Annotated in this window: 63 protein-coding genes and 1 tRNA gene (2 of these 64 cut by a window edge); 8 read left to right on the forward strand and 56 right to left on the reverse strand. The window is 55.1% G+C overall.

Annotated features, from left to right (window positions below; translation table 11 throughout):
- From B5E62_RS07045 to B5E62_RS07060, 4 genes are all read left to right on the forward strand, one after another.
- Positions 1–56, forward strand: the 3' portion of a protein-coding gene (locus B5E62_RS07045; RefSeq protein ID WP_087173921.1) for a YlmH family RNA-binding protein. Its footprint begins 700 nt before the window's first position; only the last 56 of its 756 coding nucleotides appear in the window; its start codon lies beyond the left edge, outside the window; its stop codon occupies positions 54–56.
- Between the two features lie 34 nt (positions 57–90).
- The gene (gene lspA / locus B5E62_RS07050; protein WP_330398045.1) at positions 91–600 is read left to right on the forward strand and encodes a signal peptidase II; all 510 of its coding nucleotides are present in this window, start codon (positions 91–93) and stop codon (positions 598–600) included.
- On the forward strand, positions 572–1,492 hold the full coding sequence (locus B5E62_RS07055; RefSeq protein ID WP_087173923.1) for an RluA family pseudouridine synthase: 921 nt from the start codon (positions 572–574) through the stop codon (positions 1,490–1,492). Before lspA ends, B5E62_RS07055 begins: the two co-directional genes overlap by 29 nt.
- 129 nt (positions 1,493–1,621) lie before the next feature.
- A complete protein-coding gene (locus tag B5E62_RS07060; RefSeq protein ID WP_087173924.1) occupies positions 1,622–2,266 on the forward strand; it encodes a cytidylate kinase-like family protein in 645 nt (214 codons plus the stop codon).
- A gap of 132 nt (positions 2,267–2,398) precedes the next feature.
- Here the strand turns inward: B5E62_RS07060 and B5E62_RS07065 are convergent, their stop codons facing one another.
- The 3 genes from B5E62_RS07065 to B5E62_RS07075 all read right to left on the reverse strand — a co-directional run bounded on the left by B5E62_RS07065 (position 2,399) and on the right by B5E62_RS07075 (position 5,041).
- Positions 2,399–3,133, reverse strand: a complete 735-nt coding sequence (locus B5E62_RS07065; protein ID WP_087173925.1) for a tRNA lysidine(34) synthetase — start codon at positions 3,131–3,133, stop codon at positions 2,399–2,401.
- Positions 3,134–3,240: 107 nt separating this feature from the next.
- Complete coding sequence (locus B5E62_RS07070) at positions 3,241–4,302, reverse strand: tyrosine-type recombinase/integrase (RefSeq protein WP_087173926.1); 1,062 nt, start codon at positions 4,300–4,302, stop codon at positions 3,241–3,243.
- A 376-nt stretch (positions 4,303–4,678) separates the two neighbouring features.
- Positions 4,679–5,041, reverse strand: coding sequence for a LysM peptidoglycan-binding domain-containing protein (locus B5E62_RS07075; protein ID WP_087173927.1), 363 nt, complete (start codon positions 5,039–5,041; stop codon positions 4,679–4,681).
- A gap of 259 nt (positions 5,042–5,300) precedes the next feature.
- Here B5E62_RS07075 and lexA point away from each other — a divergent pair, with 259 nt between their 5' ends.
- Positions 5,301–5,918 carry a transcriptional repressor LexA gene (lexA, locus tag B5E62_RS07080; RefSeq protein ID WP_087173928.1) on the forward strand — a complete coding sequence of 206 codons (618 nt, stop codon included), beginning with the start codon at positions 5,301–5,303 and terminating at the stop codon, positions 5,916–5,918.
- A gap of 89 nt (positions 5,919–6,007) precedes the next feature.
- Here the strand turns inward: lexA and B5E62_RS07085 are convergent, their stop codons facing one another.
- The 24 genes from B5E62_RS07085 to B5E62_RS07205 all read right to left on the reverse strand — a co-directional run bounded on the left by B5E62_RS07085 (position 6,008) and on the right by B5E62_RS07205 (position 25,167).
- Positions 6,008–6,265, reverse strand: a complete 258-nt coding sequence (locus B5E62_RS07085; protein WP_087173929.1) for a flavodoxin family protein — start codon at positions 6,263–6,265, stop codon at positions 6,008–6,010.
- Between the two features lie 306 nt (positions 6,266–6,571).
- Entirely contained in the window at positions 6,572–7,273 is a 702-nt protein-coding gene (locus B5E62_RS07095; RefSeq protein WP_087173931.1) for an ABC transporter ATP-binding protein, read from the reverse strand.
- 1 nt (position 7,274) lies between these two features.
- The gene (locus tag B5E62_RS07100; protein ID WP_143468819.1) at positions 7,275–9,686 is read right to left on the reverse strand and encodes an ABC transporter permease; all 2,412 of its coding nucleotides are present in this window, start codon (positions 9,684–9,686) and stop codon (positions 7,275–7,277) included.
- Between the two features lie 9 nt (positions 9,687–9,695).
- Complete coding sequence (locus B5E62_RS07105; protein WP_087173933.1) at positions 9,696–10,400, reverse strand: ABC transporter ATP-binding protein; 705 nt, start codon at positions 10,398–10,400, stop codon at positions 9,696–9,698.
- Positions 10,401–10,448: 48 nt separating this feature from the next.
- The gene (locus tag B5E62_RS07110) at positions 10,449–11,387 is read right to left on the reverse strand and encodes a sensor histidine kinase (RefSeq protein ID WP_087173934.1); all 939 of its coding nucleotides are present in this window, start codon (positions 11,385–11,387) and stop codon (positions 10,449–10,451) included.
- Positions 11,384–12,064, reverse strand: a complete 681-nt coding sequence (locus B5E62_RS07115; protein WP_087173935.1) for a response regulator transcription factor — start codon at positions 12,062–12,064, stop codon at positions 11,384–11,386. The genes B5E62_RS07110 and B5E62_RS07115 overlap by 4 nt, the downstream gene beginning before the upstream one ends.
- A 39-nt stretch (positions 12,065–12,103) precedes the next feature.
- A complete protein-coding gene (rsfS, locus tag B5E62_RS07120; RefSeq protein ID WP_087173936.1) occupies positions 12,104–12,457 on the reverse strand; it encodes a ribosome silencing factor in 354 nt (117 codons plus the stop codon).
- Positions 12,454–13,050, reverse strand: coding sequence for a bis(5'-nucleosyl)-tetraphosphatase (symmetrical) YqeK (yqeK, locus tag B5E62_RS07125; protein ID WP_087173937.1), 597 nt, complete (start codon positions 13,048–13,050; stop codon positions 12,454–12,456). Before yqeK ends, rsfS begins: the two co-directional genes overlap by 4 nt.
- Before the next feature lie 33 nt (positions 13,051–13,083).
- Entirely contained in the window at positions 13,084–13,692 is a 609-nt protein-coding gene (nadD, locus tag B5E62_RS07130; protein ID WP_087173938.1) for a nicotinate-nucleotide adenylyltransferase, read from the reverse strand.
- A gap of 17 nt (positions 13,693–13,709) precedes the next feature.
- Positions 13,710–14,000: a ribosome assembly RNA-binding protein YhbY gene (yhbY, locus tag B5E62_RS07135; RefSeq protein WP_087173939.1), complete on the reverse strand. Its 291-nt coding sequence runs from the start codon at positions 13,998–14,000 to the stop codon at positions 13,710–13,712.
- A 36-nt stretch (positions 14,001–14,036) separates the two neighbouring features.
- Complete coding sequence (gene obgE, locus B5E62_RS07140) at positions 14,037–15,326, reverse strand: GTPase ObgE (protein ID WP_087173940.1); 1,290 nt, start codon at positions 15,324–15,326, stop codon at positions 14,037–14,039.
- Positions 15,327–15,485: 159 nt separating this feature from the next.
- Complete coding sequence (rpmA, locus tag B5E62_RS07145) at positions 15,486–15,770, reverse strand: 50S ribosomal protein L27 (RefSeq protein ID WP_033125260.1); 285 nt, start codon at positions 15,768–15,770, stop codon at positions 15,486–15,488.
- A 5-nt stretch (positions 15,771–15,775) separates the two neighbouring features.
- On the reverse strand, positions 15,776–16,108 hold the full coding sequence (locus tag B5E62_RS07150; RefSeq protein ID WP_087173941.1) for a ribosomal-processing cysteine protease Prp: 333 nt from the start codon (positions 16,106–16,108) through the stop codon (positions 15,776–15,778).
- An 18-nt stretch (positions 16,109–16,126) separates the two neighbouring features.
- The gene (gene rplU / locus B5E62_RS07155; protein ID WP_033125258.1) at positions 16,127–16,435 is read right to left on the reverse strand and encodes a 50S ribosomal protein L21; all 309 of its coding nucleotides are present in this window, start codon (positions 16,433–16,435) and stop codon (positions 16,127–16,129) included.
- Between the two features lie 148 nt (positions 16,436–16,583).
- Positions 16,584–17,594: an aspartate--ammonia ligase gene (gene asnA / locus B5E62_RS07160; protein ID WP_087173942.1), complete on the reverse strand. Its 1,011-nt coding sequence runs from the start codon at positions 17,592–17,594 to the stop codon at positions 16,584–16,586.
- A 122-nt stretch (positions 17,595–17,716) separates the two neighbouring features.
- The gene (locus B5E62_RS07165) at positions 17,717–18,550 is read right to left on the reverse strand and encodes an amidohydrolase family protein (RefSeq protein WP_242957768.1); all 834 of its coding nucleotides are present in this window, start codon (positions 18,548–18,550) and stop codon (positions 17,717–17,719) included.
- Positions 18,543–18,983: a CBS domain-containing protein gene (locus B5E62_RS07170; protein WP_087173944.1), complete on the reverse strand. Its 441-nt coding sequence runs from the start codon at positions 18,981–18,983 to the stop codon at positions 18,543–18,545. The genes B5E62_RS07165 and B5E62_RS07170 overlap by 8 nt, the downstream gene beginning before the upstream one ends.
- A 28-nt stretch (positions 18,984–19,011) precedes the next feature.
- Complete coding sequence (locus B5E62_RS07175) at positions 19,012–20,343, reverse strand: aspartate kinase (protein ID WP_087173945.1); 1,332 nt, start codon at positions 20,341–20,343, stop codon at positions 19,012–19,014.
- 43 nt (positions 20,344–20,386) lie between these two features.
- A complete protein-coding gene (locus tag B5E62_RS07180; protein WP_242957770.1) occupies positions 20,387–21,004 on the reverse strand; it encodes an HAD family hydrolase in 618 nt (205 codons plus the stop codon).
- Positions 21,004–21,495, reverse strand: a complete 492-nt coding sequence (gene ybaK / locus B5E62_RS07185; protein WP_087173946.1) for a Cys-tRNA(Pro) deacylase — start codon at positions 21,493–21,495, stop codon at positions 21,004–21,006. The genes B5E62_RS07180 and ybaK overlap by 1 nt, the downstream gene beginning before the upstream one ends.
- A gap of 93 nt (positions 21,496–21,588) precedes the next feature.
- Positions 21,589–22,278 (reverse strand): TIGR03936 family radical SAM-associated protein, encoded by a 690-nt coding sequence (locus B5E62_RS07190; RefSeq protein ID WP_087173947.1) that lies wholly within the window; start codon positions 22,276–22,278, stop codon positions 21,589–21,591.
- On the reverse strand, positions 22,262–24,127 hold the full coding sequence (locus B5E62_RS07195) for a TIGR03960 family B12-binding radical SAM protein (protein WP_087174019.1): 1,866 nt from the start codon (positions 24,125–24,127) through the stop codon (positions 22,262–22,264). The genes B5E62_RS07190 and B5E62_RS07195 overlap by 17 nt, the downstream gene beginning before the upstream one ends.
- Positions 24,128–24,609: 482 nt before the next feature.
- A complete protein-coding gene (locus B5E62_RS07200) occupies positions 24,610–24,951 on the reverse strand; it encodes a hypothetical protein (protein WP_206414307.1) in 342 nt (113 codons plus the stop codon).
- 142 nt (positions 24,952–25,093) lie between these two features.
- A tRNA-Val gene (locus B5E62_RS07205) sits at positions 25,094–25,167 on the reverse strand.
- Positions 25,168–25,343: 176 nt separating this feature from the next.
- Here B5E62_RS07205 and B5E62_RS07210 point away from each other — a divergent pair.
- Both B5E62_RS07210 and B5E62_RS07215 read left to right on the forward strand, forming a co-directional pair.
- Entirely contained in the window at positions 25,344–26,612 is a 1,269-nt protein-coding gene (locus B5E62_RS07210; RefSeq protein ID WP_087173948.1) for an SLC13 family permease, read from the forward strand.
- 34 nt (positions 26,613–26,646) lie between these two features.
- Positions 26,647–27,111, forward strand: a complete 465-nt coding sequence (locus tag B5E62_RS07215; RefSeq protein ID WP_087173949.1) for a hypothetical protein — start codon at positions 26,647–26,649, stop codon at positions 27,109–27,111.
- A 73-nt stretch (positions 27,112–27,184) separates the two neighbouring features.
- Here the strand turns inward: B5E62_RS07215 and hisIE are convergent, their stop codons facing one another.
- The 14 genes from hisIE to B5E62_RS07285 form a co-directional block, all read right to left on the reverse strand.
- Positions 27,185–28,468 carry a bifunctional phosphoribosyl-AMP cyclohydrolase/phosphoribosyl-ATP diphosphatase HisIE gene (hisIE, locus tag B5E62_RS07220; RefSeq protein ID WP_087173950.1) on the reverse strand — a complete coding sequence of 428 codons (1,284 nt, stop codon included), beginning with the start codon at positions 28,466–28,468 and terminating at the stop codon, positions 27,185–27,187.
- Between the two features lie 20 nt (positions 28,469–28,488).
- On the reverse strand, positions 28,489–29,076 hold the full coding sequence (gene hisB, locus B5E62_RS07225) for an imidazoleglycerol-phosphate dehydratase HisB (RefSeq protein WP_087173951.1): 588 nt from the start codon (positions 29,074–29,076) through the stop codon (positions 28,489–28,491).
- Between the two features lie 8 nt (positions 29,077–29,084).
- Complete coding sequence (gene hisD / locus B5E62_RS07230) at positions 29,085–30,386, reverse strand: histidinol dehydrogenase (RefSeq protein ID WP_087173952.1); 1,302 nt, start codon at positions 30,384–30,386, stop codon at positions 29,085–29,087.
- A gap of 28 nt (positions 30,387–30,414) precedes the next feature.
- Positions 30,415–31,050: an ATP phosphoribosyltransferase gene (gene hisG / locus B5E62_RS07235; RefSeq protein ID WP_087173953.1), complete on the reverse strand. Its 636-nt coding sequence runs from the start codon at positions 31,048–31,050 to the stop codon at positions 30,415–30,417.
- A gap of 2 nt (positions 31,051–31,052) precedes the next feature.
- Positions 31,053–32,309: an ATP phosphoribosyltransferase regulatory subunit gene (gene hisZ, locus B5E62_RS07240; RefSeq protein ID WP_087173954.1), complete on the reverse strand. Its 1,257-nt coding sequence runs from the start codon at positions 32,307–32,309 to the stop codon at positions 31,053–31,055.
- A gap of 65 nt (positions 32,310–32,374) precedes the next feature.
- Positions 32,375–32,923, reverse strand: coding sequence for a Holliday junction resolvase RecU (locus B5E62_RS07245; protein WP_087173955.1), 549 nt, complete (start codon positions 32,921–32,923; stop codon positions 32,375–32,377).
- Positions 32,924–32,925: 2 nt separating this feature from the next.
- Positions 32,926–33,930, reverse strand: a complete 1,005-nt coding sequence (locus tag B5E62_RS07250) for an RluA family pseudouridine synthase (RefSeq protein ID WP_087173956.1) — start codon at positions 33,928–33,930, stop codon at positions 32,926–32,928.
- A gap of 12 nt (positions 33,931–33,942) precedes the next feature.
- The gene (locus tag B5E62_RS07255) at positions 33,943–34,518 is read right to left on the reverse strand and encodes a hypothetical protein (protein WP_087173957.1); all 576 of its coding nucleotides are present in this window, start codon (positions 34,516–34,518) and stop codon (positions 33,943–33,945) included.
- 1 nt (position 34,519) lies between these two features.
- Entirely contained in the window at positions 34,520–35,302 is a 783-nt protein-coding gene (locus B5E62_RS07260) for an SDR family NAD(P)-dependent oxidoreductase (RefSeq protein WP_087173958.1), read from the reverse strand.
- A gap of 65 nt (positions 35,303–35,367) precedes the next feature.
- Complete coding sequence (locus tag B5E62_RS07265; protein ID WP_087173959.1) at positions 35,368–37,293, reverse strand: YgiQ family radical SAM protein; 1,926 nt, start codon at positions 37,291–37,293, stop codon at positions 35,368–35,370.
- Positions 37,290–38,009 (reverse strand): pseudouridine synthase, encoded by a 720-nt coding sequence (locus B5E62_RS07270; protein WP_206414308.1) that lies wholly within the window; start codon positions 38,007–38,009, stop codon positions 37,290–37,292. The genes B5E62_RS07265 and B5E62_RS07270 overlap by 4 nt, the downstream gene beginning before the upstream one ends.
- An 8-nt stretch (positions 38,010–38,017) precedes the next feature.
- Positions 38,018–39,412, reverse strand: a complete 1,395-nt coding sequence (locus B5E62_RS07275; RefSeq protein WP_087173961.1) for an RsmF rRNA methyltransferase first C-terminal domain-containing protein — start codon at positions 39,410–39,412, stop codon at positions 38,018–38,020.
- Positions 39,413–39,478: 66 nt separating this feature from the next.
- Positions 39,479–40,192 carry a M23 family metallopeptidase gene (locus B5E62_RS07280; protein ID WP_164488603.1) on the reverse strand — a complete coding sequence of 238 codons (714 nt, stop codon included), beginning with the start codon at positions 40,190–40,192 and terminating at the stop codon, positions 39,479–39,481.
- A gap of 56 nt (positions 40,193–40,248) precedes the next feature.
- Positions 40,249–41,697 carry an aminoacyl-histidine dipeptidase gene (locus B5E62_RS07285; protein ID WP_087174021.1) on the reverse strand — a complete coding sequence of 483 codons (1,449 nt, stop codon included), beginning with the start codon at positions 41,695–41,697 and terminating at the stop codon, positions 40,249–40,251.
- A gap of 100 nt (positions 41,698–41,797) precedes the next feature.
- Between B5E62_RS07285 and B5E62_RS07290 the strand changes: the two genes are divergently transcribed.
- Positions 41,798–42,772, forward strand: coding sequence for a transporter (locus tag B5E62_RS07290; RefSeq protein WP_242957772.1), 975 nt, complete (start codon positions 41,798–41,800; stop codon positions 42,770–42,772).
- Between the two features lie 69 nt (positions 42,773–42,841).
- On the opposite strand, the gene B5E62_RS07295 is transcribed toward B5E62_RS07290, so the two are convergent.
- From B5E62_RS07295 to B5E62_RS07355, 15 genes are all read right to left on the reverse strand, one after another.
- Positions 42,842–43,468, reverse strand: coding sequence for an ATPase (locus tag B5E62_RS07295; RefSeq protein ID WP_087173963.1), 627 nt, complete (start codon positions 43,466–43,468; stop codon positions 42,842–42,844).
- Positions 43,465–43,962, reverse strand: a complete 498-nt coding sequence (gene coaD / locus B5E62_RS07300) for a pantetheine-phosphate adenylyltransferase (protein ID WP_087173964.1) — start codon at positions 43,960–43,962, stop codon at positions 43,465–43,467. The genes B5E62_RS07295 and coaD overlap by 4 nt, the downstream gene beginning before the upstream one ends.
- Positions 43,956–44,525, reverse strand: a complete 570-nt coding sequence (gene rsmD, locus B5E62_RS07305; protein WP_087173965.1) for a 16S rRNA (guanine(966)-N(2))-methyltransferase RsmD — start codon at positions 44,523–44,525, stop codon at positions 43,956–43,958. The genes coaD and rsmD overlap by 7 nt, the downstream gene beginning before the upstream one ends.
- A 220-nt stretch (positions 44,526–44,745) precedes the next feature.
- Positions 44,746–44,952, reverse strand: a complete 207-nt coding sequence (locus B5E62_RS07310; protein ID WP_087173966.1) for an alpha/beta-type small acid-soluble spore protein — start codon at positions 44,950–44,952, stop codon at positions 44,746–44,748.
- Between the two features lie 63 nt (positions 44,953–45,015).
- The gene (gene recG / locus B5E62_RS07315) at positions 45,016–47,046 is read right to left on the reverse strand and encodes an ATP-dependent DNA helicase RecG (RefSeq protein ID WP_087173967.1); all 2,031 of its coding nucleotides are present in this window, start codon (positions 47,044–47,046) and stop codon (positions 45,016–45,018) included.
- Between the two features lie 121 nt (positions 47,047–47,167).
- Complete coding sequence (locus tag B5E62_RS07320; RefSeq protein ID WP_442911352.1) at positions 47,168–48,826, reverse strand: DAK2 domain-containing protein; 1,659 nt, start codon at positions 48,824–48,826, stop codon at positions 47,168–47,170.
- A gap of 44 nt (positions 48,827–48,870) precedes the next feature.
- Positions 48,871–49,230 carry an Asp23/Gls24 family envelope stress response protein gene (locus B5E62_RS07325; RefSeq protein WP_033125226.1) on the reverse strand — a complete coding sequence of 120 codons (360 nt, stop codon included), beginning with the start codon at positions 49,228–49,230 and terminating at the stop codon, positions 48,871–48,873.
- A 148-nt stretch (positions 49,231–49,378) separates the two neighbouring features.
- Positions 49,379–49,564, reverse strand: coding sequence for a 50S ribosomal protein L28 (gene rpmB / locus B5E62_RS07330; protein WP_076777440.1), 186 nt, complete (start codon positions 49,562–49,564; stop codon positions 49,379–49,381).
- A 114-nt stretch (positions 49,565–49,678) separates the two neighbouring features.
- On the reverse strand, positions 49,679–49,831 hold the full coding sequence (locus B5E62_RS17050) for a hypothetical protein (RefSeq protein WP_164488604.1): 153 nt from the start codon (positions 49,829–49,831) through the stop codon (positions 49,679–49,681).
- Positions 49,832–49,905: 74 nt separating this feature from the next.
- Positions 49,906–50,316, reverse strand: a complete 411-nt coding sequence (locus B5E62_RS07335; RefSeq protein WP_087173969.1) for a GerW family sporulation protein — start codon at positions 50,314–50,316, stop codon at positions 49,906–49,908.
- A 21-nt stretch (positions 50,317–50,337) separates the two neighbouring features.
- The gene (locus B5E62_RS07340) at positions 50,338–51,315 is read right to left on the reverse strand and encodes a DUF2953 domain-containing protein (protein ID WP_162610273.1); all 978 of its coding nucleotides are present in this window, start codon (positions 51,313–51,315) and stop codon (positions 50,338–50,340) included.
- Between the two features lie 16 nt (positions 51,316–51,331).
- Positions 51,332–51,658, reverse strand: coding sequence for a hypothetical protein (locus tag B5E62_RS16895; protein WP_162610274.1), 327 nt, complete (start codon positions 51,656–51,658; stop codon positions 51,332–51,334).
- A 48-nt stretch (positions 51,659–51,706) separates the two neighbouring features.
- Positions 51,707–53,050: a peptidoglycan D,D-transpeptidase FtsI family protein gene (locus tag B5E62_RS07345; protein ID WP_087174022.1), complete on the reverse strand. Its 1,344-nt coding sequence runs from the start codon at positions 53,048–53,050 to the stop codon at positions 51,707–51,709.
- A 37-nt stretch (positions 53,051–53,087) separates the two neighbouring features.
- Positions 53,088–54,563: an FtsW/RodA/SpoVE family cell cycle protein gene (locus tag B5E62_RS07350; RefSeq protein ID WP_087173971.1), complete on the reverse strand. Its 1,476-nt coding sequence runs from the start codon at positions 54,561–54,563 to the stop codon at positions 53,088–53,090.
- A gap of 8 nt (positions 54,564–54,571) precedes the next feature.
- Positions 54,572–55,048, reverse strand: the end of a protein-coding gene (locus B5E62_RS07355) for a peptidase U32 family protein (RefSeq protein WP_087173972.1). Its footprint extends 1,770 nt past the window's final position; 477 of the gene's 2,247 nt are visible here — the last part of the coding sequence; its start codon lies beyond the right edge, outside the window — the gene reads right to left on this strand; the stop codon is at positions 54,572–54,574.

The raw sequence follows: 55,048 nt of genomic DNA on the forward strand, positions 1-55,048 counted from the left end.
TTCTCTCGGAGACAAAGAAGGGCCGCCAGTATATCCAGGTCGGAAAATATATTTAGAAAACAGCGGAGGCATACAGGGGAAATGGCATCTGTGCATAAAAAAACAGCAAAACATTATTTAACTGCCTTTATCGTCATTGCGGCAGGTGTGATACTGGACCAGTGGAGCAAGTATATGGCTGTCCTGCATCTTCAGGGAACGGACGGGGTGGACCTGATACCCGGCGTCTTCCGGCTGACCTATCTGGAGAACCGGGGGGCGGCCTTCGGTGTGCTGCAGGGCCAGCAGTGGTTCTTCTACATTATCACGGCAGTCATACTTGTGGCGGTACTCCTTGTCTACAGGCGCATGCCCGCCGGGAGGAAATTCCTTCCCCTGCGTGTCTGTGCGGTACTCATCGTCTCCGGGGCGCTGGGCAATCTCATCGACCGGGTAGGACAGGGATATGTAGTGGATTTCTTTTACTTTGAGCTCATCGATTTCCCTGTCTTCAACGTGGCGGATATATTCGTGACCGTGTCCGCCGTACTTCTGGCAGTGCTCCTGCTGCTGTACTATAAGGAGGAGGACCTTGAATACATTTTTCACAGTCGAAAATGACGAGGGCGAGAGGATAGACAGATATCTCTCTTCGGAGATGCCGGAACTGTCCCGCTCACATATCCAGAAGCTGATCAAAGACAATCTCATAGAAGTCAACGGAAAGCCTGTAAAAGCAAATTACAGGCTTTGTTTTGATGACAGCATAAAAGTGACCGTACCCGAGGTAAAAGATCCGGAAATCGCCGCTGAGGACCTTCCTCTGGATGTTCTATATGAGGATGAGGATATCATCATCGTGAACAAGCCAAAGGGCATGGTGGTCCACCCGGCCCCGGGGCACTACAGCGGCACTCTCGTCAACGCCCTCATGTTCCACTGTGGCGACAATCTGTCCGGCATCAACGGCGTCATCCGGCCAGGCATCGTCCACCGCATAGACATGGACACCACCGGCTCCCTTGTGGTGTGCAAGAACGACAGCGCCCACCAGAGCCTGTCTGAGCAGCTGAAGGACCACTCCATCCGACGGATCTACGCGGCCATTGTCCACGGCAATATAAAGCAGGACGAGGGAACTGTGGACGCCCCCATCGGCAGGCATCCCACGGACCGGAAAAAGATGAGCACAAGGGCGAAGAACGGGCGCAGGGCTGTGACCCACTACAAAGTCCTGGAGCGGTTCGGGGACTACACCTACATCCAGTGTGAGCTGGAGACGGGGCGGACTCACCAGATACGCGTCCACATGGCTTCCATCGGCCATCCCCTGCTTGGCGATACGGTATACGGCCCTGCGAAATGCCCCTTCAAGGATCTCCAGGGGCAGACGCTCCACGCCAGGATTCTTGGCATCACCCATCCCAGGACGGGAGGATACCTGGAGGTGGAGGCGCCTCTGCCTGAATATTTTGTGCAATTATTAGTGAGACTTGGAAAAAATAGACAATAATTTTCATAAAATTCTATACATTTCCACCAAATTGTTGTATAATGCTTAATAAATAAAAGAGCATCCATACATTAGTACTTATCTCAAAGTATGTACTGACAGGATCAACAAGAAGGAGCGTGGGGTAGTATGGAAAAGACAAATACAATTATTACCATAGGAAGAGAATTTGGAAGCGCGGGTCGTGAGATCGGATATAAGATTGCCGATGACTTCGGTATCAAGCTGTACGACAAGGAGATGCTGAACCGGGCGGCTAAGGAGAGCGGCATCTGCGAGGAGCTGTTCGAGGCCCACGATGAGAAGCCCACCAACAGTTTTCTGTATTCTCTTGTCATGGACACATATTCCCTTGGATACTCTTCAGGGAGCTATACAGATATGCCGATCAACCACAAGGTCTTTCTGGCCCAGTTTGACGCCATCAAGAAGATCGCCAGCGAGGGGCCCTGCATCCTGGTCGGACGCTGCGCGGACTATGCACTTGAGGAGTTTGACAATGTGCTGACCGTCTTTATACACGCGAAGATGGAGGCAAGGATACGCAGGATCGCCAGGATCTACAACCTGACGGACGCCAAGGCAAAAGAGATGATACAGAAGACAGACAAGCAGCGCTCCAGCTACTACAACTACTATACAAACAAAAAGTGGTCAGACGCAGAGAGCTACGATATCTGCCTGGACAGCTCCGTGCTGGGCATTGAGGGCACGGCGGAGGCCATCAAGCAGCTTGTGGCTATCAAGGAGAGCGACCGGGAGAAGAAGCTGTAGGAGAGAAAGCCAGGAAACCGGATGCTGATATTCCAAAATAAAAATCTAAAGATAAAATTTAAAGAAAAAACTCTATGTGGAGGGTTTCCCTTCCCCATAGAGTTTTTCTTTTCTCTGTATGCAGTTATGGGACTACCGCGTATGGATGATACGCTCCGGCCAGCCTTTGATATTCCCATTCAGGATGGCGGTGAACATCCTCTGCTTTGCGCCGGGGTGCTCCTGGTTCAGCTGGCGCACCAGCTCTTTGGCGTACTGGCGCTTCGTGTAGCCGTCGATGGGACAGCGGCTCTTCACCACAGGAAGATCATACTTGTTCTTAAAGCCGATCACATCCGCCTCGTCCACGAACATGATGGGGCGGATCACGGTCAGGTCCATCTGGTCCAGGTAAGTGCGGGGTGAGAAGGAGTAGAAACGCCCCTCAAAGATGAGGGAGAGGAGCATGGTCTCAATGATGTCATCCCGGTGGTGGGCGTAGGCAACCTTGTTGCAGCCCATCTCCTTTACGGCCTGGTTGAGGGCCCCCTTTCGCATCTTGGCGCAGAGGGAACAGGGATTGCTCTCCCTGCGCTCCTCAAAGAGGATGTGAGCGATGTCTGTCTTTACAATGCGGTAGGGGACATCCAGCTCCTGGCAGAGCTCCTTTACCGGGGTGAAATCGCTTTTTTCATAGCCCAGGTCCACGGTGACGGCGCTGAGCTCAAAATGAGCGGGGTAAAACCGCCGGAGGCCGTGGAGGGCGTAGAGGAGGGTGAGGCTGTCCTTCCCGCCGGATATGCCCACAGCAATGTGGTCCCCCTCGTCGATCATCTGGTATTCGTCTACTGCCTTTCTCGTGTAGCTCAAAAGCTGCTGTAATTTCATAATGGTAAGTAATTCCTTTCTCTTGTCTTGCGAAATCCGCCGGATAGTCCGTATGTTGCCGGACAATCCGGGGTGGATTTCCATAAAAATTTTATGGGGATTAAAACCTATTTTTCCCGGAGGCGGACAGCGGAGGCTGCCTGGCGGCGTCTGTTCTCGTCGATGGCCGCGTAGTGCTTCTTGGTGGTGTTCACGTCCTTGTGTCCCAGTACGTCGGCCACAAGATAGATGTCGCCGGTCTCCTTGTAGAGGGATGTGCCGTAGGTGCTTCGCAGCTTGTGGGGCGTGATCTTTTTGTTCGGCGTCACCTGGCGGGCGTATTTCTTCACCATGTTCTCCACGGCCTGGACACCCATGCGCCGCCTTTGGGTGGAGAGGAAGAGGGCGTTCTCGTGGCCGGGGAGGGGAGTGGCGGCATTGCGGCTTCCCTCCATGTAGGTCCTCAGCGCCGTTTCCACCTCAGGGCCAAAGTAGACGACCATCTGGTTGCCACCCTTTCTGGTAATGGTGATGCCATTGTTCTTAAAGTCCACGTCCTGCAGGTCCAGGCCCACGCACTCAGAGACACGTATACCGGTCCCGAGAAGAAGGGTCAGGATAGCCAGATCCCTTTCTTTTGTCTTTTCATAGTATACCTTTGCCTGTCCGGTCAGCCGGTCTCCGCATGACTCGACATGATCGAGCAGGAGGGCAACCTCGTCCGGGTCAAGGCGGATGATCGCCTTTTCATGCTGCTTTGGCATTTCCACAAGGAGCGTCGGATTGCTGCTGATATACTGGTGCTTGTGATAATAGGCGTAAAAGCTCCGCAGGGCGGACATTTTCCTGGCAAGGCCCTTTTCCCCGTTGGTCATCAGTTCGTCGTCGTCGCGGCGGTATACCTTCAGATATTCCATGTATTCCTCAATATCCACCGGCTCCAGGTTTTCCAGGTCAGAGACCTTGAACTGGTCCATTGTGTAATTCTTATAGACCGGATTGTTCTCCATCAGAAAATGAAAAAAGACGCGGATGTCATACGCATAGTTCATCCGTGTGCGGATGGATGCGTGAGGCTCGATGGCCCGGAAGAAATCCTTCGCAAATGGAGGCAGGGTTTTCAGTATTTCCCTGAGACGCAGCGTGTAGTCAATGACTGTCTGCTCGTGATAAGTCTTTGTATCTGACATGATAGAAAAACCCCCTTTTACCTGTTTATTTATAAACCCACACAGAAAGTATACGGCATTCCGGCATATTTGTCCATATCTTTTGGAAAAATCGGTATTTTACGTATAGATATATTCTGGTATGTATTTCGTATATATCGATCACATCGCCTGTGACTGACCATATATAAAAAAATAGACGGTATCCATCCGCTTCTTCCGACATGAAAGGAAGCGCCTTTGAGATACCGTCCCTGGGTGAGTGTATAATTATATATAAAGCTTTAGAAAGCCTATATATCGCTATATTTTATATATCTATATATCATATGACCATATATCAACAGAATGTATTACGGATATATATTATTTCCTTTTATTTCCGGGATACTATAGTTTATCTGTACACATTGTCACAGTACACAATGGTGAGGTGATGTCCGTCATGGATAAGGTCCCCCTTAAGCCCATTGATGTCCTTCAGTTCCTGCACATACTCCGGTATGGAAAGGCCGCACGCATCGGCGTATGTCTCGGCAATATCCCACAGTGTGTCGCCGGACTTGAGCTCAATGCTCTTGTAGTATCTATCTGTATGTTCTGCTTCAGAGCTGTCCTGCGCCTGTACAAACCGCATGCCTCTGACTGCGAATATGCTGCAGAGGACTGCGAGAAGGATGGCCGCTGTGACCAGAATAAACTTTTCCCTGTATACTACTCTTCTTCTCTTGCTTGCTGCATGTAATCTGTGTGCGTTCATCTCATATTCCCCTCTTCTTATTAATTAAATATTATACAATCCTCTTTGCTGTGTTCTGTACAGACAATGCGCACCTGTCCTTATCGAACGAACGTTCTTTCTATGCTTCTGATTATAGTATGCGAACATTTGTTTGTCAATAGTTCCAGGCAAAAAAATCGAACATATTTTCTAAACATTTGTTTGCCTTTTGCGGGGGCATATGTTAGAATGTTATTAGTTAATTTTTGATTGTACATATTACAAGGGGGAAAGCTACATGTCGCAGGGAAAGATCAGCCCAAAGCAGAAAGAGATTTTAGAATTTATCAAGGATCAGATCCTGAAGCGGGGATTTCCGCCCTCAGTCCGGGACATATGCGAGGCGGTCCATCTGAAGTCCACCTCCTCCGTACACGCCCACCTGGAGACTCTGGAGAAGAACGGGTATATCAGAAGAGATCCCACCAAGCCGAGGGCCATTGAGATTTTGGACGACACCTTCAATCTCACCAGGCGTGAGGTGACCAATGTGCCCCTTCTGGGACGCGTGGCGGCCGGCGAGCCTATCCTGGCCCAGGAGAACATTGAGAACTACTTCCCCATTCCGGTGGAGATGCTTCCAAACAATCATACGTTCATGCTGACTGTCAAAGGAGAAAGCATGATCAACGCGGGAATTCTCGACGGCGACTATGTGCTGGTCGAGGAGTGCCACACGGCGTCCAACGGGGATATGGTCGTCGCTCTGATCGAGGATGGGGCGACAGTCAAGACGTTCTACAGGGAGGAAGGCGTCATCCGCCTGCAGCCGGAGAACGATTTCATGGATCCCATTATCGTGACGGACGTTCAAATTCTCGGAAAGGTAATCGGTGTGTTCCGGTTTTTCGGATAGCTTTTATTTCTCATAAATCGGGGAGCGAGGCCAGTTACAAAAGGCCTCGCTCCCCGATTTTATCTTTCTGCGCTTTTCATTTGTACGGTTTAGCTGTATCCAAGTTCTCCCGCCCACTGCCGGATGGCTTCCTCAGAGGACGGTGCATCCTCCTCGTAGCAGTCGAAAATATTTTCAGAGATATCTGCTTCCGGGGCTGCCTCAGTTATGATATCCACACTGTCCGCCAGGCCCCCGGTGCCGTGGGAACAGAACAGGTAGACCTGCTTTCCGGACAGATCCGCTGTCCTGGCTGCTGTCAGCCGGCTCTTCTGACTGTGCGCCGCAGCCTGCTGTTCCCGCTGCAAGTGTTAAGGCCAATAGTAAAACTGCTCCTCTCTTTTTCATGCATTCCGGTTTACTTCTTAAACAAAGCCGGTGTAAGGGTTATGGAATCGGATGGGATCTTTTCAAGGCCCAGAAGGTTCGCAGTCTCCTGTGTGCTTTGATCTCTCTGCCGACAGTAGATCGATCCTTTCCAATGCTTTTGGCGATCTGTGCGATCTTCAATCCCTGCTGCAGACCTGCCTAGAAAGAAACCATGAAGTCACAGCTGCAACTCCATGGTTTCCTGTCGCGTGATCCGCTATTTAATGTAAAATCTATCCGGGCTCTTATGTTTCTCCTTTTCTGACCAGCGTATCCCGCAGTACTCTCCCGTCCTCCATATACAGAACCCGGTCGCACTGCCTGGCCAGCGCCTCATCGTGGGTCACCATGACGATGGTGGAGTGCTGTTCTGTATTCAGTCGCCGGAAGAGACGCATGATGGCGTCCCGGTTTCTGATGTCCAGATTTCCGGTGGGCTCGTCCGCCAGGATGACTGCCGGGGCAGGGGCTGCAGCCCGCGCGATGGCCGCCCTCTGCTGCTGTCCTCCGGAGAGCTGACAGGGAAGAGCTGCCCTCTTTTTTGTAAGCCCGGTGACGGCCAGAAGCTCCTGCAGTCGCTGGGCGGAGAGTGACTTTCCATCCAGAAGAAGGGGAAGGGCTATGTTCTCCTCCACGTTCAGGCTGGGGAGCAGGTAGATGGACTGGTAGACCATTCCGATCCTCCGCCTGCGAAAGATGGACCTCTCCCCTTTTTTCATACTGTAGAGCTCCCTGCCGCTCACCCACACTCTCCCGCTGTCAGGCTCGTCAATGCCGCCCAGCACGTGGAGAAGGGTGGATTTCCCGCAGCCTGAGGGACCCAGGATGGCGGTAAACTGTCCTTTTCTGATCTGAAGAGACGTTTCCCTCAGCGCGCGGACGGCCGTGTCCCCGCTTCCGTAGGTCTTCCGGATCTGTTCCGCTCTGATGATCCAGCTTTTATCCATATCATGCTTCCTCCTTCCGTATGACATCGATCATATCCATTCGCCTCAGCTCTCTTACCGTATACAGGAATGGAACCAGCACAACGAACGCCGTCAGGATGAGCTGCACGCCCACAAGCTGTGCCGACACATCCAGAGGGGAGCGCATCTGAGGCGCGCCGCCGTCCGTGTACAGACCGGAGAGGATAAAGAGACTTAAAGGTATGCCTGCCAGCACCCCTGCAAAGGCAAAGGTCAGGTGCTCCAGAAAGACCATTTTGAAGATCCGCCCTGTGGGCATGCCGATGGACTGAAGGAGGGCAAACTCTCTCTTCCGCCTCCGGATGCAGGCTACGTCTCTCTGCAGGGTGATCAGGATGGAGGCGATCCAGACTGTGCTCACCAGGGCAGCCACGAGGAGGACGTGAGCGCCCTTTCCCCCGATGAAAAAGGACTCCTGGTACTCCCCGGCAAAGCTGTAAACGGTAAGGCTTTCCAGCTCGATCCCCTCCAGATGCTTCCTGATACTGTTTATGACCTGACTGTCCTCCTTCATCCTGCTGGCCGCATTGTCCGGATAGAGAATCTCTGTCAGATTTCTTCTTGCTCCTCTGTCCCGGGACAGGATGATCTCCAGGGAGAGGGAGGTGTCCTGATAGTCCGCCATCAGCTCGTCAAAGGTCTGGAGGGGAATGTACAGGATAGCGTCTCCGTCAGTGAAGGACAGGGGCGCATCTTCCAGGCTGTCCGCTGTGACAAGCTGATCCGGAAACAGGATCGGACGATCTGCTTTACTGATAGTGCGAAGAATCGGGAGGTTGCTTCTCTCTCCTTGGATGAACAGAGGGAATTCGCTGTCATCTCCCTCTTCCATGCTCCAGTCATTGCTTTCCAGTACGGCGCCCTTATTTTCAGGTACAGCTCCATTCTCGGTTCCTTCCGCTCCGTCTCCCAGAAGCCGCCGGAAAGTACTGTCGTCCACACCGATGACCCGGACCACTCTGCGTAGACAGCTGTCCTCCAGCATAGTTTCCAGTGACTCTCCAAATTCTTCATAGCTCTGAATACGTAAGAGGGCGTTCGTCCCGTGGATTTCTGACAGATAGTCCTCTATCTCCGATAGGTCCATCCCCGCAAGGGCGGAGTACTCTTTTGCTTCCTTTACAACGGAGACCGTATCAATGCCCTCTATCTCCCCCAAAGCTTCAGCTGCCTCCTGGAAGGCAGCTCCATCCCCGCCCTTTGCTGAGGCCCAGAGAGATACCGGGGGCAGCGACTGACCGGCTGTGGCAGGAGGGGAGGTCAGGCCCTCCACATACATGGTCCCGTTGAGGAGCACGCACAGCGCGATCACAAGGAGGACGGAGGAGACACAGTAATTTTTGTGGTACATGATGACATTTTTGACGGCAAGGAGCGTCTCAGCCTTGAAAAAATGCCGCCTGACCCCAAGGAGGACCGCTGTCCGGTTGATCTCCTCCTCGTTGTCGTAGCCGGAGATCAGGTTGAGGACAGACTCCTTTCTGAGCCGGTCATAGAGTCCCTGTGCGGAGGACAGGGCGAGCAGGACAGTCCCCGAAAGAACAGCCAAAAGCAGCAGCGGATTGACAGAAATTTCCATATCTTCTACAGGGAAAAGCCTGTCTCCCAGCCAGCGGATGGAGAAGGCCAGGGCTGCTATGCCAAGGAGGATGCCGGCGGGGATGGCCACGCATCCGGCCAGCAGGTTTTCTCCAAAGGCAAAGCACAGCTTCTGCCCTTCTGATATGCCGATGCCGTCCAGAAGTCCTGTGATCTTCAGCTTTTCCTCCATGCCGGAGAGGGATACATAGTACAGGAGTGCGGCGCCGAAAAGCGCGATGACAAAGTCCAGAAGAAGGATGGCCCAGGCGGAGCCGGCAGCCGTCCCGGAGGCGTTGACGCCATAGTAGCCCAGGAGTTTATTGTTGAAGGTGATATCATAGGCAGATGTGACCATGTGATTGGCGCGGGCGTAGAGCACAGGCTGCTCCTCCAGCGGCAGGGCGTCCATCCCAATCTCCTCTCCCACCTTCTGGGAATTTTCGAAAATGGCAAGGGAAATACGCCGGAAGGAGACGCCGCAGCACACCCGGTCCACTTGATCCGAGTCAGAGCTCTTTGCCGAGGCGCTTGCAGCCGTCTCTTCCGGGCAGCTTTCCAGTGTCCAGACCTGCCGGACGCAGGAGCTGCCGGAGAGAGCGCTGGCCTGCTCTTCTGTCAGATGGTGAAAGATGGCCTCGTAGGGACCGTTCTCTCTCTTCTCCTGCCGGATCATCGCCTGGAGGCAGGATGTGGAGAAGACGGTCGTGGCTGTGATGAGGAAGACAGCCAGTGTCATGCCCGCTGCAAGTACGAGGAAACGCCCCGGCCTCTGCCGGATCTCTTTTGTCAGAACTTTCCATATGATCTTCATATCGCGCACCTAAAGAAAATGGATGACACCGTCCCTGATTTCCAGTTCTCTGTCGCAGATCTGAGCCAGGTCCAGGTTGTGGGTGGCCATGAGGACAGTCCTGTGCCAGGTGTGGGCGCACTCCTTCAGAGCGCCCATGAGCTCCAGAGACTGTCTCGTGTCCAGCCTGGCGGCCGGCTCATCCGCAAGGATCAGCTCTGCGTCAGAAAAGAGGGCTCTGGCAAACACGCACCTCTGCCTCTCGCCGCCGGACAGCTCTGCCGGGTATCTTCCCAGCTTCCCGGACAGGGCAAGGGCGTCCAGGATCCTGACAAGCCGGTCCTGGTCCAGAAGTCTCCCTGTGTCCATAACGAGGGGAAGGACGATGTTCTCCTCCACTGTCAGGGAGGGGATGAGAGCCGCCTCCTGAAAGACCATGCTGACATGCCTTCGGCGGAAGATGGCAGCTTCCTTGGGGGACATGCCCTGGAGCTGTCTGCCAAGGAGACAGATGGTTCCGCTGTCCGCTGTTAAAAAGCCGGCGAGCAGATGGAGGAGGGTGGTCTTTCCTGATCCGGAGCTGCCGGTGAGGGCGGTAAAGGATCCCTCCTTCAGAGTAAAGGACACCCCTTTTAGCACATCTTCCATTTCTTCCGGTCCGAGGGGACCGGGAAATGCCTTTTTCAAACATGTCACCTTTACTGCTTCCATTTTCTTATCCTTTCTGGCTCCCATTATAACTGCCTCTCCTTACAGATATCTTACAGGCGGAGAGGAAAATTCTTACACCTCTGTCATAATCGGCAAAAATACAGAAAAGGTACTGCCCTCACCCGGATGGGAGGAGACGGTGATATACCCGTGCTCCCTTTCCACAAGGAGTCTGGCAAGATAGAGGCCGATGCCCCAGCCCTCCTTCCCGGACGAGGAGCTGCCCCGGTAAAATTTCTGGAAGATTTTTGTGTACTCCTCTTTGGGGATCCCGGGTCCCTGGTCCTGGACGCGGACAGCCTCGTAGGTCTCAAAGCACTCCATGGACAGGGTGATGACAGAGCCATCCGGCGCATATTTTACAGCGTTTTCCAGGATGTTGACAAAGACCTCCTCCGTCCAGGCGGGATCGTGGAGGAGGGGCACATCCGGGAAAGGCTCCATCTGGATGTGGATCTGCTTCTGGTCCGCCCTTGGGAGGACGGATTCCACCGCCCGCGTGACAGCGGGAAGGACAGGGATATTAGCAGGGTTTGGGGCGGCCGCGCCCCTCTCCAGATCCATCATCTTAAAGAGGGCAGCAAGAAGCCGGTCCAGCCGGTCTGTCTGCTCCTCCAGTCGGCTCTCCAGGCACTGCCTTCTGTCCCGTGGAAGCTCCGGGGACTTCAGCAGCTCCTGGTAGAGACGGATATTGGCAAGAGGGGTCTTAAGCTGGTGGGAAAGATTGGATGTCAGCTCCCGGACCGCGTCCCTGTCCTCTCTCGCCTCCAGTCTCTCCCGCCGGAATTTTTTTGCGATGCGGGCAAAATCATCCCGGACAGCAGACGGCGCTCTCTCCTGACAGGAGGCCTCCGGCAGGGGCTGATCCGCAAGGAGGGCCCTCTGGCAGAGCTGCACCTCCCGGTACAGGAGAAAGAACTGCCTCCGGAAGCGGAGCAGTCCCAGGAGGGCGGCCAGGGCCGCAGCCAGAAGCAGAAGGCACAGAGCCAGCAGGGTCTGTTCCCTTGTCATACCGCTCCCTCCTTCCAGATGTACCCCATGCCGTGGATGGTCCGGATCCTTCTGGGGGATGAGGGATCCTCCTCGATTTTAAGGCGGAGTCTGCGGACTGTGACAGCCAGGGTGTTTTCATCCACATAATTTCCATCCCTGTCCCACACGGCCTCCAGGATCTGCTCCCTGGAGAGTATCTGTCCGCTGTGCTCCATGAGGAGGACGAGAAGCCGGGTCTCCAGGGCGCTCAGGGAGAGAACCTCTCCATTTTTGCGAACCTCCCTGCTCCCCATATCCACCGTGATGTCCCCGGAGGACAGGAGGGAGGGGGCCTCTCTTCTGCGGAGGATCCTGCGTGCGCGGGCCTTCAGCACAGCCAGGGAGAAGGGCTTTCGCATGAAATCCTCCACCCCCAGCTCCAGGGCCTGCAGCTCGTCGATCTCTCCGCTCCTTGCGGTCAGCATGAGCACAGGAGGAGCTTCCTTTTCCCGCAGTCCCCGCAGCATGTCAAAGCCGCTTCCGTCCGGGAGATTGCAGTCCAGCACGACAAGGTCGCACCCGCCTTTCTCTGCGAGCCGTCCTCCCTCCTTTGCAGTGGCAGCGCAGACAACCTCCCATCCGTCCAGCTCAAAGACCAGCTTCAGCCCCTCCCGCAGAGCCTGATCATCTTCGATAATGCCGATCCTGACAGCCATTTATTCCCCTCCCTGTCTCTTTTGTCTCTGCATTTCCTGTTACGCCTGGAGAGCTTCAGGGTCCATCTCCTGCCCATCGCTCCAAATGTGCTCCAGATTGTAGAAGGAGCGGTTCTCGCTGTCAAAGACGTGGACGATCACATCGCCGTAGTCCAGGAGCACCCAGGTGCCGTCCCGGCCCTCCCGCTGCTTAATGGCGTATCCGGCCAGGTGCATCTTCTCCTCCACGTTGTCCACAAGGGCGTTCACCTGGCTGGAGCTGCCGCCGTCCACAATGACGAAATAGTCGGCAATGACCGAGATGTCTGCTATCCTGATGATACGGATATCCCGCCCCTTCTTCTCGTCCAGCGCCCGGTAAGCGGTGAGCGCCATTTTGTCTGCATGGTTCATAGGCTTTCTTCCTCCTTTTTTCCGAGATACTTTTTATAGTAATTGTAGGTCTTCTCTGTAGCCGGGTCCACGGGCAGCCCCTTTGTCTGGAGATAGACCAGGGAGTCCCGAAGGAGCAGGTAGAGGCACTCGTCGATATCCTCAAAGGCCAGTCTCCTGGCCTCCCCCATATTGGGGAGCTCCGCCCGGTTTGGCTCGATATAGTCCGCAATGTAGATGATCTTGTCCAACAGGCTCATCTCAGGCTTTCCGGTGGTGTGGCACGCGATGGCATTTAAAATGGTCCTGTCCCCTATATGGTATTTCGTCGCAGCCAGGTAGGCCCCCAGCTTGGCGTGGAGGAGGGAAGGATTTGCCTGCTCGGCAGGTGTGATGAAAATGTGGTTTTTCCGGCACATGCGGAGCTTTTTATCATTGGGGATACATTTGGCGCAGTCGTGCAGGAGTCCGGCTGTCAGTGCCCGGTCCATATCCGTTCCGTAGCGCATGGCGAGAGCGCCTGCGGTGTACATGACGCCCAGGGTATGGTTGTAACGGCTCTTGTCCAGATATTTTTTTACTTTCCTGCGCATAACATCGATAGTTTCATTCATGACACACACTTCCTTCAGAAAACTTTTTTGATCTTATGACGTGTATAGCCGGTTCCTGTAAATATAGTCCAGCACCGCCTTGGGCATGAGGCCGCCCACATCTTCCCTGTCCTTCAGCATGCGGCGCAGCTCGTGGGAAGACACATCCACAAGGGGCGTGTTCAGGAGCCGGATGTCCGCGCCGTACTTCCCGGTGAGCATACGGATCTGACGTCCCATGACCTCCCTGCTGCTCTTGTCGTCCCGGTAGGCGGCAAGGATGGTGCAGGTGGGGAAGAGCCGCTCCACATGGACCCACTGCTCGATGGAGAACAGGGAGTCCGCACCGATAATGAAATAAAAGTGGTGCTGTGGGTACAGCTCTCTGAAGTGTTCCATTGTCCGGTAGGAACAGCTCACGTCCTTTCGCCTGAGCTCATAGTCCTCCAGGCGGAAATTTCTGTATCCGCTGATGGCCAGAGAGACCATACGGGCCCTCTCCCGGGGCGTGGAGACAATATTTTTATTGTCCTTGTGGGGAGGGTTCCCGTTGGGCATGAACCAGACCTGGTCCAGATGAAAGTCCTGGCAGGCGTACTCCGCCAGGGTCAGATGACCGTTGTGGACCGGGTCAAAGGTCCCCCCCATGATCCCTATCTTCATAAGGCTCCTCCTTTGAGCTATGGAAGCTGGATTTTCTTCTTTTCTTTTTTGCCCTCACGGTAGAGGACGATCTTCTTGCCGATGACCTGCACGACCTGGGAGCGGGTGCGCTCCGCCAGCATAGCTGCAAGTTCTCTGGGGTCATCTGCGCAGTTCTGGAGAACACTCACCTTGATGAGCTCACGGGCCTCCAGCGCCTCATCCACTGCTCTTGTGAGCTCTGGCGTCATGCTGTTCTTCCCTATCTGGAAGATGGGGTCCATGGTCATGGCAAGGCTCTTTAAATAAGCGCGCTGCTTTGTCGTCATTTGCTTCTCTCCTATCCTTCTCTTTGTATGGAAATTTTATTTATAATAGTCAAACTGAAGTCCGTACATGCGGACAGTATCCCCCTCCTGGATGCCCTTGGCCTCCAGCTCCTCCAGTATGCCGGTATCCTTGAGGAACTTCTGGAAAAACTGGAATCCCTTCTCGGAGTCCAGGTTGGTGTAGCCCAGCATCTTCTCTATCTTGGGCCCTTCCACGACGTAGGCGTCGTCCTCTTTCTCCACTGTGTAGGGGAGGTCCTCGTAGATAAGCTCATCCTCCGGGAAATATTCCTGCTGGAAGATGACCGGCTCGGCATCCAGATCATCCAGACGCCTGGACACCTCGTAGAGAAGCTCCTGTATGCCCTCGCCCGTCACGCCGGAGATGGGGAACACAGGGATGCCCTGGGGCTCAAATTCCCTCTTCAGGCGCTCCACAGGGCTCTCCTGGCCCTCCTCCTGAAAGATGGCGTCTATCTTGTTGGCGGCGATGAGCTGCGGCCTCCCCGCGATCTCCGGGTTGTAGGCGTGGAGCTCCGCATTGATCTTGCGGATATCCTCCACCGGGTCGCGGCCTTCTGTGCCGGCCGCATCCACCACATGGATGATGAGCTTGGTCCTCTCGATATGCCGGAGGAATTCATGGCCAAGTCCCACTCCCTCAGAAGCTCCCTCGATGAGCCCCGGGATGTCCGCGATGACAAAGCCCTTGGCGCCGGGCACGTCCACCACGCCCAGATTTGGGCTCAGGGTCGTGAAGTGATAGTTGGCGATCTTGGGCTTTGCGTTGGTGACTCTGGACAGGAAGGTGGATTTTCCCACGTTGGGGAATCCCACAAGTCCTACGTCCGCGATCACCTTCAGCTCCAGGTTCACCCACAGCTCCTGGGCCGGCTGCCCGGGCTGGGCATACTTGGGGATCTGCATAGTGGCTGTGGCAAAATGCTGGTTCCCGAGGCCGCCCCGCCCGCCTTTTAAGATGACCTGCCTGCGGTTGTCGCCGGACATGTCCGCAATGACCTTGCCGGACTGTGCCTCTTTGATCACAGTGCCCTCAGGCACTCTCAGTACGATGTCATCCGCGTCGGCGCCGTGGCATCTCCTCTTGCCGCCCGGCTCTCCATCCTTTGCCGCGTATTTTCTCTTGTGGCGGAAGTCCTGGAGGGTGTTGAGGCCTTCATCCACCTCAAAGATCACGTCACCGCCCCGTCCGCCGTCACCGCCGTCCGGGCCGCCGTTGGGCACATACAGCTCCCTGCGGAAGCTCACATGGCCGTCGCCGCCCTTGCCGGAGCGGATAAATATTTTTGCTCTGTCTGCAAACATGTCGTCAATCTCCTTATGCATCGCCGTAAGTGCCAAAAAGCACATTCCGGGATCGTAAGCGGTCGCCAAGGTCCCGGGCAGGCCCGGACTTTGGCTCGTCGCCTCTGTAAAAAAGAGCCCTGCCGTTTACAATATACGGCAGGGTCTTACCTTCGCTGATTACTGTGCTACTGGATAGATAGAAACCTGTTTCTTATCTCTTCCTTTTCTTTCAAATCTGACAACACCATCTACCAATGCAAATAAAGTGTCGTCTCCGCCGCGTCCTACGTTGACACCTGGATGGATCTTCGTTCCACGCTGTCTGTAAAGGATGTTGCCGGCTTTTACGAACTGTCCGTCCGCTCTCTTCGCACCTAATCTCTTGGACTCGGAGTCACGTCCGTTCTTTGTAGAACCTACACCTTTTTTATGAGCAAAAAACTGAAGATTTAATTTCATCATGGTCGTTACACCTCCTCAAATCTTACCTGAATGTATTCCGAATAGTTGCTGTCCTCTGCCATCTCCTCAAGCCCGAGGATCATGGCCTTCAACAGAAGTGCGGCCTCTCTGCCGGGGTGCTCCACAAGACGGAAATCAATGAGCCCCTCCATATCGTCGGATACAAGGGATGTCTTCTCGTCCGTGAAGGCTTCGATCGCGTTCACTGTGTTGATCATCAGCACGGACGCTGCAGCGCAGACAATATCCTGTCCGGCCTCGCTGAAGCCTGCATGTCCCTTTGCCAGAAACCCTGCACATTCCTTCTTTTCGTTCTGATAAATCGTCACCCGGATCATAAGGCTGTCACCGGATACTTACGCGTTGATCTTCTCGATCTTAACTGCTGTGTACTGCTGTCTGTGACCGTTTTTCTTATGATACCCAGTTTTTCTCTTATACTTGTAAACGATGACCTTCTTGGCCTTTCCGTTCTCTACAACGGAAGCCTCAACAGTCGCGCCTTCTACAGTAGGATTTCCGACCTTAAGTCCATTATCGCTCACTGCAAGCACCTGGTCAAATGTATAAGTCTCTCCAGCTTCCACACCAAGTTTTTCTACTTTAATGATATCGCCTTCTGCTACTTTGTACTGTTTACCACCTGTTGCTATGATTGCGTACATATGGCACCTCCTATTATCATTACTCGCCAGCTTCGGCGGCTCTCCGGTTCGGAGCGCACTTATAGAACCTCGCTGTGCGGCACACTAGTATAGTCTAGCATAAAGGAATGGGAAAATCAATGATTTTTCCCAAAAATAAATGATTTTTCTACAGAAGATGGATACCTGCCTCCTCCGCGGCCTCCATGGTATCATCCGGCCACAGTGAGGACTGGACCTCGCCGATGTGTGCCTTGCGCAGGCAGAACATGCAGATGCGGGACTGACCGATGCCGCCGCCGATCGTGTAGGGAAGCTCTCCGGCAAGAAGGGACTTCTGGAAGGGAAGTCCTGCTCTCTCCTCGCAGCCTGCCTCCGCAAGCTGACGGCGCAGCGCTTCCTCGTCTACTCTCACACCCATGGAGGAGAGCTCCAGGGCAATGTCAAGCACGGGATAGTAGACGATGATGTCTCCGTTCAGCTCCCAGTCATCGTAGTCCGGCGCGCGGCCGTCATGCTTTTCGCCGGAGGCAAGCACCTTTCCGATCTGGGATACAAAGATGGCCTTCTTCTCTTTGGCGAAGGCTCTCTCCCGCTCCTTAGCGGTCATGCCGGGATACAGGTCCTCCAGCTCCTGGGAGGTGATGAAGGTGATCTCCTCGGGCAGGATGGGGTCTATGTAATTGTACCGCCTGGAAATATACTGCTCGGTCTCCTTCAGGGCCTCATACACCTTGCGCACCGTGTACTGGAGCGTCTCTGTGTTGCGCTCCTCCTTTGAGATGACCTTCTCCCAGTCCCACTGGTCCACATAGATGGAGTGGATGTTGTCTGTGTCCTCGTCCCGGCGGATAGCATTCATATCTGTGTAGAGGCCTTCGCCGGAGTGGAAGCCGTACCTTTTCAGGGCGTAGCGCTTCCATTTGGCAAGGGAGTGTACGATCTCGGCCACATCGTCATCCTGCTCTTTAATGCCAAAGGATACAGGGCGCTCCACGCCGTTCAGGTTGTCGTTGAGCCCTGTGGAGGGCTTTACAAAAAGGGGTGCTGAGACCCGGGTCAGATGAAGGGATTTCGCAAGGGCTCTCTCAAAAAAATCCTTTACTTCTTTGATCGCGACTTCTGTCTCGCGTATGGTGAGAGGAGACGTATATCCCTCTGGTGTCATGAGACTGCTCATATACTTTTACCTCACTTTTCTTTAATACTGCGATGTTGTGGTCAAAAGGCAGATTGGCCTGTGCCATACCATAATTTATAATTATACGTACTTTTTTTATAAAATACAATATCTGTTTTCCATCAGAGACTCTGCCTGTCTTCCGGCTCCTTCTGCTGCTCCCCGGACAGCCCGAGAAGGTCCAGGGCGTTGAGGCGGAGGATCTTCAGCTTTTCCTCCTCTGTGAGAGGAAGGTCTCTCAGATACCGGACGTACTCCTTCTGCCCCGCCCAGGGAGAGTCGGTGCCAAAGAGGATGCGGTCCGCACCCTGGCGCCTGACAATGCGGACGAACTGGTCATCAGGGATTTCCCCCAGGACAGCGGCTGTGTCGAACCAGACAGGCTCTCCCACCAGGTACTCTTCCACCTCGTCCCATCTCCTGTAGCCGCCCATGTGGGCCAGGATCAGCCTGTCGGGCTGTACATCATGTATCATGTCCCTCGCCAGCCTTGGCGGACAGTGGACGCAGTCCGGGTAGCCCGGGTCAAACCCTGCATGGACGCTGATGAGCAGCCCCAGCTCGGTGGCGTAGCTGATGATGCGCTTATACCGGATGTCATCGATCATAACGCCCTGGTAGTCCGGGTGGAGCTTTATGCCCTTCATACCTGCAGCCCTGATATAGCGCAGCTTTTCTTTGTAGTCCCCGTTGTCCGGGTGGATGCCTCCAAAGGAGAGGAGTCCGTCCTCCGGGTCCTGCATCTGGAGCGCAAAGCGGTTGATGGAGTCAAACTGGGACGGCTTTGTCACTACGGGGAGGACGACGGACAGCTCCAGTCCTGCCTCCCTTGTGGAAGCCGTCAGCCCGGGGGCCGTCCCGTTCGTAAAGGGGTCGATATGGCATCTGGACGCAAGGAAGGCCAGGGTCCTGTCCGCGATCTTCTCCGGGAAAATATGTGTGTGGAAATCAATCACTGCATTTCGCCTCCATCTTTTTGAGCTCATTGTAACAGTAGCCGATAATATCCTTCCGGGTGATGATACCGATAAAGTTTTCCTGGTCGTCTACTACGGGAACAAAATTCTGCTCCATGGCTCTCCCGATCAGGTCCTCCATCTTGGACTTGGCTGTCACGCACTGGTAGTCCAGACGGCGGTCCACCTTCATGATGCTGATGTTCTCGGCCTCCTTGAGGTTGAACAGGTCCAGCTTTTTCAGCCCCCACAGAAGGTCTCCCTCTGTGATGGAGCCCACATACTTCCCGTCCCGGCTCAGGATGGGAATGGAGGAGTACTTGTGGTACTCCATGATCTCCAGAGCCTGCCGGACTGTGTGGTAATCATATATGTAGGCAGTCTCCGCCTTCGGCTTAAGGAAAAACAGAATGTTGCTGCTTGCGTGTTTCATTTTATCCTTTAACACTCCTTGTGTATTCTTAAATCTGTGTTGTGACAAAAATATCGTATATGGCCCGGACAGCGGCCTCAAAATCGTGATTTCGCACGCCGATGATGATGTTCAGCTCACTGGAGCCCTGGTCGATCATTTTTACATTGACATTGGCGTGGGCCAGGGCGGAAAAAATCCGGCCAGAGGTTCCCCTCGTGGCCCGCATGCCCCTTCCCACAACAGCGATCAGGGCCAGGTCGGACTCAAGCTCCACGAAATCCGGCTCCACGGCCCTGTGGATGCCTGCGATGACCTCCTGCTCCTTTTCCTCAAACTCGTCCTGATGGACAAAGATAGTCATGGTGTCAATGCCGGAGGGCATGTGCTCGATCGAGATATGATTGTCCGCAAATACGCCCAGCACCTTGTGGCAGAAGCCAACCTGGGAGTTCATCATGGCCTTTTCCACTGTGATGGAGGCGAAATCCCTTTTCCCGGCAATGCCGGTGATGGTAAACCGGGGCGTTCTGCAGGTGGCCTCCACGATCAGCGTGCCCTTGTCCTCGGGGGCATTCGTGTTGCGGATATTGATGGGGATACCCTCCTTGCGTACCGGGAAGATGGCGTCCTCGTGGAGGACCGAGGCGCCCATGTAGGACAGCTCCCTCAGCTCCCTGTATGTGATGACATCGATGGCCTTTGGGTTCTTCACGACCCGGGGGTCCGCCACGAGAAAGCCGGACACATCCGTCCAGTTCTCGTACATGTCGGCGTGCACCGCCCGTGCGACAATAGAGCCCGTGATATCGGAGCCGCCCCTTGAGAAGGTCTTGATCCTTCCGTCGGGAAGAGAACCGTAAAATCCCGGGATGACCGCCCGCTCACAGCCGGCCAGCCGCTCGGAGAGGACCCGTCCTGTCTTTTCTGTGTCAAGGTCGCCGGACTCCTGGAAGAAGATGACGTCGGCAGCGTCGATAAATTCGCAGCCCAGGTACTCCGCCATGACGATGCCGTTCAGGTATTCCCCCCTGGAGGCAGCGTAATCTCTGCCGATCTTGCGTGTGAAGTTCTCGCGGATGACCTGGAACTCCGCTGTCAGGTCCAGCGACAGGTCCAGGCCGAGGATGATCTCGTCATACCTTGCCTTGATGTCCTGGATAAGCTTCTCGAACTGCTCCTCCTCGTCCTCCTCGCGCAGGGCAAGGAGATAGCAGCTGTAAAGCATGTCTGTCACCTTTGTGTCCTTCGGATGGCGCTTGCCCGGCGCTGAGGGGACCACGTATCTGCGGGACTCATCCTGGCGAATGATGTGGCCTGCTTTCTTGAACTGTGCCGCGCTCGCCAGGGAGCTCCCGCCGAATTTTACTACTTTTTTCATCTGTCAATCCTCCGTAATCGTATGCTTCTGTATCCGGCGTCACCTATCTGTCCAGTATGTGATAGGCCATGTCCGGCTCAAATACCACGCTCCTGATACCCAGGCGGGATGCCGCCTCTGTATTGACCCGCCTGTCGTCAAAAAAGACAGCCCTCTCCGGGACGATGTCGTATTTTTCAAGAAGAAGGCGGTAAATCTTCTCCTCAGGCTTGATGCAGCGCACCTCGTAGGAAAAGATGCCCCCGTCAAACTCCTCCAGAAATCCCATATACTGCCTGGTCTTCTGATGCAGGTGCTCAGAATAGTTGGACAGGTAGTAGAGCTTCAGTCCCTGGCTTTTCAGAAAGCGCACCAGTCTGTCTGTGTAGGGGAGGGGGAAGATGGTGTGTTCTATCCCGCTGTACACCCTGCGGATCTGTGCCTCGTAGTCGGGAGCGTTATCAACAAAAAGCTGCTCCCATTCCTGTGAGGTGATGCCCCCCTTGTCTCCCCTCTCCCAGTCCTCACTGCGGAAAACAGCATCAGCCAGGAGCTCCGTTGTCTCCTCGTCATATCCAAGGGAGGAAAGGTAGGGCTTCCAGTCATATCCGAGGAGCACGTTGCCCAGGTCAAAGATGACGGCCTGCGTGTCCTCCTCCATAAAAGCTGATCGGTCTCTCATTATGCCTCCTCCTTTGCCGTGACATCCCCAAAGGAGGCTCCTGTTACCCTTTGCAGGTCCTGAGGGGAAAGACGGAGCTGCATGCCCAGCTTCCCGCCGCTTATATAGATGTAGTCCAGTTCTTCCGCATCCTCCTGGATCACAGTCGGGAACTGCTTTTTCATGCCGATGGATGTACAGCCGCCCCGGACGTATCCGGTCACCTTTGTCAGGTCCTTTAAGTGGAGGAGCTCCACGGATTTCTCACCCACGGCCCTGGCGGCCTTTTTAAAATCAATCTCCTCTGCAATGGGGATGACGAACACGTAATGTGCGCCTGTCTTTCCCACAGTCACGAGAGTCTTGTAGACCTGCTCATGGGGCAGGCCGAGCTGATCTGCCACGTGGATCCCGTCCGTGAACTCCCCGCACTCGTAGGTCTGGTACGTGTAGGGGACGCCGGCACGGTCCAGGATGCGCATGGCGTTGGTCTTTAATTCTTTTTTGCTCATGGTTCTCTCCTTCATTCCTGTTCTATCATACCACCCTGGCAGGCGATTGTGCAACGCCTGTTTCCGGCAGAGCGCGGCGGAAGGCCGGAAGCTCTACCGGATGGCGTGTCCTGCGTCCTCCAGAGTGATAAAGCCGTCCTCTGTCCGGGCGAACAGTTCAAGTCGGTGGAAATGAAGAGGTTCCCGGGACATGCCCGCCCAGTCGTAGAAGGCATCCATCACCAGGTCCGGCTTCAGGTTGTCCGCGCTTCCGGCAGCCAGTTTTAAGAAAAGCCCGTTCTCCGTGACGGCAGCCTGGTAGATCAGCGGACGTATGTCCATTTCCTTCTCGCTGCGTTTTGTCTTTTTCATCACAAGTACAGAGGGCTGCGCAAGGAAGTCTTCCAGCTTTTCCCGCCAGAATGCGGCAACCGTGTCCGTGCCCCTGACTGTGACAAGATAGTCTGCGGCGGCCACAATGGTCATGCCGCTGCTTTTTTTGTCATCGCTGATCTGCCGGAAGCTGACGACCTCCATGCCCTCTGTCATGACTGCATTCAAGGCTTCCACCGCTCTGTCTGAGGGGATGGACTCTGTCAGCTCGATGTCCATATATTCCCCGTCGCTTGTCAGGCCGATGCCAAGGGGCTGGGCAAAGGACATGATCATATGGGGGCTGTAGCCGCCTGTGAAGGCGATGGGGATGCAGGCCCTTCTCATGGCCTTCTGGAAGTAGCGCATGACATCGAGATGGCCGATGAAACGCAGGATGCCGTACTTGCGGAATTTAATTCTTACCTTCAATGCAGACCCCTCCTTTCCATTTTGCTACGCCGCAGCCGGAACACTGCTGCCGGCAGTTCGGTGTGACTTCGCCCTTCATGGCTCTCTCCCACTCTCTTCGCAGGAACTGCTTTGTCACGCCGATATCGATAAAGTCCCAGGGGAAGATCTCGTCCGCGCCTCTCTCCCTCTCATTATAAAATGCTATGTCCACGCCTGTCTTTTCAAAGGCCTCCAGCCACTTTTCATAGTCAAAATTCTCGCTCCAGGCGTCGTAGATACAGCCGGACCTGTAGGCTTCCAGTATGGCATGGCCCACTCTCCTGTCGCCCCTTGCCAGCACGCCCTCCAGTACGGTGACTTCCGCATCGTGCCAGTTGTACTTAAGGCTTTTTCTGTTGAGCTGATCCTGGAATGCATGCTTTACGATGGCAGCCCTCGCGATATACTCCTCGTTGCTGTACATGCGTGCCCACTGGAAGGGGGTAAAGGGCTTGGGAATAAAGAAGGAGGAGCTGGCTGTGATCTGGCACTTCCCGTTGCGCCGGTCCTTGGGGATTTCGTAGTACCGCCGGGCCACCTTGTCCGCCAGGACGGCGATGGCCTCCATGTCCTCTTTCTCTTCCGTGGGAAGTCCCAGCATGAAGTAGAGCTTCACTTTGTTCCAGCCGCCTTCAAATGCCTGCCCGGCGCCGGTCAGGATATCCTCCTCCGTCAGTCCCTTGTTGATCACGTCACGCATCCGCTGGGAGCCCGCCTCAGGGGCAAAGGTCAGGCTGCTCTTCTTCACGTCCTGGACCTTACTCATGACATCCAGGGAGAAGGCGTCAATACGCAGGGAGGGAAGGGAGATATTGATGCCTTTTGCACTGCATTCGTCGATGAGGAAATTGACCAGCTCCTCCAGCTGGCTGTAGTCGCTGGAGCTCAGGGAACTCAGGGAAATCTCCTCGTGGCCGGTATTTTCCAGCATGAGGCGGGCGTACTCCTTCAGGGTCTCCACGTCCCTCTCTCTGGTGGGCCGGTACAGCATGCCGGCCTGGCAGAAGCGGCAGCCCCGGATGCATCCTCTCTGGATCTCCAGCACCACCCGGTCCTGAGTCACCTTGATGAAGGGGACAATAGGCCGTTCCGGGTAGGTGGTCTTTGACATGTCCATGACCACCTGCTTTCTGACCACGGCGGGCACTCCCGGCTCTGTGGGCTCAAAGGAGGCGATGGTGCCGTCCTCCTTGTATGTGGCGGAGTAGAGGGAGGGGACGTAGATCCCCTCGATCCGGGCCGCCCTTACAAGGAAGTCTCTGCGGGTGCCGCCCTCTCTTCTGTTCCTGCGGTAGACATCCAGAAGCTCCCGGTAGACGGTCTCCCCCTCACCGATATAGAACAGGTCAAAAAAGTCCGCCAGAGGCTCCGGGTTGTAGGCGCAGGGGCCGCCTCCGATGACGATGGGGCAGTCCTCCCCTCTTTCGGATGAAAGAAGGGGGATGCCGGAGAGGTCCAGCACCTGCAGGATGTTTGTGTAGCACATCTCATACTGGATGGTGACGCCCAGGAAATCAAAGTCCTTTATGGGGTCCTGGGACTCCAGGGCAAAAAGAGGGATGTGCTCCTCTCTCATGACAGCGTCCAGGTCCGTCCACGGGGAGTATACCCGCTCGCACCACACGCCCTCCATCCGGTTGAACATGTCGTAGAGGATCTGTATACCCAGATGGGACATCCCGATTTCGTACACATCCGGGAAACACATGGCGAAACGGATATCTATCTCATCCCTGTCCTTCATCACCGAGTTCACCTCCCCGCCTATGTAGCGGGCAGGTTTTTCGATCTTCAATAATATTTCATCATCTAACGCTAATTTTCTCATATATACTCCTGTTTCCTGTGCTTTCATAAAGGTCTGCTGTACCTTGTAAACATTAGTAGTTTAACGTATTACGGAAAGATTTTCAAATTTTATTTATGATCTGTAAATAAAAAGCCTCCCGTTTCCTGAAAAACGGGAGGGAAAGATAGTAGTTGTCTCCTTAATGGCCTCTGCAATGAGCTATATTTTTCCGATTCCCTCCATGCCCGTCCATGATCCGCCATATATGATCCGCCTCAGGAACAGGCAGCGCAAAGTTGACACCGCACCGCCCGCGTCTATATAATCGATTACAGTACCCTTTACTGTGCAGAGGGCATCTGGATCAAAGGAGGAATGTTTTATGGAGATTTTACAGATTGTTTTCAGCCCCACAGGCGGGACACAGAAGGTGGCCGGACTTGCCGCGGGCCTGAAAGAGATCTGCTCTGTCCGCAAGGGGAACGAGCTCTTTATCTAGTCCCTCTGGGGGAGGCGCTCCGTTACGGAGCATCCTCCTGGCCGGCAAAGCTCTGGAGCTCCTGCCATACGGCCTGCACGTCCGCCCCGTCCTTCACAGCCTCCGTGATCTGGCTGCTGCTGACATCCGCCACTTTGAGGTCATAATTGTCCATCATGACAAAGCCGATAAAGAGCAGGCAGCAGAAAACCACGCGGAGGCCGAAGGTGCTGGCAGGTTCTTCGTCCTCCCTGTCTCCGTAAATGCTGTTGTAGGCACTGCGGTATCTTGGATGGACAGCCGGGGCAGAGTTCCTTTCGCTGTACAGACTTCTTGTCTGGGCAAGGAGCTGCCGTCTTCTCTTTTCGGTATCACTTCTATCCATCTGCATCTGCTCTTCTTTCCTTCCGCATTACGGATCATTCTATATGTATGCAGAAGGGACGGGGATAATGACTGTTTTTGATCTGTCACGCACTTGTATCATCTCAAAAGTGCCACAAAGCCCGTATTTAAGCCAAAAAAAATGGAAGCAATGGGGATCGAACCCATGACCTCTCGCGTGTGAGGCGAACGCTCATCCCGGCTGAGCTATGCTTCCATGTAAATTATTATAGCACTGCGGCTGAAAAATGCAAGGATTTACACAAAAATGATAATATAAAAACAATTACGTTAAATGTTTGACAACGACAAAAAATATACACAAATTATATTTACAAAAAAGAAAAATGAGTGTAAGATATTCTCTGAACATTTACTAGGAGGTAACAAAAGATGAATACAGAGGCAGTGATCTCAGTCCTTGTCTTTCTTTTTGTCATGGCTGCGATCATATCTGAAAAAGTGCACCGCTCGGTGGCCGCGATGGCCGGAGCTGTCGTTCTCCTGCTCTTCCACGTGCTGTCCATTGACGAGGCCACGTCCTATGTGGATATCAACACGATCGGCGTGCTGGTCGGAATGATGCTCTTTGTGGCTGTTGTCAAGAATTCCGGCCTGTTTGAGTATGTAGCCATCAAGGCAGCGAAGCTGACAAAGGGCAGGCCCATGGCCATCATGGTGGTCTTTGCCGTCATCACGGCGCTGCTGTCCGCCTTTCTGGACAACGTGACGACGGTGCTCCTGATAGGCCCTATGACCATTGCCATCACGCAGATGCTGGAGGTCAATCCCATACCTTATCTTCTGTCCCAGATCATGGCGTCCAATATCGGCGGTACTGCCACCCTCATCGGTGACCCGCCCAACATCATGATCGGAAGTGCGGCGGGCCTGAGCTTTATGGACTTCGTGATAAATACGGGAAGTGTCATCGTCATCATCATGGCGGTCACCGTTCTCATCTACTATTTCATGTACAGGAGCCGCATCAGCGTGGTGAGGGAAAATATGCAGAAGGTCATGGAGCTGGATGAGGACCGTTCCATTAAAGATAAGCCACTGCTGATAAAAAGTGTTATAATGACTGTAGTTGTAGTGATCGGTTTTGTGTTCCACTCACAGCTCCAGGTCGAGTCCGCCACGGTAGCTCTCTTTGCCGCCGGCTTTATGCTCGTTTTCGGAAAGCAGGATGCGGAGGAGATCATCCTCGGCGTAGAGTGGTCCACGATACTCTTCTTCATCGGGCTCTTTGTAGTCGTAGGCGGACTGCAGAAATCCGGCGTCATCTCTTCCATGGCGGAGGTGATGATCAGCTTTGTCGGAGACAATCAGGCTCTGGGTATCATCATCATCCTGTGGGTATCGGCCATCATCTCGTCCTTTCTGGACAACATTCCGTTTGTGGCGACCCTCATTCCGCTGATACTCACAATGGAGAGCAGCGGCGTGGATGTGGCCCCGCTGTGGTGGGCTCTCTCTCTGGGCGCCTGCCTGGGAGGAAACGGTACCCTCATCGGTGCCAGCGCCAATGTAGTCCTGGCAGGGGTCAGCGCAAAGAACGGGTATCCGATCACCTTCATGCAGTACACGAAAGTAGGATTTCCGCTGATGCTTATCTCCATCGTGATCAGCATGGTCTACCTGCTGCTCCGTTTTGCATAAGCGTTCGGCCGGACAAAAGGAAGGAGAGGCTCATATGAACAAGAACACAGTAAGCGGAGATATCATCGACTGGCAGCTCAGACAGATGGGCGCCTCGAATATCACATTTGTAAACAGCAATATGTACATTGTCGACTTTAAGCTGGAGGGCGGACTTCTCGTGTCCTATGTATTCAACATCACCCGGGGGGACAAATATTTCCTTCAGAGGATGCGCCCCTATGCCATGGTCCAGGGGAAATACGCCAACACGGCGGAGATCGCTGAATTTATCGAGAAGGACCTTTCCAAGTTCCGCAATGCAGAGCGCAGCAGTAATTTTGTCAAGTTTATCGAGATTTCAAAAAAAGGCGCTGAATTTGCGGAGGCACTCGAAAACCTCTTCCTCAATTACAATGTGGGCAGAGAGGAGATGGAGAGCATGGAGGAGAAGCTGGACAGGCTGCTGGAGCATATCGGGCAGGCAAAGGAAAAGGCAGCGCCCATCCAGATGCCCTGACCGCTCAGAAAACAGACAGAGTCAAAAAGAAATCCTCGTGGAGCAGCCGCTCCATGAGGATTTCTTTTTTTGTCTATCTGTCTGCCAGCTCCTTTACGATGTCCTCCCAGCTGACACCCCTCTCTACCATGAGGACCATAGCGTGATAGAGGAAATCAGCCATCTCGTACTTGACCTCCTCCGGGTTTGGATTCTTGGCCGCGATGATGATCTCCGTGGCCTCCTCCCCCACCTTCTTGAGTATCTTGTCAATGCCCTTCTCGAAGAGGTAGTTTGTGTAGGAGCCCTCCTTGGGGTGGTCCCTTCTGTCCACGATGGTGCTGTAGACGCTCTCAAATACCTGGAGAGGATTGGTCTCGTCGTAATCCGACCCTACCAGGGGCTGGAAAAAGCAGGTCGGATTGCCGGTGTGGCAGGCGGCCCCCACCTGGTCTACCTTGGCCAGGAGTGTATCCTTGTCACAGTCGATCGTCAGGGAATGGACATACTGGAAGTGGCCGCTCGTCTCTCCCTTTACCCAGAGACACTGCCGGCTCCTGCTGTAGTAGGTCATCCGGCCGGTCTTGATGGTCTGGTCAAAGGCCTCCTCGTTCATATAGGCCAGCATCAGCACCTCCTGGGTCTTATAGTGCTGTACGATGACCGGGATAAGCCCTCTGTCGTCTGTCTTGAATTCAGAGAAATCCATCATGCTCTCGAAGGAGGTCATCTGGATCTGCTCCTCCTCGCATTTTTCCTTGAAGTCCGCAAAATCCATGTCAGTCTGGCTCACATACTTGCCTGACAGGCCGCGCACACCGGAGCACTTCAGGATCTTGAAGAGCTCCTTCTCCTCCATGGTATCGGTCACGACCACGCAGGGAATATCAGTCACGTTTATCACGGAGTTCAGGTCCAGACGGTGCATGAACACAAGCTCGCTGGCGTACTCGTTGATGAGGTGCTGATGCTTGAAGAGGGCGTCAAAATCGTTCAGGGAAACGGCAATCTTTTCTTTCCCGAATCGTTTTGACACGTCCTCAATGAGCTTCTGGTTGTCCGCCTTTGAGAAATTCAGCATGGCCCGCTTGGCGCCTGTGTAGAGGATCTTCTTTATATCCTCCTGCCGCTTTACATTGCCTCCCGCCACCATGGGAATATGGATGACACGGTTGATCTTCTTCATAAGGTCAATGGCCTCGTCATGGTCCTCATCAGAGTCTGACAGGTCAAATACAAGGAGCTCGTCCGCTCCGTGCTCGCTGTAATATCTGGCAAGGGAAATGACATCGTCGCTCAGTACCGTGTGGTCGTCGAACCAGCGAACTGCCTTGCCGGAGTCGATAAAGATACAGGGTATCAGTCTTTTATAACTCATTTCTCTTCCCTCTTCCTTTCCTATAATGTGCCCTTTGTGGTCCAGGCTCCCTCAATGCGGGGCTCTGCCGATACAGCCATATCCAGGGCCCTGCCAAAGCCCTTGAAGAGGGCCTCGGCGATATGGTGGTTGTTTACGCCGTCCAGCACCTTCAGGTGCAGGTTCATCCTGGCACTGTAGGAGACAGCGTAGAAAAATTCCCGCACCATCTCTGTGTCCAGGTCTCCGATGCGCTCTGAGGTAAAGGCGGCGTCATAGTTCAGATAGGGACGGCCGGACAAATCGATGGCGCACAGGATGAGGGTCTCGTCCATGGGAAGCAGGAAGCTGCCGTACCTTTTGATGCCTTCCTTTCCTCCGAGGGCCTCCAGGATGGCGCTGCCAAGGACAATGCCGGTGTCCTCCACCGTGTGGTGGCAGTCCACGTCCAGGTCACCCGCGGCCTTTACAGTCAGGTCAAAGAGCCCGTGGCGGGCGAAGCCGTCCAGCATGTGGTCAAGGAAACCGATGCCGGTCTGTATGTCTGTCTTTCCGGTCCCGTCCAGGCAGAGGGACACTTCTATGTCTGTCTCTTTCGTCGTTCTTCTGATAGCTGCTTTTCTGTCCATGTCTCCTGTTACGCCTCCTTGTCTTCAAAACGGACTTTGATGGAATTGGCATGTGCCGTCAGGTGCTCAGCCCGCGCAAATGCCTCAATATCCGTGTGTATTTTTTCAAGCGCCTCCCTTGAGTAACCGATGATGCTGGATTTCTTGATAAAATCATCCACTGACAGAGGCGAGAAAAACCGGGCTGTGCCGTTGGTGGGGAGCACGTGGTTGGGGCCCGCAAAGTAGTCTCCCAGGGGCTCGCTTGCGTACTCGCCTATAAAAATGGCGCCCGCGTTGCGGATCTTTGTCATCACGTCGTAGGGGTTCCGTGTCTGTATCTCCAGGTGCTCTGAGGCGATCTCATTGGCAATGTCGATGGCCTCGTCCATACTTTCTGTCACAAGGATATAGCCGTAGTTGTCCAGGGACTTCTGTATGATGTCGCTCCTGGAGAGCTCCTTAAGGAATCCGTCCACCTCCCTGGAGACCTGCCGCGCAAGCTCCTCGCTGGTGGTGACGAGGATGGCGCTGGCCAGCTCGTCGTGTTCAGCCTGGGACAGGAGGTCCGCCGCCACATATCTTGGGTTGGCACTGTCATCGGCAATGACAAGTATCTCACTGGGGCCTGCGATAGCGTCAATGCTGACGTGGCCGTAGACAGCCTTTTTCGCCAGGGCCACGTAAATGTTTCCCGGTCCCACGATCTTGTCCACCTTGGGAATGCACCTGGTCCCATAGGCCAGAGCGCCTACAGCCTGGGCCCCGCCCACCTTGTAGATCACATCTGCCCCCGCCTCGTTGGCGGCCACCAGGGTGTTTGGATTGACTCTTCCGTCTTTGCCGGGTGGGGTCACCATGACGATCTCCTCCACTCCCGCCACCTTTGCAGGCACAATGTTCATCAGCACGGAGGAGGGATAGGCGGCCTTCCCGCCGGGCACATAGACGCCCACTCTCTGCAGGGCTGTGACCTTCTGGCCGAGGATGGTGCCGTCCGGCCTGCTGTCAAACCAGCTGTACTGGCGCTGCTTCTCATGGTAGCTCCGTATGTTGACGAGGGCCTTGCGGATGATGGAGACGAGCTCCTCACCGGCCAGCTCGTAGGCCTCTCTGATCTCCTCTTCTGTCACGCGGATGTTCTGCTCATGGATATCCGCATGGTCGAATTTCGCAGTGTACTCAAACAGGGCTGCGTCGCCCTTGGTCTTCACATCCTCCAGGATGCGGGCCACACCCTCCTCGTAGGAGCCGTACTGGTTCGGGCTCCTCTTCAGCAGGTCCTCCAGCAGATTCCTCCTTGTGTGGCTGTCCAGCTTCTGTATCCTCATATGCACGATCCTTCCTTCTAATCTGTCTTTATATCACCGTCCGCAGGCGGGTGATGAGGTCTCTTATCCTGTCGCTCTCCATCCGCATGCTGACAGGATTTACGATCATCCTGGCGGAGATGGGGCACACCTCCTCCAGCACGGTCAGGCCGTTTTCGCGGAGGGTGGAGCCTGTCTCCACGATGTCCACGATCACCTCTGAAAGGCCCACGATAGGCGCAAGTTCGATGGAGCCGTTAAGCTTGATGATCTCCACGGTCTGGTGCTTTGTGTTATAGAAATAATCCTTGGCGATATTGGGGTATTTTGTGGCCACCCGGATGAGTTCGTGGTGGTCCAGCAGGGGGGCCGCCTTCTTCGGACCGCAGACGCACATCCGGCAGGCGCCGTAGCCCAGGTCCATGACCTCGTGGACCTTGCGCCCCTCCTCCAGGATAGTGTCCCTGCCGACGATCCCGATGTCCGCCGCCCCGTACTCCACGTAGGTGGGCACATCGGGCCCCTTTGACAGGAAAAACCGGAGCTTCAGCTCCTCGTTTGTGAAAATGAGTTTTCTGGAGCTCTCGTCTTTCATCTCCTCGCAGGTGATGCCGATCTTTTCAAAAAGCTCCAGTGTATGCTTCGCAAGCCTGCCCTTACCCAGGGCAAATGTCAGATATCTCATAATTACTGCTCCTGTTCCTTACTGCCTACGACCTTCTCCTCTCCTGTGACAAGGTTGATCATCAGGATCTGTCTGTCTGCCTGGATATATATCAGGCTTCCGGCATAGTAGTCTTTTCCGTATCTTTTATAGTCATCCAGCGTCTTGCCGGGCTCACGGCAAAGAAGCTCCGCATTCTTGAATTTGTCCCGGAATTCCTTTGCCAGCTCAATGGCAGATTTCTCCATCCCCCTGTCATAGAGGATGAGTGTGTTCTTTCTGGAGTAGGTGATGCGCACATGCTGTCTCGTGAGCGCTTTCATCAGCTCATCAATGACAAGGGCAAATCCGATGGACGGGGACTCCTTTCCAAATTTTTCCAGAAGGTGGTCGTACCGTCCGCCCTTCACGATGGCATCCCCTGTCCCGAAGGTATAGCCCCGGAAGATGATGCCCGTGTAGTAACCGTAGGTGCCGCTCATGCTCAGGTCAAAGCTGATGTATTTTTCTGCCCCGTATATCGTCAGTATATCGTAAATCTGCTCCAGCCGCCGCAGAGCCATGATGGCCTTGGAGTTGGGAGCGATGTTCCGGGCCTGGGCCAGGACCTCCACGCCACCGAACAGGTCACCCAGCCCGGAGAGCGCCTCTTTTGCGCTCCTTCTCACCTGGATGCTGTCCAGATATTCCTCCACGCCAAAATAATTCCTGTTATTAATGAGCTCCCGCACCCGCATCTCTGACTCCGGGTCAAGGGAGGCATCCTCAATGAGGCTCTGGAAGAAATCTACGTTCCCCACGCTGACCTGGAATTCTCGCAGACCGATGGAGGACAGGCAGTCCACGACCATGGCCAGCATCTCGGCGTCAGCCTCCACCGTGTCCACGCCGATCAGCTCCGCCCCCATCTGGGTGTTCTCCCGCATCCGCCCCTGATAGCTGGAGTGGTTGACAAAGGTGTTCCCTGTGTAGCAGAGGCGGATGGGCAGGTCCTCGTCCCCGAAGAGGGTGGCCGCCGCGCGGGCGACCGACGGGGTGATATCCGGCCTGAGCACAAGGGTGTTGCCCTCCTTGTCAAAGAACTTGTAGAGCTCCCTCGAGGGGGTTGTGCCAATCTCTTTGCGGAAGACATCAAAATACTCGAAAGTAGGTGTCTGGATGTCGTGATAGCCGTAGAGCTGCAGTACCTTGTGCAGCCTGCTCTCCAGGGAAAGCTTCTTGCCGCACTCCACGTTGTATATATCACGGACTCCCTCCGGTGTATGTAGCAGCTGTTTCATGAAAATCCTCCTTGCACTTTACTGTGCTAAAACACTAAAACTCTTTTGAAATTATACGCACTTTTTTATGTATTGTCAAGTTGGTCCCTCAGGGAGAGGTCCAGGTTCATAAGGTCAAGATAGGGCAGGTAGACGTTCGCCTTCATATCCAGAAAAAAGCGTGGGTCCAGCTCGTCGGTGCGGAAGCTCTTGCGCCCTCCCTCCCGGGACCGGTTCCAGAACTTCAACAGCTCCTCAAACCGCATGTAGTAGGCCCTGCTCTCACTGCTGAAATAGATGAGGAGAAAGGATACGCCTCCCTGACGCTCGAAGCTCTCCATGAACACGGCCTGGTGCTCATGGATATTCTGGATGGGGAAGGTGGCCTCCGCGCACTCCTTCGCGTCAAAGCACACCGGGATTCCCTGCACGACGCCGATGTAGTCCACTGTACTGCGCTGTTCAAAGTAGGCCAGTGTGATCTGGCGGTGCTCCTTGTCCATCCGCACCGGAGTGATGGGGGTGGGTATCTTCTGGATCAGGGCGATATTTTTTTCCGCATACCGCTCGTTGGTCCTGTTGATGATATCCTCCAGCTCTGAGCCCCTCAGCCCTCTTGTGTTCCATGTCGCCATTGCTATCCTTCCTCCTTCAGTATCCTGGAAAAGGGTTCCGGGAGAGGCGCCTCAAAGGCTTTCCCGGACAGATGGGAAAGGGGACCCGTCAGCTCCGGAAAGACCATGCGGCGGGCGTGGAGGAGCTGGCTTTTCAGGCCGTAGGCCTTTTTGAAGCGGTCATTGACTCTCCTGTCCCCGTACTTGTAATCCCCGATGATTGGATGGCCGGTCCCTGCCAGGTGGGCCCGGATCTGGTGGGTGCGGCCGGTCACCAGGTGTACCTCCAGGAGGGTGGCCTCCCTGCAGAGTGATACCGGCCGGTACTCTGTCTCGATGAACAGGTCTTCCGGACCGCTTTTTTCTCTGTAAACAGCGACTTTGTTCGTCCGGCTGTCCTTTCGCAGCCACCCCCGTATCCTCAGGGACTCCTCCACGTGCCCGCTTACCAGGCACAGATAATACTTTTTCAGGCTCCGGTCCTTAAAGAGGCGGCTCAGCTCCTGGAGCCCTGCAAGGCTCTTCCCGGCAGCGATGAGACCGCTCGTGTTCCTGTCCAGCCGGTTGCAGACAGAAGGCCGGAAAGTGCGCAGCTCCTCCTCGGAGAGCTGCCCTGTCTCCAGCAGGTACCGGATGACATACTCGGTCATGGACAGCTCCCTGCTGTCCGCCCTCTGGGACAGGATGCCGGCAGGTTTGTTTATAAGAAGGATGTGGTCATCCTCATAGACGATATTTCTGTCGGACAGCCGAAAGCCGTCCTCTTTTCCGGATGCGGCGGCCGTCAGCTCACGGGCGGGCGACGGCCCGTCCGAGAAGCTGTCGATGGTCTCATCCGAGAGAAAGAGGCGCACCACATCCCCCCGGGACAGCTTCTCATTTCCCAAGGCTTTTTTGCCGTTGAGGACGATGTTCTTTTTCCGCATCATCTTGTAGAAAAAGCTCCTGGGAGCTTTTTTCATGTATTTGGCAAGAAATTTATCGAGGCGCTGCCCTGCCTCGTTCTCTTCTATCTTTATTTCCCTCATACGTTCCTTTCCCTACATGGAAATATTGAGAAGGATCTGGCGGATCTGCTTCTCTCTTCTGCTGCCTTCGCTCTGCTCCACCTGGGCAATGCTGTTCAGCCCCTCAGCCCTTGTCAGGAAGGGCTTGTAATCAGGGAATATCTTCACCGTGATCTTAGACAGGCGGTTCTCCTCCAGGATGTTCTTTATGTGCCGGGCTGCCTCCTCTGGCACAGTCTTCCTGCTGGGGGCATAGCCGCATACAGTATTCCCGGAGATGACCACTGCCTCCACAGGCATGATCTTCTCCCGGCTGGTGATGACCAGGTCGAAGGCAGTGGTGAGGAGGGGAGCCTTTTCCCGGATTTCGGAAGCCTTGTCCTGGTCCGCAGTCCTGTAGGGGAGAAGGGTGATAAGCCCCACCAGCACCTTGCAGGCGGGCAGACAGCCAACAATGGCCACCACGGTGAGAAGGTTCAGCCTTGTGCCGGTCTGCACATAGCCCAGCACAAGGAGGGCGATCACTATGGCGAACTCCAGGAGAGCGAGCAGTAAAAGCCGTATTTTTCTGGCATTCAGATAGCCAGGTGTTCCTTTTTCTATTTTCATCTTAAGTCAGACTCCTTGTATTCATTTTGTCCATAAACCAGTCGGTCAATCGGTCCGGGGCGAGCTTCGCGGCAGTCCTGACACCCTTCATGGCCGCTCCGTAGACCGAGACGCTGCGGCGCCTGCGCACGTCCGCCAGAGCCCTGTGGACTACTTTCCCGGGCTGGGCCATGAGCTTCTGCCTGGCCTTCCCCGCCGGCTCTCCGGCCGTGCGGAAAAAGTCCGTCTCCACAGGTCCGGGGCAGACGGCGGTGACAAAGATCATCCTGTCTGCCAGCTCCCGGCCAAGGGCCCTGCTGAAGCTGAGCACGTAGGACTTCGTGGCTCCGTAGACCGCGGACCCGGGCTGGGGTGCGAAAGCGGCCGCAGAGGCCAGGTTAACGATGCGGCTTCCCCGGTTCATGTAGGGGATGCACAGGCTGGTCAGATGGGTCAGGGCCATGCAGTTCAGCTGGATCATTCCGGTCAGGGTATCCGGGTCCGCCTGTATCACAGGGGCGGTGCAGCCTATGCCGGCGGCGTTGACGAGCATCCGGATATCCGGCCTGAGCGCCTCCAGGTCCCGCTGCAGGTGATAGTAAACGTAGTCTCTTGTGAGGTCGCTGTCATAGATGCGGCAGTAGATGCCGGTCTCCCTTGTCAGCTCCTCCCCCAGGCGCTCCAGCTTGTCGCTGCTGCGCGCGATGAGCCATATCTCATCCAGGCTGCGGTAAAACTTCGGTATCTGTCTGGCGAACTCTCTCCCGAGACCGGAGGAGGCGCCTGTCACGATTGCTGTTTTCATATAAATCCCTTCTTTATCAATTATCTATACTGTTTTCTTGTCTCAAAGTGTCCTGTTTTATGATGTCAGGCCTTCTTTCTATGTATATTGCGGATGGTCTTTTTCTTTCCCCTTTTTCCGGCTCTTCTCTCCCCCTGGCCGGCCGGGGCGGACTGCTTCCTGCTTCTGCCCGCGCTCTCATCCTTTTCCTTTGGCTTCCCTGGCCGGATCAGGCATTTCCTGTCAAATCCCACCAGGTCCATTCTTCCCTCCCGCTTCAGCGCTTCCAGGACCAGGTCGTAGTTCCGCGGGTCCCTGAACTGGATGAGGGCCCTCTGCATGGCCTTCTCATGAGGATTTTTCGGCACATAGACCTTTCCCATGTCCCTCGGGTCCACGCCTGTGTAGTACATGCAGCTGGAGATGGTGGAGGGGGTGGGATAAAAATCCTGGACCTGCTCCGGCATGATTCCCAGGTCCCGCAGGTACTCTGCCAGGGCGATGGCCTCCTTCAGGGTGGAGCCCGGGTGGGAGGACATCAGGTAGGGGACAAGGTACTGCTTTTTCCCTATCTGCCGGTTGATGATCTCGTATTTCTTCACAAAGGCCTGGTACACGCTGTTTTCGGGCTTTCCCATCCTCCGGAGTACCGGGTCGGCGATGTGCTCCGGCGCTACCTTGAGCTGGCCGCTGACGTGGTACTGGCACAGCTCCCGCAGGAAGGTGTCGTCCCTGTCCGCCATCACATAGTCAAAGCGGATGCCGGAGCGGATGAACACCTTCTTCACCCCGGGCACCTCTCTGAGTTTCCGTAATAATCTTACGTAATCCTTGTGGCTCACCTCCAGGTTCTTGCATGGCTCTGGAAAGAGACACTGCTTTTTGCTGCACACACCCTTTGTGAGTTGCTTTTTGCAGGAGGGCTGCCGGAAATTGGCCGTGGGGCCTCCCACGTCGTGGATATACCCCTTGAAATCCGGGTCCTCTGTCATCTGCCGGGCCTCCCCCAGGAGGGACTCATGGCTCCTTGTCTGGAGGATGCGGCCCTGGTGAAAAGTCAGGGCGCAGAAGCTGCAGCCTCCGAAGCATCCCCTGTTGCTCACAAGGGAGAACTTCACCTCCTGGATGGCCGGGATGCCGCCTGCCTCGTCGTAGGAAGGGTGCCAGGTGCGCATGTAGGGATAGCTGTACACCTGGTCCATCTCCTCCTGGCTCAGAGGCTTTGCGGGCGGGTTCTGGACCACAAAGCAGTGGTCCGAGTAGGGCTCCACCAGCCTCCTGCCGGAAAAGGGGTCCGTGTTGCAGTACTGGATGTAGAAGCTCCTGGCGTAGTTCAGCCTGTCCTCCTTCAGCTCCTCGTAGGAGGGAAGGATTACCGGGTCGTATACGCTGGAAAGGTCCCGCACCTTGCAGACGGTCCCGTCAATATAGGTGATATCCCGGATGGAAAGTCCCGCGTCCAGGGCCTCCGCCACAGCGGCGATGGACCGTTCTCCCATCCCGTAGGAGATAAGGTCTGCCCCGGAGTCCAGCAGGATGGACCGCTTCAGCGTGTCAGACCAGTAGTCGTAGTGGGCCAGCCTGCGCAGGCTGGCCTCGATGCCGCCCACGATGACAGGGGTGTGCTTGTACACCTGGCGGATCAGGTTGCAGTACACCACCACGGCGTAGTCGGGCCGTTTCCCCATGACACCGCCGGGGGAAAAGGCATCCGTGCGGCGTCTCTTTTTTGCCACTGTGTAATGGTTGACCATGGAGTCCATGTTCCCCGCTGATACGAGAAAGGCAAGCCTTGGCTCCCCGAACTCCATGATGCTCTCCCGCCTCCGCCAGTCCGGCTGGGGCAGGATACACACTTTATATCCAAGGGACTCCAAAAGTCTGGTGATGATGGCATGGCCAAAGGAGGGGTGGTCCACGTAGGCGTCGCCGGACACATAGACGAAATCCGGCTGGCTCCAGCCTCTGTCCTCCATCTCTTTTCTGGAAATCGGTAAAAATCCCTGTTTCATTCTTCTTTCAACCTCTTGATCTCTTCCTCGGCAAGGGGGCGGTATTCTCCCGGGGCCAGGCTCTCATCCAGCCGCAGGGGCCCCATGGACTCCCGCTTCAGGTAGAGCACCTCCATGTCCTGGGCCTGGAACATCCTTTTGACCTGATGGAATTTCCCCTCCCGGATGGTGAGGCGGACCCGGGACAGGTCCTGTCCCGCCTCCAGGATCTCCAGATCGGCAGGCATGGTGACAAGAGGCTCTTCCGCTGTCCCGATGTTCACTCCCTCCAGGAATGCCCTCTTTGTCACCTCTGTCGCGCAGCCCTTCACCTCCACGTAGTAGGTTTTGTCCACGTGGCGTCTGGGTGACAGAAGGCGGTGGGACAGCTCTCCGTCGTTGGTGATGAGGAGAAGCCCCTCCGTGTCCTTGTCAAGGCGCCCCACAGGAAAAAGGTCCTTCCTCTTCCTGTCCGCGATCAGGTCCAGGACAGTCCGGTCCCTTCTGTCCTCCGTGGCGGACACGACGCCCGCCGGCTTGTTGAGCATAAAATACTCCGTCTTCTCATAGGAGACCTCCCTTCCCTCCAGGCAGACCAGGTCTCCCTCACACACCTTGCGTTCCGGGGAACGGACGGTCTCCCCGTTGACAGTGACAGACCCTCTGCGAATCTGTTTTTTTACCTCCTGGCGGGTGCCCTCGCCCATGTCAGCCAGGTATTTATCTAATCTCATCATAGGTCTCATCATATGGACTGCCATCTCCAGCCCGGCAGATATTTGTTCTTGAGTGTCCCGCCGGACAGCTTACCCCAGCCCAGCGGATACCCATCCACACAGAAGAGCTGCCAGCCCTTCCGCGTTGTGGGGACCTGGTCCTCCACATCCAGAGTCTCCCCCTTCAGGTAGCGGATGACCCGCTCGTCGCTGCAGGGAAGACTGATGACCTGGTCAAAGTCCTCCGGGCAGAGTGCCATGGCCAGTGCCTGGCTCGGCTCAAAGCGGTTTTTCTTGAGTTCTCCCAAAAGAAGGCCTGTCCGAAGGAAACGCATTCCCCGGACAGCAGGAAGTCCTTCGGGCATATAATAAACCCTTTCGCCGTGAATATCCAGTCTGTCCGGACTTAAATCTATCTTAAGTTTCTCTAAAAACTTTTCCAGCTCCTCAGGCAGCTTTCTGCTCCTGCGCCTTGGCGGCTCCTTCTCTCCCCTGCCTTTTTCCGGGGCCTTCTCCCCCTTCTGAAGGAGAGCCAGGAAGTGCCCCTCCCCGTGCATCCTGTGGGGAAAAATGCGGACCGTGTCAGCCAGGGAGGGATCCGACCCTCCTGCAAACTCCGGTCTGCCCGGGGCGAAGCCCTGGTAGGGCTCCATGGGGCAGATGTGGAATTCCGGCCGCTCCCGCAGGAGATGGGCGATGACCTCCTCGTTCTCCGACGGGTCAAAGGTGCAGGTGGAGTAGAGCATCATGCCTCCATCCCGCAGCATAGAGGCTGCCTGCAGGATGATATTCTTCTGCAGCTTTGAGAAAAAGTCCGGCCCGTGTTCCTCCCACGCCTTCACCATCTTTCTGTCCTTGCGGAACATCCCCTCCCCTGAACAGGGGGCGTCGATGAGGATCTTATCGAAGAAGCCCGGGAAAAATCCTGCCAGGCGTCCCGGCTCCTCGCTGGACACCAGGACGTTTCCTATGCCGAAGAGCTCGATGTTCTTTAAGAGCCCCTTTGCCCGGGAGCTGCTGATGTCGTTGGCCGCCAAAAGCCCTCTGCCCTGCAGCTTTGCCCCCAGCTCGGTGGCCTTTCCACCGGGAGCCGCGCACAGGTCCAGCACCCTGTCACCAGGCTCCACCGGAAGCCGGCTTGCGGGAGTCATGGCGCTTGGCTCCTGCAGGTAGTAAAGGCCGGCAAAATAGTAGGGATGCCGGGCCGGGGACACCTCCTCCCCGTTGTAGTAAAAGCCGTTTTCTATCCAGGGCACCTGCCGGATCTCAAAGGGGCAGATACGCCGGAAGTCCTCCATGGATATTTTCCTTGTGTTGACCCGGAGCCCATAATACCGGGGCTCTTCGTAGCAGGCTATATAGGATGGGAATTCATCGCCAAGAAGGCGCTGCATCTTCTCTTCAAACTCTGATGGGAGCTTCATGTTTTTCCTCCGTTTTATCTCGTAGTCATCTGATAAAGTATAACACAGATGGGCGGAATACACCAGCTAAGAATATTGGTATTTCAGCCGCCGGTCTTCCAGAGAACGCAGCAGATAGTAGGGATTGACGCTGATTTCCTCCCCGGTGCCCCAGGAGTAGATACCCAGGTGGAGGTGCACGTCGAACTCCCCCTTTGTCCCCTCCGGGCCGTACCCTGAGTCCCCCATAAAGCCCAGCAGCTGGCCCGCCTTCACAGTATCTCCTTCCGCTATGTCCGCGTAGGAGTCCAGGTGGGCGTAGTAGTAGTAGACGCCCTGGGGCGATGTGATGCCGATCCTCCAGCCGCCCAGCTCCAGCCAGCCAAGGTTGGTGATGGTGCCATCGGATATGCTGACAATGGGGTAGAGCCCTCTCTCATTTCTGGCAGCCATGATATCTGTCCCCTCGTGGCGGCTCTTCTCCCTGTAGCTGCGCTCGTACATCCAGGAGTCCACGTAAGACACAGTGAGGGAGGAGTCCAGGGAGGAGGCGGGCACGGGAAAATAGACGCTGTCCTCCGCCACCTGCCGCAGGAAGGTGCGGCACTCCTCCGAGAGAAGGTCCTGTTCCCTGCGCATTTCGGGGGAATAGAAGTCCTGCCGGTAGGAGGGGGAAGATACCGTCCTTGCTGTCAGGGTGTTCTGCCGCCCTGCCTCCAGCAGACAGCGGGCTCCCAGAGTGCTAAAGAACGAAAATAGTAATACAAGAAGGAGCAGTTTTCCGGCTTTTATCTGTCTCAATGCAAAACTCCTTTTTGTATTACTATATGACTGTCTCGATCTATTTTAGTATCTGCCTACCTGCATTTTGCCAGGACCGCCTTCAGGTAGTCGTAGCATCTTTCGGTGGAGGCGATATCCAGCCTCTCCCGGACAGAGTGGACATCCGGGATATCAGGGCCGAAGGAAACACAGTCAAGATCCGGGCGCTTGCCCAGGAAGAGGCCGCACTCAAGCCCTGCGTGGATGGTGATGACCCGTGGGTCCTCACCGTACCTCTCCCTGTATGTATCCACCATGATATCACGCAGAGGGGAGTGCTCCCTGTACATCCACCCCGGGTAATCGCTGTCTGTCGTAAAAGCTGCGCCACACAGAGCTGCCAGGGTCCGAAGCCTGTCTGCCAGCGCCTGTTTCTGGCTGTCTACAGAGCTCCTGACAAGGGTGTGGACAGTGAGGAGCCCGCCCTCTGCGGAAGCCACGCCCGGATTGAGGGAAGTCTCCACAAGTCCTGCCAGTCCCCGGCTGTAGGCCTGGGGTCCGTTTGGCATGAGATAGAGATAGTCAATGACCTGGGAGGTCCGCTCCGGGGTGGCGGCGGAAAGCTGCTGCTCTCCGTTCTCCTCCACGGTCACCTTCAGTCCCGGCTCGTCTCCCATAAATTCCACGTCCCATGTCTCCTTCAGGGCCATGGCTTCTTTTTTGATATCCTCCAGGCTGCCTTCAGGTGCCAGGAGGACTGCGGTGCAGTCCATAGCGATGACGTTCTCCTTGCTTCCACCCTCAAGGCTTACAAGGCGCAGCCCTTTGTCCCTGTCCAGCCTGTGGAGGAGCTGTCCCATCAGCTTCAGGGCGTTGCCCCTCTGCATGTGGATCTCCGCCCCGGAGTGTCCGCCCTTCAGCCCGGAAATCCGCAACTTTACTGAGAGTCCTTTGTCCGGCCGGGACTCAAGTGCAAAGGAAGTGCGGCAGGTGACGCCGCCGGCGCATCCGCAGGTCAGATAACCCTCCTCCTCTGAGTCGATATTGATGAGCTTTGTCCCCTTCAGAAGGGTCAGGTCCGCGGCCATGGCTCCTCCCATGCCGGTCTCCTCGTCCGTCGTAAAGAGGGCCTCCAGGGGCGGATGGGGAATGTCCCTGCTGTCCAGGAGGGCCAGGGCCATGGCGACAGCGATCCCGTCGTCCCCGCCCAGAGTCGTGTTCCTGGCCTTTACAAAGCCATCCTCTGTGTAAAGGTCCAGCCCGTCCTTTTTGAAGTCGTGGTCTGAGTCCTCGGTCTTGTCGCAGACCATATCCAGATGTCCCTGGATGATCACCGGGTCGCTGTCCTCATAGCCCTCTGTCCCGCTTTTCCGGATGATCACATTATTTGCCTCATCCTGGATCACCTCCAGCCCCCGGTCCTTTGCGAAGCGGACGCAGTAGTCGCTGATCCGCTTTGTGTCAAATGTGCCGTGAGGGATACTGCACAGCTCCTCAAAAAAATGAAAGACTGCCTTTGGTTCCAGGTTGTCAAGTATTGCCATTGTCTTATCTCCTTTGTGTAATCTGAATGTAAATTCGTTTTTCTCTATTGTGTCACGGAATACATAAAAAAGCAAGCTGCACCATAAAATAAACCAGATCATGCCCTGGAAGACGAGGTGCCTGTCCATGAAACGCCGTCTCTTCACTCTGACCGTCATAGCCCTTTTCTTTGTCATGCTCCTCTTTCCGGGCCCTGTGTTTGAGGGCGCAAGCCAGGGGATCCTGCTCTGGTTCCGGACCGTCCTCCCCACTCTCCTCCCCTTTATGATCGCCGCTAACCTGATGGTGCGGACAAATGCGGTCCACTGCATTTCCCGGCTGGCGGGAGGCGTCCTGGGCAGGGCGCTGAAGGTGTCGGACTGCGGGGCATTTGCGGTCATTGCGGGATTTCTCTGCGGATATCCCATGGGCGCCAAGGTGACGGCTGACCTTCTGCGGGAGGGGAAGATATGCCGGGAGGAGGCCGCCTATCTTCTGTCTTTTTGCAACAACACAAGCCCAATGTTCATTGTCAGCTATGTGGTCATGCAGAACATCGGAAGGAAGGCCCTGTTTGCCCCATCGGTGGCTATCCTCTTTCTCTCCCCTCTCCTGTGCAGCCGTATCTTTTTCCGGATATTCCGGGGGAGATGGGCTCCCGGCCTGGACCGGCGGGGAAGGTTCAAAGGTCCTGCCGGATCCAGGAGCGCCCCCTTCTCCTTTGACGTGCTGGACACCTGTATCATGGACAGCTTTGACTCCATCACCAGGGTGGGCGGATACATCATGCTCTTTTCCGTTATTACGGAGCTGGCCTTCCTGCTTCCCGGGGCCGGAGGGCTCCTGTCTGTGAGTCTCTTTTCCTTTCTGGAGATCACGGCAGGCGTTCCCATGCTGGCGGACCTGCAGGCGTCCTTCCCGCTGAGGTGGGTGCTGGTCATGGCGCTCGCTTCCTTTGGAGGATTCTGCGCGTCCGCACAGACCTACAGCATGATCCAGGGGACAGGGCTGAAGATTTCCGTCTATCTCACAGAAAAACTGGCCACCGCAGGGGTGACCAGTTGTATGTGCCTTGTCTTTCTGTATATGTCATGAGGGGGCATGCTGTAGGAATGCGGCTGTCCAGCCGGACCGCCCTGGGAGGGACCGGCAATCTCACCCCGCCTACTCCAGCTCCATGTCGTCCTCTTCGTACTCTTCCTCCGGCTCCTCAGCCGCACCGTACTCGGCCTCCAGTCCTCTTGCGGACTGATCCGGGATCTCCAGCTCGGAGCGGTTGTTGCGGACCATGTCGTAGCACTCCTGGAGGGAGTTCACAAGTCCGTCGTATTTTGTCGTGTAGCTGTCCAGCGTGTGGCCGATGATGCTCTCCGCATTTGCCAAAAGGTCGTCTGTGTACTGCATGGCTCCGATGCGGATATCGTTGGCATCGTTTGTAGCGTTGTCCAGTATCTGCTGGGCCTGCTCTGTAGCGGCGGTGACGATTTCATTTGCCTGAGCGTAAGCCTGCTGCATGATCTCGTGCTCGCTGACAAGCTCGGATGTCTGTATCTGGGCCTCCTGGAGCATGCTGTCTGCCTTGGCCTGCGCATCGGCAAGGATGGCGTCTTTATTTGCAATGATCTTCTGATAGCGCTTGATCTCATCCGGAGTCTTCATGCGGAGCTCGCGGAGAAGCTCGTCTATCTGGTCCTTGTTCACAATGATCTTCGTGGTGGACAGCGGCTGAAATTTGCAACTGTCGATGTACTCCTCGATCTCTTCGATAATCTGCTCAATACGGCTGCTCATAATTTACACTCTCCTTTTTTATCCATTTTTTCCTGCATCCGCTCTATCACGATATGAGGTACAAACTGTGAGATGTCTCCCCCGAAAGCTGCCACTTCCTTTACTGTACTGGAGCTCAGATAAGAATAATCCAGGCTGGTGGTCAGAAAGATCGTCTCCACCTCCGGCTCCAGCTTGTGGTTGGTCTGTGCCATCTGGAGTTCGTACTCGAAATCCGTGATCGCTCTCAGTCCCCGCACCACCATCTGCGCTTTCATTTTTCTCACAAATTCTACCAGCAGTCCCTCAAATGGAATGACTTTTACATTTGGAAGATTTTCCACTGTTTTCTCTAGTATTTTAACACGTTCTTCTACGGAAAACAACGGACTTTTTGCGTTATTTACCAATACCCCGACGATTAATTCGTCCACCAGCTTCGCTGATCTTGTGATGATATCCAGATGACCGAATGTGACCGGATCAAAGCTGCCCGGATAAACCGCTCTTAGCATATCTCTTTCCTCCCCGATGGCTCTATGAACACATGCTTGTTTGTCTTATATACCTTCTCTTTGATGACCTGGAAGCCAAGGTCGTCCAGATAGTCAAAGGAGGTCTCCTTTGACGCTTCCACGATGATCACGCCCCGGTGGGCCAGGAGGTCAGATTCCGCCAGGTAGGCAAGGACCTGCTTTTCAAGCCCCTGGTTATAAGGCGGGTCCATGAAAATATAATCAAACTGTTTCTCGCCCTCCAGTCGGTAGAGCGCCGTCATCACATCCGAGGAGATGGTGAGAGCCCTGCGCTCCAGGCGGGTGTGCTTCAGATTGTCCTTTATGCAGGCCATGGCCTTTGGGTTTTTCTCAACAAAGACGGCCTCCATGGCACCCCGGCTCAGGGCCTCGATGCCGATGCCTCCGCTGCCGGCAAAGAGATCCAGAAAAATGCAGTCATAGAGGTATGGCGCCAGTATATTGAAGAGCGTCTCCTTTATACGGTCCGTTGTGGGGCGGGTGTCAAGCCCGTCCAGCGTTTTCAGCTGCAGGCTCCGAGCGGTCCCGGCGATCACACGCATGAAATCACATCCTTTTTGTTCATTTGGGACGTAATACTTTTAAAAAGTATTACGTCCCAAATTATACTAACTGGTGCATAATTGTGTCAACAGGAATAAACAAAAAGCACCCGGCAGATATTATTTCAATCTGCCGGACGCTTTTCGGTTTCATATTTCAGAATTTTCGCAGGTATTGATACACTTTATTTCAGATGTCGCTTTGAGCTGGATCTTCAGCTTATTTTCCGGCCATCTGTCTCTCCTGCTGCTCGATCATCTTCTTTACCATATAACCGCCGACAGAGCCGTTCTGTCTGGAAGTCAGGTCGCCATTGTAGCCGTCTGTGAGCGGTACGCCCAGCTCGCTCGCAACCTCGTATTTGAATTTGTCCAATGCACCCTTTGCCTCAGGCACTGCTGTCTTGTTAGATGAACGATTAGTCATTTTTATACTCCTCCTTTTTTGTAACATTTTGTTTTGTTGTTACACCGATAGTATATGGAGGATTTACAATATTACACTAGCATTTCCTGCATGGTTTTCCAGTTTTTTCAACCATTCGGAGCCGGCGGCCTCCGGTGAGGAGACAGCCTCGTTCGCCATCTGTAAAAGCCGGGCATCCTGGAACACATCCCCCAGCTTAAAGCTCATAAGGCCGCTCTGGCGGATACCGAACAGGTCACCGGGGCCGCGGAGCTTCAGGTCCTCGGCTGCAATCTTGAAGCCGTCGTTGCTCCTGTTTAAAATGTCCAGTCTCTTTTTTGTCTCCTCGTCGTGGGAGCCGGTCATGAAAATGCAGTAGGACTGGTATTTCCCCCGGCCCACCCGCCCCCGCAGCTGGTGGAGCTGAGCCAGGCCGAAGCGCTCTGCGTTCTCCACCATCATGACGGTGGCGTTGGGCACATTGATGCCAACCTCGATGACCGTGGTGGAGACAAGTACCTGGATCTTTCCGCTGCCAAAGCGCTCCATGATCTCATCCTTCTGGGACTGCTTCATCTTCCCGTGGAGAAAGTCCACGGTAATGCCCTCTCCCAGCTCCTCCTGGAGCATGGCCGCGTAGTCCGTCACATTCTCCACCTCCAGGTGTTCGCTCTCCTCCACCATGGGGCAGATGATGTAGCACTGGCGGCCCTCCTCCACCTGCTTCTCTATGAAGCGGTAGGCGGTCTTGCGGTATCCTGTGTCCACCACGCAGTTCTTGATGGGCAGGCGGTCAGAGGGCAGCTCGTCGATGACGGAGATGTCCAGATCCCCGTACAGGATGATGGCCAGTGTACGGGGAATGGGGGTGGCGCTCATGACAAGGACATGGGGCATCTGCCCCTTCCGGGCCAGCATCTCCCGCTGCTTTACCCCGAACCTGTGCTGCTCGTCCGTGACCACCAGGGCCAGATTTTTGTAGCCCGCCTTTTTCTGGATGAGAGCGTGGGTGCCTATGATGATCTGGGCTGTCCCGTCTTCCATCCGGTGGTAGGCATCCCGCTTTTCCTTCGCGGTCATGGAGCCTGTGAGGAGCTCGGTCCGGATGGGGATGTGGTGCTCCTCAAGGAGGGAGGTGATGGACTCGTAGTGCTGCTTCGCCAGCACCTCGGTGGGGGCCATGAGCGCCCCCTGGAAGCCGTTCAGGGCCGCTGTCATGAGAGCCAGCAGGGCGATGACTGTCTTGCCGGAGCCCACGTCCCCCTGGACCAGGCGGGACATGGAGAAATCCTTCTGCATGTCCGCCAGGATCTCCCCCCAGACCCGCTTCTGGGCCCCGGTGAGCTCATAGGGCAGCTCCCGGATGAAGGCCTCCACCTGAGGACTGGGCATGATGTGAAAATCGTTGCGGGCCCGGTCTGTCTCCTCCTTCAGAAGCCGCAGGGAGCAGATAAACTGGGCAAATTCCTCGAACACGAGCCGGCTCCTGGCGTGAAAGTACACTTCCTTGTCCTCGGGAAAATGGATGCCGCGCAGGGCATAGTTGTACTCTGCCAGCCTGTACCTGAGCCGCAGCGCCTCCGGCAGCAGTTCCCTCTCAAGAGGCAGGCCGTCCAGCGCCTGGCGGACCGCCTTCATGACCGCGTTGTTGGAAAGGCCGCCTGTCAGCGGATAGACCGGCTGCATGGTATTCAGCTTCTCCTCATACTTTGAGGATGGATAAAAGATCTCCGGGTGCTCCATGACAAGGCCGCTCTTTTTCCTGGACACCAGGCCCCGCAGGGTGATGACTCCGCCCTTTCCCAGCGTGTTCCGCAGAAAAGGCATGCGGAACCAGACCACCTTCAGGGTGCCGCTGATATCCTTCAGATGGAGGGTGGTCACCTGCATGGAGCGGTTCCCGGACACCTGGACCCTGCCGAAGATGGCCCCGGTGACGGTCTGCACCCTGCCCTCCACGAGCTCGCTGACAGGCACCGCCTCCTCGTACACGTCGTACCCTCTGGGATAATACTGGACCAGGTCACCCACGGTGTGGATGCCCAGCTTTATAAAAAGTTTTTCTGTCTTCTCTCCAATCCCCTTCAGCTCGTGGACCGGTGTCAGTCTGTTCATACGTCACTCTCCTGCTCTTATTTCCAGACAAAGAAATAACAGGCAAACCCATGCCTGCTATCTCTCTTTATCTTACAGTCTGTCCGTATCTTTTGTCGCGGCAAACAGTATCCTGACTATCCTACTCTACAGCCAGCACATAGTAGTAGATAGGCTGGCCGCCGTAGTGGGCATCCACGTCCACATCCGGATACTTCTCCTCTATCTCCGCCACAAACCGCTGGGCGTCCTCCTCCTTGATCTCCTCGCCGTAGTACAGGCTGATGAGCTCGGAGTCCTCGTCCACCAGCTGCTCCAGCATGTCTCGGGTAGTCTCCTCGATCTGGGTGCCCACCGCGATGATGCCGGCATCGCCGATTCCCATGATATCGCCCTCGTGGATCTCCTTGTCGTCAATCTTCGTGTCGCGGACAGCGTAGGTCACCTGTCCGGACTTCACATGGCTGATGGCATCCAGCATGGCCTCCTCATTGGCCTTCCCGTCGGCCTCAGGCATAAAGCTGATGATGGCTGTGATGCCCTGGGGCACTGTCTTGGTGGGGATGACGATGATCTCCTTGTCCTTCACAAGATCCTTGGCCTGGTTGGCTGCCAGGACAATGTTCTTGTTGTTGGGGAGGATGAAAATGGTGTCCGCATTCACATGGTCCACAGCGTTGAGCATATCCTCTGTGCTGGGGTTCATGGTCTGTCCGCCCTCGATGATGTAGTCGGCGCCCAGCTCGCGGAAGATTTCATTTAAGCCCTCGCCGATGGAGACGGTGATAAATCCCATGGGCTTTCTGGGCTCTGCCGCAGCGGCCTTCTCCTCCTCTTCCTTCTGCTGCTTTGCCAGCTTCTCGGCGTCGCGGATCAGCTTTTCCTGGTGCTCCTCGCGCATATTGTCAATCTTCATGCGGGAGAGCTGTCCGTAGGTGAGAGCCTTCTGGATGGCAAGTCCCGGGTCGTTGGTGTGGACATGCACCTTTACCACATCCTCGTCGGCCACACAGACGATGGAGTCGCCGATGGACTCCAGATAAGCCTTGAATTCATGCTCATCTTCATCTGTAAACTCTTTTTCTGTCAGGATGATAAATTCTGTACAGTAACCAAACTTGATATCAGCGGCAGACTCAGCGGAAACCTTCTGCTGTCTGGCTGATGCCGTGCCACCGCCCTCGGAAGCGAGGGCGCTGTAGTCTATCTCCTTGCCCAGGAAGGCGTCGTAGGCCCCCTTCAGGACCTCCATGAGTCCCTGTCCGCCGGAGTCCACCACACCTGCCTCCTTCAGCACAGGCAGCATGTCCGGTGTCTTCGCCAGGACCGCGTCCCCCTCCTCGATGAGGGCGGGGATGAAGACCTCCAGGTCATCTGTGGTCTCAGCCAGCTCGTTGGCCTTCTCGGAGATGCCCCGGGCAACGGTGAGGATGGTCCCCTCCTTCGGCTTCATGACCGCCTTGTAGGCCGTGTCCTTGGCCCGCTCGCAGGCCGCGGCGAGATTCTGCACATTGATCTCCTCCTCATCCCGAAGAGCCTTTGTAAAGCCCCGCAAAAGCTGGGACAGGATAACCCCGGAGTTTCCTCTCGCCCCCCGCAGGGAACCGGAGGAGATGGCCTTTGCAAGGGACTTCATATCCATGTCGGCAAGAGCTGTCACTTCCTTTGCCGCCGCCATGATGGTCAGCGACATGTTCGTGCCCGTGTCGCCGTCCGGCACCGGGAAAACATTGAGTTCGTTGATATATTCTTTCTTCGCCTCGATATTCTGCGCCCCGGCAAGAAACATCCTGGCGAGCATATCCACACTTATAGAATTTGTAGCCACTTAAAAATCCTCCTTAACTAATCGATGACCCTGACGCCTTCGATGTAGATATTGATTTTATCCACCGGCATGCCGGAAAATTCTTCCACCCTGTACTTTACATTGCTGATCAGGTTGTCCGTGACAGCGGAGATGCTCACGCCGTAGGACACGATAACATGGAAATCGATGGTGATCCGGTTATCGTCCGATATAGTGACCTGGATGCCGTGGGTGAGGCTGTCCTTTTTCAGCAGCCTGACGAGGCCGTCCTTCATGTTGACAGCCGCCATGCCGACGATGCCGAAGCACTCGACGGCAACAGTCCCCGCATATTTTGCGATTACTTCAGGATTTACTGTAATGATACCAAGATCTGTGCTCATGCTTCCCTTCATATGGTTCCCTCCAATGTTCTATTTTCATACTTTCTTAAAAGTCTGCTTAACAAAAGTATTATACTCTGTTTTCCAGTGTTTTACAACAAAAAAAGACTAACTTCCCATGTCTGTACAGGGAAATTAGCCCTCTTTTCTCACTCGCTGATTAAGCACGCTCTACTTTGCCGGATTTTAAGCAAGAAGTACATACATACATTCTCTTTGCTCCGCTCTCTGTTTTTACACGTACAGATTTTACGTTTGATTTCCACATTTTCGGTGTCTTTCTATGAGAGTGGCTGACACTGTTTCCAAAGTGAGCACCCTTTTCGCAAATAGCACATTTCGCCATGACTGCACCTCCTAACGCTCATGATAAGTCTGTTCTCCAGACTCGCAACAATGATATTCTATCAGAAGAATTTTTAAAATGCAAGCATTTCTTTTTGATTTTCAAAAATATTTGTCATTTATCGTCCCTGCAGCAGAAAAACAGCTCATACGCTGCCAGAAGACACAGGATGATGCACAGCACTTCCACGAACAAATTGGGAAGCCAGATGCTGATCAGCACGCCGACAGCGAGCCAGAACAAAGCAAAGCCTGCCACACGCTTCATAGGCAACCGCCCCTCCCGCAAGGCTTCTTCCTTCTATTCCTATGCATCCTTGCAGCCGGACAGAACAGGAGCTGCTATTTTTCTTCCTCCTCTGCCCCGTCCAGGATGTCGTTCAGATCCTCCTCTGACATCCTTCCGCTTCCCTTGGATGTAAAGCGGTCCAGCACATCCGGCACCATATCCAGGAGCTTGGTGATGGTATCCTGGTTCTTGATGTTGACCAGCCTGGTAGTGCCGTTCTGGATGACAAGGACGGCGCTGGGAGTCATCCTGCCGCCCAGTCCGCCTGCTCCCTTCTCCTTCTTCTCACCGCTCTTGTCCCCGTTGAAGGCGCCAGCCCCAACAGCAAAGGATACGTCCACAAGGGGAAGGATGATCGTGTCGTTGATGTGGATGGCATCCCCCACCACAGTCCTGGAAGAGATGACCGCGTCCATTCCATGAAATAATGCCTCCACAGTCCCTTTAAAATTATTGTCAGCCATATTTGTTAACCTCCTGTATTCTTACGCTTCCGCCCGCAGCAATCCCCGTATATCCCGGAAGGTCTCCCTCACCGCTCTGCGGCGGATGAGCTGGAGAGCCGCAAAGACAAGGCTGGCTGTATACAGCCGTCCCCGCAGCTTTGTCTTCCCCTGGAAGATCCGCTCCTCAAAATCCGGCTCCACACGGACATCTCCGGGCAGGAAGGGATAGAGTACAGCAATACCTGCCAGCAGCTGCCCTGTATGATATGGATCTTTAAAGCCAAAGCGCACGGACAGGCTGAATTGTCTGGGAAGAACACTCCCGAGAAGGCGGATACATTCCTTTTTCGCAATGCAGAATGCCTTTTTATGGGTCTCGTCGCTCAAAAAAGCGGCTATCTGTTCCTTTTTTTCCGTAATCAGATTTATTTTAGCACAAATCCTGTCAAAAGTACATTTTATCTTTTGAGCGATCTTCTGAAAGCGCCGGCGTATTTTCTCCAGCCTGCTTTGTGCAGGCTCCTCTTTATCCGCCTGCGCAGCCTTCGCAGCTGTCTTCTCAGGCGCCGGAGCTGCCTCTGGCGCCTTTTCAGTTTCCTCAGCTCTCTGGTGATCTTTTTCACGTTCCTTTTCATGGTCTTCCTCCTTTTTCCGTTCCCTGCTTTCTTCTCTTACCGCCTGCTTTTCTTCCGTCCGCTCCTCCTCCTGCTTCTCCTCTTTCGTCCGTTGCCCCGGTACATCCGGCTGCTCCCCGCGGTCGCCTGTTTGGGACAGGCCCAGCTTCTTCCAGGCGACTCTACCCCGCACAGAGGCTCTTCCATCCCGGAAGGCAAACCGCAGCTCCACCAGGCCGAGCAGCCAGGTGATCCGCCCCCGCGCCCGGAAATCCTTCTGTCCGGCGTCCCATCTGGCCCTGCCCCGGTAACAGAAGGGCACAAAGAGGACGGTACAGAGCGCTAATAGGAGTATGCCCAGTATGGCGGCTAATATGATGCCCGCAATTTTTAAGATCAACAATATAATGTGAAGCATATTACTCTTCCTGTTCCCTGTAGTGTATGTAACCGCAGACGTCTGTATCCATATGAGCGTCAAAGGTCTCCTGGGTGATCTGGCGCACAAGCTCCAGCGCGTCGTCATAGTCCCCGGCAATGCCCGCGATGAACAGTTCGCCGGTGGGATAGCTCTTCTGGAGCAGCTCGGCAGAGCAGAGGATCTCCATCCGCTCCCGTCCATGATCGCACAGTGCAATGAGGTACACAGGAGCCTGGAGCCGGCCCGCTCGAAGCCGGCGGATGACCTTGCTTTTCTTTTTTTCCATTCCTTCTGACAGATACAGATGCTTTGCAAATTTCATCATATACAAGCTCCTCTTAAACGGTCCGGGGATAGAGAAGGTCCCGGGGATCTACTGATTATAATAATAACTGTCCAGTATCTCTTTTGCAACATCTACCGCTCTCGTGCCGCCGTCAGACTGCTCCACGATCACGCAGATGGCAAGCTCGGGATTGTCCACATCCGTGAATCCCACAAACCAGGAATGATTTCTGGAGGAATCTCCGTCCGCATACTCGGCCGTGCCGGTCTTGCCGGCCACGCTGTATCCGGACCCGGCGAAGACAGAGCCCGTGCCGTAGTCCGTCACATCCTGCATGTAGGCCTTCAGCTGGGCCGCCTCCTGGGAAGTCATAAGGGAGCCGTAGCTTTCAGGTGATGCCTCCCGGACAATGGATCCCGTATAGTTGGTCACCTGCTCCACCAGGTAAGGGCGCATCAGATTGCCGCCGTTTGCGATGGCGGAGGTGATGAGTGCCATGTGATAGGGGCTGACCTGGGTCTCCCCCTGCCCCATGGCTGTCATCATCCTGTCTGAGGAGGAGGCATTCCCGTCCAGGGAAAAGCTGCTCCTGGCCGGAGAGATGTCGTCTCCCGGAAGGGCCTTGTTAAAGAGCAGGTCTCCGGCTGTGTCCTGGTAGCCGGAGATATCCAGCGAAAGTCCTATGTTGCAGAAGGACGAGTTGCAGGAGTAGGCAAAGGAATCTGCCAGGCTCACAGTGCCGTGGACATTCCCTCCCGCACAGGGGATGGTCACGCCGTCGTAGGTGATAGAGCCGCTGCAGGTGTAGGTATAACTCTCATAATCCGCATGCTCCCGCATATATTCCAGGGCTGTCACGATCTTGAAGGTGGAGCCCGGTGCGTACTGCCCCTGGAGGGCCCGGTTCAAAAGGCTGCTGTCCGGGTCGCTGTTCAGGGCGTCCCAGTCCTGCTCCACCGTGTTGGGGTCAAAATCCGGCTTGGAGAGCATAGTCAGTATCTTTCCGGTAGTGGGCTCCAGGATCACCACCGCCCCCTTGTTGTCTCCCAGCGCATTGTAGGCGGCCTGCTGGAGACTCGTGTCCAGAGTGGTCACGACCGTGTCTCCTATATTCTTCTCGTCCTGGAATTCATTGCGCAGCTTCTCCAGGAAAAAGGCGTTGGAGGTGAGGAGCTCAAAATTCTCTGTTGACTCCAGTCCTGATTTCCCCTGGGAATCGTACCCCACCACATGGGCATAGAGGCTGCCATAGGGGTAGCTGCGGTACTCGCTCCCGTCCTCAGCAGTCTCTGTAGAGGCCAGCACATTCCCGTCCTTGTCCAGGATGCTGCCCCTCACAACACGGTCCGCCATGGAGTCAAGCCTGGGATTGTAGGGGCTGCTGATGATATCCTTGCTCTCCACGATGTTGAAATAGCCGATGTAGGCCATCAGAACGAGAAAGAGGGCCACAAAGGCATAGGTGACTCTAGCGAACTCTTTGTTTACTTCCCGCTTTTTCTTTTTTTCTTTCTTTTCCCGCTGTTTTAACTCTTTTTTGCCCTGCCGGCTCATAGAGGCTCTTTCCTGCTGCTTCCTTTGGCGCTCTGCCTCTCTTCTGAGCTCGTAGCTTCTGTTCTTTTTTTCTTCTCTCAATGCTTTCTTCCTCGTCCTCTCTTAAAATGTAAAGTCCCTGGATGATCGCAAACATGATCAGCGTGCTGAGCATGGAGCTTCCCCCGTAGCTGACAAGGGGCAGCGTCACGCCGGTAGACGGAATGAATTTGATCACGCCGCCTATATTCAGAAACACCTGGAAAATGTAACAGGTGCCAAGCCCCAGCGCCACCAGCTTGTAGAACTGGTTGTGGAGCTGCATGGCAATGTTCAGGAACATGATATAGCAGCTCACAAATATAAGGATGAGACAGAGGGCAAAGACAAGCCCCAGCTCCTCCGCAATGGCTGAAAAGATGAAATCCGAGTCCCGCACCGGTATGCTCTCCGGCGAGCCCTGGCACAGCCCCATGCCGAACCAGCTCCCGGTCCCGATGGCAAAGAGGGACTGGGCCACCTGGTAGCCGCCGTTGTCATAGGTGCCGAAGGGGTCCCGCCAAACATTGACACGGGTCCGCACGTGGGCGAACAGATAGTACCCCGCCACCGAGGCGCAGGCCCCGGCTCCCACCCCGGCCAGCATGTAGAGGGGCTGCCTGGTGGCCACGTACAGCATCACCAGATAGACCACGAAGATAATGAGGGCCGCCCCCAGGTCTGTGGAGATGACAAGGATCAGCACGTGCAGAGCCGCTATCATGGTAGTTATGACTACATTTTTGAACTGGACGGACTCCTTCAGGCTGGCAGCCACGTAGAATACGAAAATGATCTTCACCAGCTCAGAGGGCTGTATGCTGATGCCTCCTATGGAAAAGCCAAGCTTCGCCCCGTAGGACACCTGCCCGAGCACCGCCACCACGGCAAGGGAAGCCATGCCTGCGATGGCGTACAGCTTCCGGAGCTTTGCGAGCCCCTTTACCTTTCGGATGATGACAGGCACCACAAGACTGAGGGCGATGCCGGCTGCCGCAAAGACAAACTGGCGCATGGCTGTGCCGTAGTCCAGCCGGGTCAGCATCACAAGCCCGACACACAGGAGCATGCACATATTGTTGACCACGAGGCGGGATACTCTTGGATAGACCTTTGTGTACAAGAGGATGGTCGCGCCAAATAGCACCACCTGGGCAAGGTACAGCCCGGCGATCCGTATATCGTCCATTTCCAGATACAGCACGAGAAACGCGATCAGATGGAAAAGGAACATGAGGATATTCTGTCTGCGCAGCATATCCTGCTTCTTCTGCATATCATGATAGCCGAATATCGTGAAGCACAGGTATGTGTACATGATGATCAGTATGATGATGAGATATTTCGAAAGCTCTACAATTATATTTACCAAAGTTTCACCTACTTTACTCCCCGTTTAAAATGGCCCCTCGTATAGCCGCCCTCCCATCCGGGCGCCTCCCCTGAGGAGAGCCAGCCCTGGAACAGCTCCAGGACCTCCTTTGTCCTCCCTTTGCTCTCCCATGTAAATCCACACAGGAGGGCGGCAGGCGCCAGAGACTCTATCTCCCTCTCCTGCCCGATGAGGACGAGAGGGTCTGAGTTATATATTACATTATAGCAGTAAAGACACTCGCTGCGCACCATGAATTTCTTGCGATACCGGTCTGTCATGTGGGTCCAGCCCGACTTCCCGGCGCAGCCCTTTGTGTGCTTCCGTATGCACCCGGCGCTGACCATGACCGGGAGATAGCCGTATACAGGGAGCAGCATCCGCCCTCTGTCCAGGTCCAGCAGCTCCCGGGCGTTCAGCTCAAGAGGAGCCTCCGCAAGACCGTCTGCCAGCTCCTGCCAGAATGCCGCCGCCCGCCGGTTCCA

It is taken from the genome of Lachnoclostridium sp. An118 (assembly GCF_002160985.1).
Classification (GTDB): domain Bacteria; phylum Bacillota; class Clostridia; order Lachnospirales; family Lachnospiraceae; genus Claveliimonas; species Claveliimonas stercoravium.

Excerpts from the sequence above, each read along its gene's own strand:
- rpmB (WP_076777440.1), bottom strand. The coding sequence starts at position 49,564 with ATGGCGAAATGTGCTATTTGCGAAAAGGGTGCTCACTTTGGAAACAGT.
- B5E62_RS16895 (WP_162610274.1), bottom strand. The coding sequence starts at position 51,658 with ATGATGAAATTTGCAAAGCATCTGTATCTGTCAGAAGGAATGGAAAAA.
- B5E62_RS07115 (WP_087173935.1), bottom strand. The coding sequence starts at position 12,064 with ATGGCTGTCAGGATCGGCATTATCGAAGATGATCAGGCTCTGCGGGAG.
- rsfS (WP_087173936.1), bottom strand. The coding sequence starts at position 12,457 with ATGAACCATGCAGACAAAATGGCGCTCACCGCTTACCGGGCGCTGGAC.
- B5E62_RS07295 (WP_087173963.1), bottom strand. The coding sequence starts at position 43,468 with ATGAGCAGCCGTATTGAGCAGATTATCGAAGAGATCGAGGAGTACATC.
- yqeK (WP_087173937.1), bottom strand. The coding sequence starts at position 13,050 with ATGAATGAAACTATCGATGTTATGCGCAGGAAAGTAAAAAAATATCTG.
- B5E62_RS07310 (WP_087173966.1), bottom strand. The coding sequence starts at position 44,952 with ATGACTAATCGTTCATCTAACAAGACAGCAGTGCCTGAGGCAAAGGGT.
- B5E62_RS07255 (WP_087173957.1), bottom strand. The coding sequence starts at position 34,518 with ATGAAAATAGAAAAAGGAACACCTGGCTATCTGAATGCCAGAAAAATA.
- hisG (WP_087173953.1), bottom strand. The coding sequence starts at position 31,050 with ATGAGATATCTGACATTTGCCCTGGGTAAGGGCAGGCTTGCGAAGCAT.
- B5E62_RS07265 (WP_087173959.1), bottom strand. The coding sequence starts at position 37,293 with ATGAAACAGGGATTTTTACCGATTTCCAGAAAAGAGATGGAGGACAGA.
- hisB (WP_087173951.1), bottom strand. The coding sequence starts at position 29,076 with ATGGACAGAAAAGCAGCTATCAGAAGAACGACGAAAGAGACAGACATA.
- coaD (WP_087173964.1), bottom strand. The coding sequence starts at position 43,962 with ATGCTAAGAGCGGTTTATCCGGGCAGCTTTGATCCGGTCACATTCGGT.
- asnA (WP_087173942.1), bottom strand. The coding sequence starts at position 17,594 with ATGAGCAGTCTCATGACACCAGAGGGATATACGTCTCCTCTCACCATA.
- B5E62_RS07275 (WP_087173961.1), bottom strand. The coding sequence starts at position 39,412 with ATGAAGCTCCCATCAGAGTTTGAAGAGAAGATGCAGCGCCTTCTTGGC.
- B5E62_RS07065 (WP_087173925.1), bottom strand. The coding sequence starts at position 3,133 with ATGAAATTACAGCAGCTTTTGAGCTACACGAGAAAGGCAGTAGACGAA.
- B5E62_RS07070 (WP_087173926.1), bottom strand. The coding sequence starts at position 4,302 with ATGTCAGATACAAAGACTTATCACGAGCAGACAGTCATTGACTACACG.
- B5E62_RS07250 (WP_087173956.1), bottom strand. The coding sequence starts at position 33,930 with ATGAGGGAAATAAAGATAGAAGAGAACGAGGCAGGGCAGCGCCTCGAT.
- B5E62_RS07200 (WP_206414307.1), bottom strand. The coding sequence starts at position 24,951 with ATGGATAGAAGTGATACCGAAAAGAGAAGACGGCAGCTCCTTGCCCAG.
- B5E62_RS07285 (WP_087174021.1), bottom strand. The coding sequence starts at position 41,697 with ATGGCAATACTTGACAACCTGGAACCAAAGGCAGTCTTTCATTTTTTT.
- rpmA (WP_033125260.1), bottom strand. The coding sequence starts at position 15,770 with ATGATGAAATTAAATCTTCAGTTTTTTGCTCATAAAAAAGGTGTAGGT.
- B5E62_RS07325 (WP_033125226.1), bottom strand. The coding sequence starts at position 49,230 with ATGAAGGGAAGCATGAGCACAGATCTTGGTATCATTACAGTAAATCCT.
- ybaK (WP_087173946.1), bottom strand. The coding sequence starts at position 21,495 with ATGAGCAAAAAAGAATTAAAGACCAACGCCATGCGCATCCTGGACCGT.
- rsmD (WP_087173965.1), bottom strand. The coding sequence starts at position 44,525 with ATGCGTGTGATCGCCGGGACCGCTCGGAGCCTGCAGCTGAAAACGCTG.
- rplU (WP_033125258.1), bottom strand. The coding sequence starts at position 16,435 with ATGTACGCAATCATAGCAACAGGTGGTAAACAGTACAAAGTAGCAGAA.
- B5E62_RS07260 (WP_087173958.1), bottom strand. The coding sequence starts at position 35,302 with ATGAAAACAGCAATCGTGACAGGCGCCTCCTCCGGTCTCGGGAGAGAG.
- B5E62_RS07245 (WP_087173955.1), bottom strand. The coding sequence starts at position 32,923 with ATGGCGACATGGAACACAAGAGGGCTGAGGGGCTCAGAGCTGGAGGAT.
- B5E62_RS07180 (WP_242957770.1), bottom strand. The coding sequence starts at position 21,004 with ATGAGAGACCGATCAGCTTTTATGGAGGAGGACACGCAGGCCGTCATC.
- hisD (WP_087173952.1), bottom strand. The coding sequence starts at position 30,386 with ATGAGGATACAGAAGCTGGACAGCCACACAAGGAGGAATCTGCTGGAG.
- B5E62_RS07100 (WP_143468819.1), bottom strand. The coding sequence starts at position 9,686 with ATGAAGATCATATGGAAAGTTCTGACAAAAGAGATCCGGCAGAGGCCG.
- recG (WP_087173967.1), bottom strand. The coding sequence starts at position 47,046 with ATGAACAGACTGACACCGGTCCACGAGCTGAAGGGGATTGGAGAGAAG.
- lexA (WP_087173928.1), top strand. The coding sequence starts at position 5,301 with ATGTCGCAGGGAAAGATCAGCCCAAAGCAGAAAGAGATTTTAGAATTT.
- B5E62_RS07195 (WP_087174019.1), bottom strand. The coding sequence starts at position 24,127 with ATGAGAAAATTAGCGTTAGATGATGAAATATTATTGAAGATCGAAAAA.
- B5E62_RS07345 (WP_087174022.1), bottom strand. The coding sequence starts at position 53,050 with ATGGCCTACATCGGCTATTTCAACATCGTGGAGAGCAAGGATATCATC.
- yhbY (WP_087173939.1), bottom strand. The coding sequence starts at position 14,000 with ATGACGACAAAGCAGCGCGCTTATTTAAAGAGCCTTGCCATGACCATG.
- hisIE (WP_087173950.1), bottom strand. The coding sequence starts at position 28,468 with ATGAGTTATAAAAGACTGATACCCTGTATCTTTATCGACTCCGGCAAG.
- B5E62_RS07110 (WP_087173934.1), bottom strand. The coding sequence starts at position 11,387 with ATGACAAGGGAACAGACCCTGCTGGCTCTGTGCCTTCTGCTTCTGGCT.
- B5E62_RS07215 (WP_087173949.1), top strand. The coding sequence starts at position 26,647 with ATGAACAAGAACACAGTAAGCGGAGATATCATCGACTGGCAGCTCAGA.
- nadD (WP_087173938.1), bottom strand. The coding sequence starts at position 13,692 with ATGAAGATAGGGATCATGGGGGGGACCTTTGACCCGGTCCACAACGGT.
- B5E62_RS17050 (WP_164488604.1), bottom strand. The coding sequence starts at position 49,831 with ATGAAGCGTGTGGCAGGCTTTGCTTTGTTCTGGCTCGCTGTCGGCGTG.
- B5E62_RS07335 (WP_087173969.1), bottom strand. The coding sequence starts at position 50,316 with ATGGCTGACAATAATTTTAAAGGGACTGTGGAGGCATTATTTCATGGA.
- B5E62_RS07095 (WP_087173931.1), bottom strand. The coding sequence starts at position 7,273 with ATGGATAAAAGCTGGATCATCAGAGCGGAACAGATCCGGAAGACCTAC.
- B5E62_RS07170 (WP_087173944.1), bottom strand. The coding sequence starts at position 18,983 with ATGAAACACGCAAGCAGCAACATTCTGTTTTTCCTTAAGCCGAAGGCG.
- B5E62_RS07075 (WP_087173927.1), bottom strand. The coding sequence starts at position 5,041 with ATGAACGCACACAGATTACATGCAGCAAGCAAGAGAAGAAGAGTAGTA.
- B5E62_RS07270 (WP_206414308.1), bottom strand. The coding sequence starts at position 38,009 with ATGATGAGATTAGATAAATACCTGGCTGACATGGGCGAGGGCACCCGC.
- B5E62_RS07210 (WP_087173948.1), top strand. The coding sequence starts at position 25,344 with ATGAATACAGAGGCAGTGATCTCAGTCCTTGTCTTTCTTTTTGTCATG.
- B5E62_RS07105 (WP_087173933.1), bottom strand. The coding sequence starts at position 10,400 with ATGGGAGCCAGAAAGGATAAGAAAATGGAAGCAGTAAAGGTGACATGT.
- B5E62_RS07175 (WP_087173945.1), bottom strand. The coding sequence starts at position 20,343 with ATGAAAAAAGTAGTAAAATTCGGCGGGAGCTCCCTGGCGAGCGCGGCA.
- B5E62_RS07320 (WP_442911352.1), bottom strand. The coding sequence starts at position 48,826 with ATGCTCGCCAGGATGTTTCTTGCCGGGGCGCAGAATATCGAGGCGAAG.
- B5E62_RS07060 (WP_087173924.1), top strand. The coding sequence starts at position 1,622 with ATGGAAAAGACAAATACAATTATTACCATAGGAAGAGAATTTGGAAGC.
- B5E62_RS07290 (WP_242957772.1), top strand. The coding sequence starts at position 41,798 with ATGCCCTGGAAGACGAGGTGCCTGTCCATGAAACGCCGTCTCTTCACT.
- B5E62_RS07150 (WP_087173941.1), bottom strand. The coding sequence starts at position 16,108 with ATGATCCGGGTGACGATTTATCAGAACGAAAAGAAGGAATGTGCAGGG.
- obgE (WP_087173940.1), bottom strand. The coding sequence starts at position 15,326 with ATGTTTGCAGACAGAGCAAAAATATTTATCCGCTCCGGCAAGGGCGGC.
- hisZ (WP_087173954.1), bottom strand. The coding sequence starts at position 32,309 with ATGAAACAGCTGCTACATACACCGGAGGGAGTCCGTGATATATACAAC.